This window comes from Vibrio sp. IB15 (genome assembly GCF_016406055.1).
GTDB classification, from domain to species: domain Bacteria; phylum Pseudomonadota; class Gammaproteobacteria; order Enterobacterales; family Vibrionaceae; genus Vibrio; species Vibrio chagasii.
The window spans coordinates 1-51,705 of the sequence record NZ_JAEFCE010000036.1; the positions used below are offsets into that span (position 1 = coordinate 1).

Genomic DNA, 51,705 nt, shown 5'->3' on the forward strand with positions numbered 1-51,705 from the left:
AGTTCAAAAAAAATCCCCAAGCGTGGCTTAGGGATTTGTGTATAAGAGACAGTCCTACGGGGAGCCTTTTTTGATCTCTGTTTAAATGGCTGATAGGAAGGAATGTGTTTTGCCTATTCTGAGGGCTTAGGTCGATCAAAGTGAGGTGGACAGGTAGGGTTTGTGTTCTTGTTTGGTAAGTCTGTGTCTGGGCATGTTATTGCACGTAATAAAAAGGCTTCCACATAGGAAGCCTTCTCATATCTTCTAATTCGAAGATCGAATTACAGCTTGTCAGTTAGCTCGACAGCTTGACCGATGTAGTTCGCTGGAGTCATCTCTTTCAGACGAACTTTCTCGTCTTCAGGGATCTCTAGGCCGTCGATGAATGCGCGCATGCCTTCGCCATCTACACGTTTACCACGAGTTAGCTCTTTTAGCTTCTCGTATGGCTTCTCGACGCCGTAACGACGCATTACTGTTTGTACTGGTTCAGCAAGAACTTCCCAGTTCTTGTCTAGTTCAGCAAGTAGTGCTTCGCGGTTAACTTCTAGCTTGCTAATACCTTTCAGAGTTGAAGTGTATGCAATGATTGCGTAGCCAACACCAACACCTAGGTTACGAAGAACCGTAGAGTCAGTTAGGTCACGTTGCCAGCGAGAAACTGGTAGTTTCTGTGCTAGGTGGCCAAATACAGCGTTAGCTAGACCAAGGTTGCCTTCTGAGTTTTCGAAGTCAATTGGGTTAACTTTGTGCGGCATGGTAGATGAGCCGATTTCACCAGCAATCGTCTTCTGCTTGAAGTGACCAAGAGCAATGTAGCCCCAAACGTCACGGTCGAAGTCTAGAAGGATCGTGTTGAAACGAGCGATCGCGTCGAATAGCTCTGCGATGTAATCGTGAGGTTCGATTTGAGTTGTGTATGGGTTCCAAGTTACGCCAAGAGATTCAGTGATGAACTCTTCTGAGAACTGGTGCCAATCTACTTCTGGGTATGCAGAAAGGTGTGCGTTGTAGTTACCAACAGCGCCGTTGATTTTCGCTAGGATCTCAACGTTTTCGATTTGCTTGTATTGACGTTCCATACGGTACGCAACGTTAGCCATTTCTTTACCCATAGTAGAAGGAGAAGCAGGCTGACCGTGTGTACGAGAAAGAAGAGGAATGTCGCGGTATTCGTTCGCAAGCGTTTTGATTGCGTCGATTACGTTGCGGATCTCTGGAAGAACAACTTCGTCACGAGCTTCTTTAAGCATAAGTGCGTGAGACGTGTTGTTGATGTCTTCAGAAGTACATGCAAAGTGAATGAATTCGTTTACAGCGTGAAGCTCAGGAACGCCTGCTACTTTCTCTTTCAAGAAGTATTCTACGGCTTTCACGTCGTGGTTTGTTGTGCGCTCGATCTCTTTGATACGTAGAGCGTCTTCTTCGCTGAAGTTAGCGGCTAGTTCATCAAGAAACTGGTTAGCTTCTGCACTGAACGCTGGTACTTCTTTGATTGCATCAGTAGCTGCAAGCTTTTGTAACCAACGAATTTCAACGATAGAGCGGTACTTTAGTAGGCCAAACTCACTAAAGATGCTGCGTAATGCAATAGTCTTACTTCCGTAACGGCCGTCTACTGGTGAAACAGCAGTCAATGCTGACAGTTCCATGGTGTTCTCCTGAATTGAGTTTTCTAAATTTTGAGAGGTTTATACCAGTAACAATCTCAATTGTCACGCACATTGCGCAAACGTTTGCGTGAGAGTTGTACTGATACAAAAAACAAGCTCGCGACGAGGCGCGAGCTAATAAGTTACATTCGAGCTAATAGGATTTGAGCCTGCTCGATCATCTTCTTGCGACCGAAGATAAGGTGACGACGTTTGCCGCCAACTTGACGCCATAGAACAGCACTTCGAATCCCTGAGAGTAGTAGGGCGCGAACCTTGTGTTGACTCGAGGTTTGTTGAAGTACCGCTGGTGTACCAGAAACCTGAATACGAGGGCCTATTGGGCTTACAACATCAAGGTAGATGCTCGCTAGGTTGCTGATCATTTGTTCATCAAACAAGTCGAAATGTTCACTCTGGCGCTCTGCTGTTTGAATGCGGTCACCAAGCTGAGACATAGAATCGTTGCGAGATGATAGCTTACGTTCAAGCGCCATTAAGCTGATGATGTAACGAGTAATATCGCTACCAGCAGGAGTACTATCGATACCTTTTACTAGGCACTCAAGCCCAAGTTTTAGGTTAGCTTCACGCCCAAAAACACCCACAGTGTTCGCTGGGTTAGTGTTCAAAATAGCACTGAGTGAAGCTTCGAAGGCATCTTTATCACAATGGCCGTCTTTCGCTACTTGTTGAACCAAAGCCACAGCTTGGCAAATTCCGGCGAAAGCAATAGTACGGTCATAAAGTGTATTAGCCACGTAGTAACTCCTAGTTGTCTTCTATCGTTTGTCGTTCGATCAGTTAGATGCGTTTTTCGATGATACCACCACCAAGACATACGTCATCTTGGTAGAATACTGCAGACTGACCAGGGGTCACTGCGATTTGTGGCTCGTCAAAAATAACCTTAATGTTCTCGTCATCAATTGGGATGATTGTACAAGGAATATCGGTTTGACGGTAACGTGTTTTTACCGTGCATGTCATAACTTCAGTAATTGGTGTGCGATTTACCCAATGAAGCTGAGAAGCGATCAAACCTTCTGATTTTAGAAGTGGGTGATCCTTACCTTGTACGGCAATCAGAACATTACGTTTAAGGTCTTTTTCGCCAACAAACCAAGGGTCTTCGTTACCGCCACCGCCTTTGGTGCCACCAATGTGAAGGCCTTTACGCTGACCCAATGTGTGGTACATCAGACCGTTGTGCTTACCAATCACTTTACCTTCTGGTGTTTCGATATCACCTGGTTGTGCTGGTAGGTATTTGCCAAGGAACTCTGTGAACTTACGCTCACCGATAAAACAGATACCTGTCGAATCTTTCTTCTTCGCGGTGATTAAGTCTTGCTCTTCAGCAATGCGTCGAACTTCAGGCTTCTCTAGTTCACCAACTGGGAATAGGCTGCGCGCAACTTGATCTGAGCTTAGTGTGTAAAGGAAGTAGCTTTGGTCTTTGTTGCTGTCTAGACCGCGTAGCATTTCTGGTTTAACGCCAGCCTCTAGTTCTTCTTGAGTCGGGAAAGTACGACGAACATAGTGACCCATCGCAATGTAGTCTGCGTCTAGTACTTCATCGGCAAACTCTAAGAATGCTTTGAATTTGATTTCTTTGTTACAAAGAATATCTGGGTTAGGCGTACGGCCTGCTTTGTATTCCGCAAGGAAGTATTCAAATACGTTGTCCCAGTATTCTGCAGCAAAGTTGATAGTGTGAAGGTGGATACCTAGTTTGTCACATACCGCTTGAGCATCAGCAAGATCTTCAGCTGCTGTGCAGTATTCTTCGTTATCGTCTTCTTCCCAGTTTTTCATGAAAAGGCCTTCTACCTGATAGCCTTGTTGCTGAAGAAGATACGCCGATACTGACGAATCTACACCGCCGGACATACCGACAATTACTTTCTTTTCGCTGTTTCCAGAGCTGATATCTGACATGTCTAAACACCGTTACTATTACTTGGTCGCAGATTCTAACAGAAAGAGAAACGCCGTGACAGATCCGAGACCGGAATCACAGTTTCATTTGCACAAATAGTGCGCTGAGTTTGTTAGGAATCGCATGAGAGCGAGGTGAGTCGCTAGGATGTCAGAAGTATATGTGGCATAGTCGCTCGAAATCCAAGACCTGAGATAAAAAAATGTCTGAACAAAACGAATTTATGCAAGAAGAGCAGTTGATTGAAATTATTGAAAATCAGCTAGAAGACGGCCAGCCAATTAAGGTAAAAGAGACGTTAATGCGTCTGATGATGACAGGCACAGCGCGTGAAGATGCAATTGCAGCAATGGCATGTGCACTTGCCGTTGAAGTATTTGACGTAATGAAAAATGGCGCAGAGTTTAACCAAAAGCGTTATGCAGAGCATTTAGAGATGCTGCCTGATTTAAGCTTTATGGAAGGCGAATAAAAAAATAGCTCAGCAAACGTTTGCTATAGTTTGAATGATTGCCGCGTTAAATATAGCGCGGTAGAATCCGCCACCTATTTCCCCTTGACTTAGACTAGCCCTATGAAATTCCCTGGACAACGTAAATCAAAGCACTATTTTCCGGTTCACGCTCGTGATCCATTAGTGAGCCAAGCTCAAAGCAGTAAAAGAATGTCACGTACTCATATTATCGGTATTGACCAAACTTTGGTGGATATTGAAGCAAAAGTGAGTTATGAACTTATTGAGAAGTACGGTTTAAGTAAGGGACACTCACTGGTTATCGGTGATGAAGCGGCTGAGTCTTTATATCAAGAACTCAAAGAACAGTGCTTAATTACCAACGAATATGCTGGTGGCACTATTGGTAATACATTACACAACTATTCAGTACTGGCGGATGACCGCTCAACGCTGCTGGGCGTAATGAGCCAAGATATTAAAATCGGTAGTTATGGTTACCGCTATTTATGTAATACATCAAGCAGAATGGATTTGAACCATTTACAAGGGGTAGATGGCGCAATTGGTCGCTGCTTTGCATTAATTACTGAAGACGGTGAACGTACTTTCGCAATTAGCGAAGGTCAAATGAACCAACTAAATCCAGAAAGTATTCCTGAAAAGATTTTCAAAAGTGCTTCTGCTTTAGTATTAACTGCTTATTTGGTTCGTTGTAAACCAGGTGACCCTATGCCTGAAGCAACAATGAAAGCGATCGAATACGCGAAGAAATACGATGTGCCTGTTGTTTTAACACTGGGTACGAAATTTGTTATTCAAGACGATCCTGAATTCTGGAAAGATTTCTTAGAGCAACACGTAACGGTTGTTGCAATGAATGAAGACGAAGCTGAAGCCCTAACTGGCGAAAGCGATCCACTCGCTGCTTCTGATAAGGCGTTAGACTGGGTAGACCTAGTACTATGTACTGCAGGTCCTGTTGGTCTATTTATGGCGGGTTACACGGAAGACGCAGCGAAACGTGAAACATCACTGCCTTTGCTTCCAGGTTCAATTGCTGAATTCAACCGTTATGAATTTAGCCGTCCGGCTCATAAAGATTTATGTGAAAACCCTACTAAAGTTTATTCACATATTGCGCCTTATATGGGCGGTCCTGAGAAGATCAAAAATACCAATGGTGCAGGTGATGCGGCTTTATCGGCTTTATTACATGATATGGCAGCGAATAAGTACCACAAAGAAAACGTGCCAAACTCAAGTAAGCACCAGCATTCATTCTTGACGTATTCTTCTTTCTCACAAGTTTGTAAATATTCAAACCGTGCGAGCTATGAAGTATTGGTTCAGCACTCTCCACGTTTATCTCGCGGCCTTCCTGAAAGAGAAGACAGCCTAGAAGAAGCGTACTGGGAAAGATAAGAGATTTTGTTTATCTGGTGCGCATGAGTTTATCAAATGCGCATCTATGTTTATAAAAAACATTGAAGAGTAACAAAATATAAAAAAGGCTCCTTTCGGAGCCTTTTTTGTTTCTGAATATATTGAAGCCGTAAATAATACTTTGGTCGACTTAAATATTAATTCTATTGCTTAGTAGGTAATTGGATTACTCACTCTGCAAACTAAACGCTTAGATAGCGAAATCTTCCAGAGATTTACCAGCATCTAGTTGTTCTTGGATAGCTGAAGGCGTACGACCTTGGCCTGTCCAAGTTTTCTCGTCACCGTTTGCGTCTACGTATTTGTATTTAGCTGGGCGAGGAGCGCGTTTTGCTTTTGTTGTTTTAGATTTTGCTTCACCAGAAAGTGCAGCAATAAGATCAGCAACATCAATTCCGTCTTTTGCAATTTGCTCAGCAATAGCAGAAAGTTTAGCTTCTTGTGCTGCTTTTGCTGCACGTTCTTCAGCTTCAGACTCTTGACGCTCTTGTACAACAATAGTTAGCTTGTCTAGCGCTTCTTCTAGTTGCTCAAGAGTTAATTCACGTGAGAATGCGCGAAGGCTACGGATATTTAATAGAGTTTTTGTTAATTCAGACATGATATTTTCCATCAAGGTAAACTAAATAATCCACCTAATAATAAACAGAGCTTAGGAATAAAACAAATAGTATTTCTTCTATTACATATTTAAATATAAAAGTGAGATGAATAGTTGAAAATTTCCATGCACCTTTCTATTGAATTTATAATAGATATTAAGATTATCTTAAAAACTGATATGTGACTGGTGGAGTAATTACCTTATGTTGACTACGCTTAGGTTGATTAGTTCATAAATAAAAAGCTGCTTTTCTCGGAATGATATGTTGCATTGTTGCTCTTGATGGGTACAATTGCGGCTACCTGATGCGATGCTTTGGTTAATCATTTGTTAAACTGTTGTTTGATTGGTTAATAATGTTGTCGCACGTAGAGGTGCAATTATAAAAAGTAGTTTTCGTTGGGGTGATGCCAATGAACGGGAATGAAAGGTGTAATTGCCGAAGTAAATTGTATATCTAAGCAATTTGCTGGGGTTGTGCTCAATAGGTACAACACTGCCATAGTCTTAATTTTAAACTATGGAGCGCTACTGTAGGGTTGGGTGAAGTGTTCACTTCCCTTTCGCTTAGTTCAACATGAACTTGGTCAGCCGTATCAAGTTTGTCTGCAGTAGATCTCTAGCCAAATAAAAAACTGGTTTTTGAAGATCATGAATTTAATAGATTTTGCAACATCTCCTTTATCTTTGCTTCCGCCACTTGTGGCTTTAAGTCTTGCTATTGTTACCCGCCGTGTATTGGTTTCTTTGGGTGTCGGTATCGTTATGGGTGCCATCTTACTGGCTGACTATTCAGTAGGTAATGCCGCTAGCTACGTATTTACTAAAGCATCTGGTGTTTTCATCGAAGATGGTGGTATCAATACTTGGAACATGAGCATCATTGCTTTCCTAATTATTCTTGGAATGACAACAGCGCTATTAACGCTTTCTGGTGGTACTCGTGCATTCGCTGAGTGGGCTCAATCTCGAGTTAAGAGCAAGCGTGGTTCAAAACTGCTTGCTGCATTCTTAGGTGTATTCATCTTTGTTGATGATTACTTCAACAGCTTGGCAGTGGGTGCAATCTCTCGTCCTGTTACAGACCGTTTCTACGTATCTCGCGCTAAGCTAGCTTATATTCTTGATTCTACAGCTGCACCAATGTGTGTGATCATGCCCGCTTCTAGCTGGGGTGCTTACATCATTACCATCATCGGTGGCATCCTAGTAACACACGGTGTGACTGAGTATTCTGCACTGGGTGCTTACGTTCGTCTTATTCCAATGAACTTCTACGCTGTGTTCGCACTGCTTATGGTATTTGCAGTTGCATGGTTCGGTCTAGATGTTGGTAAGATGCGCGATCACGAAATCGAAGCGTCTCAAGGCCGTGGTTTTGAAGGTGACAACGATAGCCAGCAAGCTCACGATTTAAACGAAGAGCTAGATATCGAAGAGAGCGAGAACGGTTCTGTTTCTGACCTAATCATGCCGATCGTTTCATTGATCGTAGCGACAGTTGCAGCAATGCTTTACACAGGCGGTCAAGCGTTAGCTGCTGATGGTCAAGCGTTTAACCTACTTGGTGCATTCGAAAATACAGATGTTGGTAAATCTCTTGTTTACGGTGGCATCATCGGTCTTCTTGTTGCGCTAGCGACTGTATTTAAGCAGAAGCTATCTATGGCAGACATCGCAAGAACGATGTGGATCGGTTCGAGCTCTATGTTTGGCGCTATCCTAATCCTTGTGTTCGCTTGGACTATCGGTTCTGTAATCGGTGACATGAAAACAGGTTCGTACCTATCATCTCTAGTAACGGGCAGCATCGATTACCACTGGCTACCAGTTATCTTGTTCCTTCTAGCAGGCGTTATGGCGTTCTCTACAGGTACTTCATGGGGTACGTTCGGTATCATGCTACCTATCGCAGGTGACATGGCAGCAGCATCGGATATCGCACTGATTCTTCCTATGTTAAGTGCGGTTCTAGCGGGTGCAGTATTTGGTGACCACTGTTCTCCAATCTCTGATACGACGATTCTGTCTTCTACTGGTGCTCGTTGTAACCACATCGACCACGTATCGACACAGCTTCCGTACGCGCTGTCAGTCGCATTTGTATCGTGTATTGGCTTTATTACCTTAGGTATTACAGCTTCTATCGGTATCGCATTCAGCGCTGCAGCACTAACGTTCGTAGCTGTATGTTTCGCTCTGGCTTATTTCTCTCGTTGCAAAATGGCGACATGTAAAAGCTAAAAACGAAAGTTAATCAGTAAACTATCAGGGAGGCGTTGGCCTCCCTTTTTTATGCCTGTTAATTTAATTTTAAGTTTCGTGAAAAAAGTTCGAATAAATGGTTGAAAAAGGATCTTACCTTAGTTAGTGTGGAGACAAGACAGCAAACAACCTAAGAGCTGATAAGTATGCGTAAATTAGTAATGAACATTCATCACCATCATCACCCTATCTAGTCTTTCGGGGAGATTTACGTATACCCGGGAGCAAGATTACTCCCGGAGGTTAAGTCAAAAGAATTTAGATTTAAACCCTCGGGATGACAGAGTCTTCCGAGGGTTTTTTAGTTTTAGCGCTTTTAAATAATCAATAAATTCAAATATTTGCACAGGGATACAGCAATGCAGACACAACGCCTAAGAATCGCAATTCAAAAGAAAGGTCGCTTAAGTAAAGAGTGCCAAGACCTACTAAAAAAATGTGGTGTTAAATTTAACATCATGGGTGAGCGCCTAGTCGTTCATTCACTAAATATGCCAATTGACCTGCTATTAGTTCGTGATGACGACATCCCAGGTCTTATCATGGACGGTGTGGTTGACCTTGGTTTTATCGGTGAAAATGAGCTTGAAGAAGTTCGTCTAGATCGCCTTGCTCTTAAAGAGCCTGCAGAGTTCGAAACACTACGTCGTCTAGATTTCGGTGGCTGCCGTTTATCTATCGCAATTAACAAAGATGAAGAGTACAACGGCCCACAAGATCTAGCGGGCAAGCGTATTGCAACAACCTACCCACAACTACTTAAAGCCTACATGGACGAACAGGGTGTTGATTTCAGCACTTGTATGCTAACAGGCTCGGTTGAAGTAGCTCCTCGCGCTGGCCTTGCAGACGCAATCGCGGACTTGGTTTCTACTGGTGCTACGCTAGAAGCAAACGGCCTAAAAGAAGCGGAAGTGATTTTCCAATCTAAAGCGACCTTGATTCAACGTACTGGTGAATTCGACGCAGACAAAACAGCATTGATTGAAAAACTACTGACTCGTATGCAGGGTGTTCAACAAGCGAAAGAATCGAAGTACATCATGCTACACGCGCCAACTTCTCAGCTGGAGCAAATCAAAGCACTACTGCCTGGTGCTGAAGATCCAACGGTTCTTCCACTATCAACGGATAAAGATAAAGTAGCTGTTCACCTAGTAAGTACCGAGAACTTGTTCTGGGAAACGATGGAACAGCTGAAAGAGTTAGGCGCAAGCTCGATTCTAGTACTACCAATCGAAAAAATGATGGGGTAATGACGATGAGAACCGTTGTTTGGCAATCTTTAAGTGAGTCACAGCAAGACTCGGTATTAGAGCGTCCCGCTGTTACTGAAGGTGTAAACATCACAGCGACAGTTTCTGATGTTATTGCAAAAGTACGAAATGAGGGCGATGCAGCGCTTAAAGAACTGACTGAGAAGTTTGACCGCGTGACTCCAAAATCAATTCGAGTAAGTTCAGATGAGATTGAAGAAGCGAGCGCTCGTCTAACTCCAGAAATGAAGCAGGCGCTAGAACAAGCTTACAGCAATATTGCTAAGTTCCACGAAGCTCAGAAACCTCAGCCAATTAAGGTTGAGACGCAACAAGGTGTTGTGTGTGAGCAAGTGACACGTGCAATTAACACGGTTGGTCTGTACATCCCAGGTGGCAGTGCGCCGCTTCCGTCAACGGTTCTTATGTTAGGTGTTCCCGCTCAAATCGCAGGCTGTCGTAAGGTTGTGCTTTGTTCGCCTCCACCAATCGCTGACGAGATTTTGTACGTCGCTAAGCTTTGTAAGATCGATGAGGTTTACAACGTTGGTGGTGGTCAAGCGGTTGCTGCGATGGCTTACGGTACGGAAAGCGTTGCTAAAGTCGATAAGATTTTCGGCCCAGGTAATGCCTTCGTAACTGAAGCGAAACGCCAAGTGAGCAACGACTTCCGTGGCGCGGCGATTGATATGCCAGCTGGTCCGTCAGAAGTGTTAGTGATTGCTGATGAAACAGCAGACGCAGACTTCATTGCAGCTGACTTGTTGAGCCAAGCGGAGCACGGCCCTGATTCTCAAGTGGTGTTGGTCACACCTTCTCCATTGATTGCGGATCAAGTGACCGAAGCCGTTCAAAAACAATTGAAAGAGCTGTCTCGCGCGAGTATCGCTCAGCAAGCGTTGGCATCAAGCCTAATCATCATTGCTGAATCCATCACTCAAGCGATAGCGATTTCAAACTTCTACGGTCCTGAACACTTGATCGTTCAAACCAAGAACCCACGTGAATTGCTGCCATTGCTAGACAATGCAGGCTCTATCTTCCTTGGCGATTGGTCTCCAGAATCTGCAGGCGACTATGCCTCTGGCACTAACCACGTATTGCCGACTTACGGCTACACCAAGACATACTCTAGCCTTGGTTTAGCTGATTTCTCTAAACGTATGACGGTGCAAGAACTGACAGCCGATGGCTTAAAAGGTCTGGCTCCGACTGTAGTAACAATGGCGGAAGCCGAAGGCTTGGATGCACACAAACGCGCTGTGACCATCCGAGTTGAAAAGTTAAACCAAGCAAAATAAGGGCAGGGCATGGAAAAGTTAGCGAGAAAACAAGTTCAGGCTCTTACACCTTACTTGTCTGCAAGACGCATTGGCGGCACGGGTGACGTTTGGTTAAACGCCAATGAATCCCCATTCGATAACGAGTACAACTTAAACCTGTCTCGTCTCAATCGCTACAGCGAATGCCAGCCTAAAGAGTTGATTGATGCTTATGCTCAATATGCAGGTGTGAAATCAGAGCAAACTCTGACAACACGTGGTGCCGATGAAGGTATTGAACTGCTGATTCGTGCTTTTTGTGAGCCGAACGAAGACGCTATTCTTTACTGCCCACCAACCTATGGTATGTACGCGATTAGCGCTGAGACGATTGGTGTTGAGCGTAAAGTTGTTCCTCTAACCGCAGAGTGGCAACTTGACCTTCCAGCGATTGAAGCTCAGCTAGACAACGTGAAAGTTGTGTTTGTTTGTAGCCCAAATAACCCGACTGGTAATTTGGTTGAACGTAAGGACATCATCAAGCTACTTGAGATGACCCAAGATAAAGCAATTGTTGTGATGGATGAAGCGTACATCGACTTCTGCCCAGAAGCGTCAACCGTTGATTTACTTGAGCAATACCCGAATCTAGCGATTCTGCGTACCTTGTCTAAAGCTTTTGCATTGGCTGGACTACGCTGTGGCTTTACGCTGGCGAACCAAGAGCTTATCGATGTATTGTTGAAAGTGATTGCGCCATACCCGGTGCCAATCCCTGTTGCTGATATCGCGGTTCAAGCACTTTCAGAGCAAGGTCTTGCAAGAGCAAAGTTTCAGGTTTTGGACTTGAGCGCTAACCGAGCATACTTACAGGCAGGCCTAATGGGGATGCCTAACGTTACGGTATTTGATGGTTGGGGTAACTACCTTTTGGTTAAATTCCCGAACGGTGACGAATTGTTTAAAGCGGCATGGGACAGTGGCATTATCTTACGTAATTCGCCAATTGAAGACTGTGTTCGAATTAGTATTGGTAACCGGGAAGAGTGCGAAAAGACACTTGGATTCATTCGTAACTTTTATCAGTAGCGAAAGGCTTGCCAGTAATAACATTTGTTAGCCTTTATTCGATGAATAATAGGCTGACAAATGAAATCAATATTTTGGGTTAGCGTTTGATTTTTGCTAGGCCACCAGATTTAAAATTAAAAGGAAGTTCAAGTGAGTAAACAACAGAAAACACTTTTTATAGACCGCGATGGCACCTTAATTGTTGAGCCGCCAGTCGATTTCCAAGTAGACCGTTTAGACAAACTAAAATTTGAAGCGCTAGTGATTCCTAGCCTACTTGCATTGCAAGATGCTGGTTACCGTCTAGTGATGGTAACTAACCAAGATGGCCTTGGTACTGATAGCTACCCACAAGAAGATTTCGATGCGCCACACAATATGATGATGGATTTCTTCGAAGCTCAAGGCGTAAAGTTTGATGACGTGCTTATTTGCCCTCACTTTGACGAAGACAATTGCTCTTGCCGAAAGCCTAAGCTAGGGATGGTTAAAGAATATCTGCAGGGCGGTAAAGTCGACTTCCAACACTCTGTTGTGATTGGCGATCGAGTAACGGATCTTCAACTTGCAGAGAACATGGCAATCCGCGGTATTCAATATGGCCCAGATGCTGAAACGGAAGGCACGCTAAACTGGCCACAAATTGTAAAAGACCTAACGGTTAACGCGCGTGTTGCTGAAGTGGTTCGTACCACCAAAGAAACTGACATCAAGGTAGCGGTAAACCTTGATGAAACCGGTGGCAACAAGATCGATACAGGCATGGGTTTCTTTGACCACATGCTTGATCAAATCGCGACACACGGTGGTTTCCAAATGAACCTGACCGTGAAAGGCGACCTGCACATTGATGATCACCACACAGTAGAAGACACAGCACTTGCGTTAGGCCAAGCTCTGAAAGACGCGCTAGGTGACAAACGTGGCATTGGCCGCTTTGGCTTTAGCCTACCTATGGATGAGTGTCTGGCTCAGTGTGCGTTAGACCTTTCTGGTCGCCCGTACTTGAAGTTCGATGCTAAGTTCAGCCGTGAGCAAGTGGGTGACCTGTCAACGGAAATGGTGGTTCACTTCTTCCGTTCTTTAACTGACACGCTAGCTTGTACGCTACACCTTTCTTCTGCTGGCAATAATGATCACCACATCATTGAGAGCCTATTCAAAGCATTTGGTCGTACTCTGCGCCAAGCAATCAAAGTTGAAGGTAACGAGTTACCGAGCAGCAAAGGCGTTCTGTAAGGAATCGGTATGAAAGAGCAGAAAGTAGTTATTATTGATACTGGTTGTGCCAACGTCTCATCGGTTAAATTTGCGATTGAACGTCTAGGTTACACTGTTGAAATATCAAAAGAGCCTGAAGTGGTTCTTGCAGCCGACAAGCTATTCCTGCCAGGTGTAGGTACAGCAAGTGAAGCAATGAAAAACTTACAAGAGCGCGATCTTGTCGCTCTTGTAAAGCAAGTAGAGAAGCCTCTGCTTGGCATTTGTTTAGGCATGCAGCTTCTTGGTAAGTTATCTCAAGAAAAAGGCCAAAAGGCCGACGAGCTAGTTGAATGTTTAGGCTTGTGTGAGGGTGAAGTTCGTTTACTGGATACGGGCGATTTACCACTGCCACACATGGGTTGGAATACCGTCACTGCAACACCGAATCACCCTCTATTTAAAGACATTGAAGAAGGCGAGTACTTTTACTTCGTTCACAGCTTCGCAATGCCAGTAGGTGACTACACCATCGCACAGTGTGATTACGGCAATCCGTTTACCGCAGCAGTCCAAAGCGGTAACTATTATGGTGTTCAGTTCCACCCTGAACGCTCATCAAAAGCTGGTTCTAAGCTGATTCAGAACTTCTTGGAATTGTAATAAGGATTAGGCAGCGGCTAACGTTGCCATATAAGGAATGTAAATGATTATTCCCGCATTAGATTTAATTGAAGGCCAAGTAGTTCGCTTATTCCAAGGGGATTACGGTCAAGTAACAGAATACAAAGTAGACCCAGCAGAGCAGTTCAACTTATATCACCAAGCTGGTGCTGGCTGGTTGCACCTTGTTGATTTAACAGGTGCAAAAGACACGACAGCTCGCCAGTTGGACCTGATCGCTAAGCTACTTGATAGCACGCCTGCTAACATTCAAATTGGCGGCGGTGTACGTAATGAGCAAGATGTGATTGACCTACTGGAAGCAGGAGCACAACGTGTTGTTGTTGGTTCAACGGCAGTTAAACAGCCAGAGCTTGTTAAAGGCTGGATGGAAAAGTATGGCGCTGAAAAAATTGTTCTTGCTCTGGATATCAACATCGACGAAAACGGCACTCGCAAAGTTGCGATTTCAGGTTGGCAGGAAGATTCTGGTGTGACTATTGAAGCACTGATTGAAGATTACCTGACCGTTGGCCTTAAGCACGTTCTATGTACTGATATCTCTCGTGATGGCACGCTAGAAGGATCAAACGTAGAGCTTTACGTGGATCTTTGTAAGCAGTACCCGCAGGTTCAGTTCCAATCATCGGGCGGCATTGGCAGCCTAGCAGACATCGAAGCTCTAAAAGGTAGCGGTGTGGCTGGTGTGATTGTTGGTCGTGCGCTACTTGATGGTAAGTTCACCGCAGAGGAGGCATTTGCATGCTGGCAAAGCGAATAATCCCTTGTTTGGATGTCCGTGACGGACAAGTGGTTAAGGGCGTTCAGTTCCGTAACCACGAAATCATTGGCGACATCGTTCCGCTAGCACAGCGCTATGCAGAAGAGGGCGCGGATGAATTAGTATTTTACGATATCACGGCATCAAGTGATGGCCGTGTTGTTGATAAGAGTTGGGTAAAGCGTGTCGCAGAGGTAATCGATATTCCTTTCTGTGTCGCTGGTGGTATTAAATCAGCAGAAGATGCAGCGCGCATTCTAGAGTTTGGAGCTGATAAAGTATCCATCAACTCGCCAGCACTGGCTAATCCACAACTGATCACTGATCTTGCGGATAAGTTCGGCGTACAGTGTATCGTTGTTGGTATCGATTCATACTTCGATAAAGAGACTGGTAAGTATCAGGTTTATCAATTCACAGGCGATGAAGCGCGTACTAAAGCAACCAAATGGGAAACCAAAGATTGGGTGCAGGAAGTACAAAAGCGTGGCGCAGGTGAAATCGTACTAAATATGATGAACCAAGATGGTGTTCAAAACGGTTACGACCTTGAGCAGCTCAACATGGTGCGTGAAGTGTGTAAGGTGCCTCTGATTGCTTCGGGTGGCGCAGGTGCAATGGAGCACTTTGCTGAAGCTTATAACAAAACTAATGTGGATGGAGCGCTCGCTGCTTCAGTATTCCATAAACAAGTCATCAATATTGGTGAATTAAAGCAGTATCTAAAACAACAAGGTGTAGAGGTGCGTCTATGAGTTTTGCAGCGACAGAAGTAAATACGCTAGCTGAACGTATCAATTGGGATAAAGTCGACGGTCTCGTTCCTGCGATTGTACAAGATTTCCAGTCAAGCCAAGTGCTGATGATGGGTTACGTGAACCAAGATGCGTTAGCAAAGACGGGCGAAACAGGTCAAGTGACCTTCTTCTCTCGTACTAAAGAGCGCCTTTGGACTAAAGGTGAGACGTCAGGAAATGTTCTGCAACTGGTGAATATGTCACTGGATTGCGACAACGATACGTTGTTGGTTAAAGTCAATCCAATTGGCCCTACATGCCACTTGGGTACAACAACATGCTGGGATTCTGATCCACAGGAAGAGTCTCAGATGGTGTGGCTTCATCAACTTGAGCAGCTACTGGCTGCCCGCAAGGACGCAGATCCTGACTCTTCTTACACTGCCAGTTTATATGCCCGTGGCACCAAGCGTATATCGCAAAAAGTGGGCGAAGAAGGCGTTGAAGTCGCGCTTGCGGCGACGTCGGGCGATAAGGCGGAATTAGTGTGTGAATCTGCGGATTTGATTTACCACCTAATGGTTCTTCTTCAAGACCAAGGTCTATCAATGAACGACGTAGTGAATAAACTTAAAGAGCGCCATAAGTAATCTATCTTTAGGATACATCTAGATAAGTAAAGCCCCGCAAACATTGCGTTTACGGGGCTTTTTAGTGTCAATTTATGAGTCGAGTTCTTTGTCTTTATGTCTCGTCACTCCGAGGAGCGTTAGCGACATCAGGAATCTCTTCTATTAAGCTGACTTCCTAGTTGCGCGAGTTAACCGCAGCACTTCTTGTATTTCTTACCACTGCCACAGATACACGGATCATTACGACCGATCTTAAAGCTCTCTACGGTTTGGTTTAGGCGAGGGTCAATCTCAGGTTCAGGTTGGCTTTGTTCTGGATATTCACCATCGATATAGAACCAAAGGCCGTTTTCACGAACGAACCGAGAACGTTCTTGCATGCAGTATTGCGCGCCATCCTCATTAAAATAGGCTTTAAACTCAACAAAGCCCTCGTTTTCGTGAGAACCTTCCGCGGTATCGATAACCTCTAGCCCCGCCCAATCACTGTTGATCGAATCTGCAATGCCTTCTCTTTGTTCTTCGGCATTGCAACTAGGATGATAGGTAGCAACCACATAATCGACCAATCCTAAAACATGCGCGGAATAACGAGAGCGCATCAACTGCTCTGGCGTTTCAACTGAGCTGTGATCAAGGTGTGCTGATTCACAGCACTTTGGGTAAGTATTGTTGCTACCACATGGGCATAAAGACATAGTCAAATCCTGTAAAAATGGCCTCTGAGTAAGAGGCCATAAATGAATGCGTTGGAGTTTAACAAGAAACTAAAGCTCACCAAAGTGTAGTTTCAATTTAAGTAGATTCCTGATGTTTAGGCGGGAGCTAATAAATCTTGAGCCCAAGCCGTCGCTTCGTCATAGGCAAGGCCGAGTTGAGCCTCGCTGAGTTTGAGGAGATTACGAATGCGAGTTGCTTCATCCCATCGAGCTTGCTCATAAGCGACCACCATGGCCAAGACCGCGCCTAATACACCTTTGCGTAGTATTAGTGCTTGTTTTATCTCTTCGTCAATTGGTACTGAATCCAGCACTTGCTTTAACGGTTGATCAAACAATGAATCCAATAACGAGAACATACCGGTTAAGAAAGCTTGTCCGGGTTCAACCTTCACGTTCATCTTTTCGACTAGCAGTTCGCATTGACGAGCGCGAATCACCGCTAAGCCATAAAGTGAATCTGGTTTGTCTTCTTTCGCCGATGCTATCGCTACGAGAGATACAAATTTACGCAGTTTCTGCTCGCCTAAATAAACCAGTGCTTGGCGGAACGAGCGGATCGTGGTTGCTGAACCACCTGCTGAGTTTACGTAGGTTAGTAGCTTATAGGATAGCGTCACGTCTAATGTGATCAGTCGTTCTACTTCACCAAAATCGATAGGATCGTTGGCGATCTCTTTCAGAAGCTGGACGATGGTCAGAAAAGCGGGGTTGAGAGCGCGAGTCTGGATCATTTCAGGTTTGCTGAAGAAATACCCTTGGAAGTAACTGAAACCGGCTTTGTTTGCTTGCTGATATTCCTCGTAAGTCTCTACTTTCTCGGCAAGAAACTTGATATCCAGCCCTTGCATAGAGCTCATAAATATTGAGGCTTTTTCGATAGGTATCAGACGGATGTCGAATTTGATAATCGATACGTAAGGTAAGAAGCGCTTCCACGCCTTACTTGGAACAAAGTCATCCAGAGCGATGGTGTAGCCCGCATCATAGATAGTCTTAATTGCTTCAAGTAACTCATCGGTCGGTTCGCAGTCTTCAAGAACCTCAACGACTAAACTTTCTTTGGGGAACAGAGTCGGGACTAAGTTGATCAGGCTTGCATAGGGAAAATTAACAAAACCCAGCTTATCACCCAAAGTATTGTAGTGGGTCGACAAGAAATGGTCAGATAGCAAACGGCTTGTAGCGAGCTCCGGTTCAACTTCAGGGAAAGTGTTCTTAGGACCATCCCTGAATAGCAACTCGTAACCTATGGTTTTCTTATCTGCATCGAGTATGGGTTGACGCGCTACGTATGAATATTTCAAATTGGTACTGTGTTCGGTTTACTTCTGATAGAGAGATAATAGCTAATTTGCTAGAAATTACCATACACAATCGAAGAAACTCTGACCCACTATAACAATCAAACTGAAAGTTTAAGACTGTTGTTGAAAGCTGTTGCTAAACGCTCGATTCTGTAGTTCAAAACTTTGTGGAGTAAAGACCAGTACAGAGCCTTGTGTATACCAATCACCAAGTACGATACGAGTTTTAGTGCAATTATTAGCATCAAAAGTGTGGACGTTTGGACGATGGGTATGGCCGTGGATCATGAGATCAACATTGTTTTTCTCCATCACGTTTTCGACCTCTTGCTGTGTCACGTCCATGATGTCCAAAGATTTGGTCTGTTTGTCATCTTTAATATCTGACTGAACCTTAGAGACGATCTTCTTTTTAATGAAGAATGGGATTCTGTTGAAGATCCACTGTAGCCATGGTTGATGGACTTTTTCACGGAAGGCGAGGTATTTGACATCTTCAGTGCATAGAGTGTCGCCATGCAGTACCACGGCTTTTCGTCCGTAGATATCGATAGTTGTCACTTCGTCTAGAAGCTGCACACCAGTCTGTTTTGCAAATCTTTTACCGACCAAAAAGTCACGGTTACCTTGCGTGAAGTAACAGGGTACGCCTGTTTTCACCAAATCGATAAACGCTTGGCGAATAGAAGTCGCGAACTCGCTCTTGTCGTCGTCACCAATCCAGAACTCGAAAAGGTCGCCTAACACGTAGAGCGCATCGGCTTCTACCGCTTCATTTTTCATGAAGGTTAGGAAGCAGTCCGTGATGTCTTGTCGTGACGGAGCAAGGTGCAGGTCTGAGATAAAATATGTTTTCATACAGTTTGAAAAAAGGGAGCGAGTGCTCCCTTGTCCTAATTATGATGTATCAATGGTGAATACGAATCGAAGGCTAAATTAAGCTTCGATTGTTGTACCAGTGATGATCACTTCTTCTAGTGGTACGTCTTGGTGCATACCCATAGAACCAGTGCTAACACCTTTGATCTTGTTTACTACGTCCATGCCTTCTACAACTTCTGCGAATACACAGTAACCCCAACCGTCTAGGCTTTCGCTACGGAAGTTAAGGAAAGAGTTGTCGTTTACGTTGATGAAGAACTGAGAGCTCGCTGAATGCGGTTCCATAGTACGAGCCATAGCTAGCGTACCAACTTTGTTCGCTAGGCCGTTATTTGCTTCGTTCTTGATAGTTGCGCGAGTCGCTTTTTCTTTAAGGCCAGAAGTCATACCGCCGCCTTGAATCATGAAACCATCGATAACACGGTGGAATAGTGTGTTGTCGTAGAAACCGTCACGGCAATACTGTAGGAAGTTTGCGCTTGTTTCTGGTGCTTTTTCTTCGTTTAGTTGAACTTTGATGTCACCAAAATTTGTGTGAAGGATGATCATGATTATTACCTTACTGTATTTTTAATATGAAAGGCGATTCTAGCCTAGTTTGATTGAGTTTCAAAATACGAAATCGTCAATAGATAACAAGGAGTTTAGCCGATTTGGTGGTGAAAGGTATTACCTATTAAGGTATGACTTGTTATACTGCGGGCTTATTTTGATTAATCCATAAAATAGATAGAGATCATGCTAAAGATATATAACACGCTCACAAGACAGAAAGAGGAATTCAAACCAATTACAGCTGGCAAAGTCGGCATGTATGTCTGTGGGGTAACCATATACGATCTCTGTCATATTGGTCATGGCCGTACGTTCGTTTCTTTCGACGTTGTGACTCGCTACCTGCGTTACTTAGGTTACGACCTAACGTTCGTTCGTAACATCACAGACATCGACGACAAAATCATTAAGCGTGCGAACGAAAACGGTGAGTCTTGCGATTCTCTGACTGAGCGCCTAATTGGTGAAATGCATGCAGACTTCGATGCGTTGAACATGAAGCGTCCAGACGTTGAGCCTCGTGCAACGGAATTCATTACTGAAATCATTGAGCTTGTAGAAAAGCTGATTGAACGTGGTTTTGCTTATGTAGCAAGCAACGGCGATGTAATGTTTGAAGTTAAGAAGTTTGACGAATACGGCAAGCTTTCCAAGCAAGACCTCGATCAGCTTCAAGCTGGTGCTCGTGTTGATGTTGACTCTGCAAAACGTAGTCCGTTAGATTTCGTGGTTTGGAAAATGTCTAAGCCGGGTGAACCAACATGGGAATCACCATGGGGCCCAGGTCGTCCGGGCTGGCACATCGAATGTTCTGCAATGAACTCATCAATCCTTGGTAATCACTTCGATATCCACGGTGGTGGCTCTGACCTTCAGTTTCCACACCACGAGAACGAAATCGCACAATCTTGCTGTGCACATGGTACTGACTATGTAAACACGTGGATGCACAGTGGCATGGTTATGGTAGACAGAGAGAAGATGTCTAAGTCTCTAGGTAACTTCTTCACTATTCGTGATGTACTGACACACTACGATGCGGAAACGGCTCGTTACTTCCTAATGTCTGGTCACTACCGTAGCCAGCTAAACTACAGCGAAGACAACCTAAACCAAGCTCGTGCATCGCTTGAGCGCCTATACACGTCACTTCGTGGCCTAGACCTTACTGCTGCACCTGCTGGTGGTGAAGAGTACGTAACTCGTTTCTCTACAGCAATGAACGATGACTTCAATACGCCAGAAGCATACTCAGTGCTGTTTGAAATGGCTCGTGAAATCAACCGTATCAAGACAGAAAGCATTGAAAAGGCGAGTGGACTTGGTGCGTTGATGCGTGAACTAGCGGACATCATCGGTATTCTTCACCAAGATCCAGAAGCATTCCTACAAGGTGATGCTGCGGGTAATGATGACGAAGTGGCTGAAATCGAAGCTCTGATCAAACTGCGTAACGACTCTCGTGCTTCAAAAGATTGGGCAAATGCCGATCTTGCTCGTGATAAGTTAAACGAGTTAGGCATCGTTCTGGAAGACGGCCCAGAAGGTACGACTTGGCGTCGTAAGTAATCTTATAAAAAAGGGCTGATTTTCAGCCCTTTTTTCTAGCAAAAATTCTCGAATTTCACCTTTTCTATATTCAACTTTATTAGACAGGAATATTTCTGTGGCTCAGATGTATTTTTACTACTCGGCAATGAATGCGGGTAAATCAACAACGCTTCTTCAATCTTCATTTAACTACCAAGAACGTGGCATGACGCCGGTGATCTTTACGGCAGCACTCGATGATCGCTACGGTATTGGTAAAGTGAGCTCTCGAATTGGTCTTCAATCTGAAGCACAGCTTTTTAAGAGTGACACGAATCTTTTTGAAGCGATTAACGAGCTGAACGAGCAAGAAAAGCGTCACTGTGTACTGATCGATGAGTGTCAGTTCTTGTCGAAAGAGCAGGTATATCAGCTAACAGAAGTGGTGGATAAACTGCATATCCCTGTGCTTTGTTACGGGCTAAGAACAGACTTCCTTGGTGAGCTGTTTGAAGGAAGTAAGTATCTACTGTCTTGGGCTGATAAGCTGGTGGAACTGAAAACCATCTGCCACTGTGGCCGCAAAGCGAACATGGTAATCCGTACCGATGAGCACGGTGTCGCGATCGCGGAAGGTGATCAAGTGGCAATTGGTGGCAACGATAAATACGTGTCTGTATGTCGCCTTCACTACAAAGAAGCGCTATGTAAATAAGCGTTTTTCAATATTTCGGTGATAACTGAAATACAAAGTAATGGAACAAAAAACGGTGGCTCAGTGCCACCGTTTTTTTGTTTTTATTGGTTATCGCTATCTATTCAAAGCCGAGTTTCTTAATCGCTTGATAGGCGTGATCCACTTCCTCTGGGATAGGCATTTCAATCTGAAAACCTTTAGCGGGGTACGATTTAATGCGTTCAAAATCCGCCACCAATGCGCCTAACACCATATCTAATGGCAACTCTTCATTAAAGTAATCGACCCAGTCCTGCCATTTGGAGGTTACGGTTATTTCCGTTGTCTCTTCAGGCCATTGTTTACTGAAGGTGGCGTAGGTTCGTTTCTCCATAAAAGGCTTCTGCACTAAGGTCAGTTTTTTCGGGGATAAGCCACACTCAGTAAGCAATTCGTATGTAAAGCGGACATTTTCACCAGTATTAGTCGCCTGTTTTTCAATGATAATGTCAGATTCCGGTACACCACTGTCTCGCGCAATCGCCGCAAAGGTTTCGGCCTCTGAACGGTCAAAATTGCCTTCAGTGAAGCGTCCAACACCACCGGAAAAAACGATGTAGGGCGCTATTTTTTGGTGATAAAGCTCGGCCGCATATTCCGCGACTCTTCTGTCGTTGCTACATAACACAAAAATACAGTCTGAAGGCTCAACTTTATGACCCATAGACATGAAATTCCAAAGCGTATCGATCGAACGGTGCAGCTTATTTAATGGTTGTTTAGTCATGAAGAGCGTCCAATGTGGATTCAAACTTAAACGAATAGCCTAAGTCGAGAATCTTTTTTGAAGAGATCAGTTTGTCTGGGTCATTAACAATAGGTGGAAGTGGCTCGTTACTATTCGCGCTCTTTAAGGCTGCAGCATAGAACTCCGCTTTGCTTACTGTGTTTGGCGTTGTCACATTCGCGACTTCGTTATGCAGGTGACTGATTGCAAAATCAACCGCACCAATCGCATCATCAAGGTGCAGCATATTCGCTGGGGCTTGGTTACTCACTTGCTTTAGTTTACTAGCAAATCTTGATGGGTGACGATTTGGGCCAATCAATCCACTAAAACGAAGGATGGTGTAATCGATATCAGAATCTATTACCGATTGTTCAGCTTGAAGCATGATTCGTGCGTTATCGGAAAATGAGTTAGCCTGATCGCTGTCAGCGAGTGCAAGCGCAAGTGATGCGTCATCTTCATAAAGAATGCCCGGTTTAGTTGGGTATACCGTCGTTGAACTGACCATGATGAGCTTTTTAATATTGGCTTTTTGGCAAGCGCTAATAAGTAACTGCCAATAGTCGGCATACTCTTTTCCTGCGCCTTTTCTAAAGCCGGGAGGGAAGCTGCCAATTACTATCTCGGAGTTGTTTTCGAGCAGCAAAGAGTAGAGTTGTCCCATGGTTTGATCAGGGTTTGACGAGTCAAAGCTGAATACTTCGCAGGGAATACGTTTACTACTGAGCGTGTCTGCACCTGCTTGGGTCGTTTTAGTGACGACGACGCGATTGCCATGTCTTTCTAGGTGTTCAGATAAAGGTGCGCCTACCCATCCAGCACCAACAATAAATATAGAAGCCATCTTTTCCTCACAACGACAAGCTAGGGATTTAATAAGCCTAACAAACCTTTGGCCAAAAATGAAAAAACTCCACGGCCGAAGCGAGTGGAGTTTTTACTATAACAGTAGCGCTTTATTTAAGTACGCGAAGTAGCTTGTCTGCACGCTCTGCCATCTCAATACCTTCATCGGTTAGGTAACCACCGTCTGGTTGAGTACAAAGGTTTTTTTCGAATAGGCGCTTAACGGCGTCTTGAGTCTCTTGGCTAGCCTCTTGATGAACTTTAATGCCGGTAGCAGCGCTACTTACATCAAATTGAAGAAGGAGGTTTAAATCAGCAATATGTTCAGCGTTGTACTTCATAATTAACCTATAAATTCATAACGTTCTCTACCTTCACCTTAGTGCGCATTCCCGGCTCAAGCAACAGCAAATAAATAGATTTGATAACTGATACCAAATTGAATGATTAATCGTCGCATGGTGAAGTTATTTTGGTTGGATTGAGTGATTTGTGCCCACTTAAATGGCGAATGATGTTTATTGCTAAATGGTTGTAATATATTGTTGAACTAGAAATATATTGCATTCAGCTAATATTGTACAAAAAAGGAAATGCATCAGTGAGAGCAAACAAAGTAGCATTAGTTCTTAGCATGCTATTTGCAATCTCAGGTTGTCAAAGCACACCCTCAGAGCAGACAGACGCAAATCAAACCACAAATAACAACAATGAATCTGCAGCAGAGGTCCGTTCTTTTCATTCAGTACAGGTTGTTTACGCAGAGTGGCAATCCAAGCTTGAAAGTCATGCTCAATTGTCTCTCTATGCTCCAGAGAATTACAATGAGTTGCTAGACGCATGGGAAGACGCTGAAAGTATTTATGCCGATTTACTAAAAGACGAAACGCGTCTGACTAAAAGTTATTCTATTTTTTCGAGCTTAACTTACGCTGAAGCCTTCGACGAGAAAATCGCACTAATCAAATCAAACTATGACGCAATCCTAGTGCTTAAGAAAAAAGCGGATAGAGTACTTGCTGATTCGATCGTGCAAATGGATTACCTAAAATACCTTGGTGCTGACACCATGTTTGCTTCGAGTTATAAGCGTTTGTATTCAGAATACAGTGAACTATTTGAGTATGTATTAGTTGATGAGCTAGAAGACGCTCAAGAAGCTCAAGTTGAATTCCTCAACAATGCTCGGCTGTTGGAAGTGAAAGTCGCACATAAGAAATACATCGAACCGTTAAAAGACGAATTAGAGTATTTAGAAGATGAAGATTTTGATGACGTTGTGCCGTTGACCTTTGCTAAGGCCTCTGCACAAATCGCGTTAGCTGAGAATCAGGTCAAAGCGAGCCCTCGTGAAAAGTCTATCATTGAAGATGCTGTTAAGGCTGCGGAGTTTGAGTTAGACCACGTACGAAGTGTCGCTCATGAAGTTAAAGTACTTGCGAGCATAAAAGGGGACAAGTTCGAGCAATCGGTGTTGAATGCTGAAAATCAGCTATTAAGCATTTCACAAGTGATCAACGATGAAGATTACCGTGACGTTGTGCTACGTCTTCAGTCTCAAAAAATTGTTGCCAGCATTAAAGCGCTTAAAAGCTCAGACATGACAGCTTTGCTGAAATCTGAAATCGAGTCTCTAACTGAACAAGTTGCGACATTAGAAAACGCAAACCAGCAGCAGGCGCAGCAGTTGTCAGAAGCAACAAAACGTAGTCAACTTCTCGACGAACAGATAACCAAGAGTGATGCACATATTAAGAGCTTAGAAGAGCTAGTGGACAGCCTGAAGACGCTTGGTGGTAAAGTTGCTAACGAAAGCGATCCTGATCTAGCACTCCCTAGTCCGGAACCAGACCGTACGGATGCTGCTTTAGAATCTGTGTCTGAAGAAGTGATTGAACCGTCGGTTTAAGACAACGAATCTCTTGAACTGTGATTGAGTTAAAAGCGCCTGAGGGCGCTTTTTTACGTTCTGTTGATCTATGTCAAAATCTAGAAATAAAAGCCTTAAAAACACGGTTTTAGTGTACGCCATTTCTTAGGCTTTAACGTAACTTGTTGATATTTATAGATGTGTTGTTTTTATCGTTGGTGAAATTTCATTCACCAGACTTTTCTTTTTACTACTAAAGTCGTATGAAATTTCAATATCATTCCAGGTTTGGCGTGTTCTTGGTTGGTGAGGAGAATTAAGGCTTAAAATAGCTCTTGAATTAAGAAATGAAAGAGAGGATTATCGCGCTCCCGACGACATGTTTCAAAATGTAAATCATCATGAATCTAAACCAATTTGACTCATTATTACCGCCACAAATGGCTGAGCGCGCTGCAGATATTGGCGTAGGTAAAGCAACCAAAGATCCAATCAAATCTTTTCTTCTAGCGATTTCAGCTGGTATCCATATCGGTATTGCGTTTGTGTTCTACACTATCGTAACGACTGGTGCTGGCGATCTGCCATGGGGTATTACTCGCTTGTTGGGCGGCCTAGCATTTAGCTTAGGCTTAATTCTTGTTGTAGTTACTGGCGGTGAACTGTTTACCAGTTCGGTACTAACCTTGGTGGCTCGTGCAAGTGGCAAGATCACTTGGCACACCTTAGTGAAAAACTGGGCGACGGTTTACATTGGAAACCTGATTGGTGCGTTATTGCTGGTGGCTTGTATGCTACTGACGAAGCAATACATGTTTGATCATGGTCAGGTTGGCTTAAACGCGATGGCGATTTCTCAACACAAAATGCACCATGATTTCATTCAAGCGGTCGCGCTTGGCATCATGTGTAATGTGCTGGTGTGTATCGCGGTATGGATGACATTCAGCGGACGCACACTCACTGATAAGATCGCAGTGATGATCCTACCAGTAGCGATGTTTGTATCAGCAGGCTTTGAGCACTGTATTGCAAATATGTTCCAAGTTCCGCTTGCTATCGGTATCAAGACATTTGCTCCTGCTGAGTTCTGGGCCATGACAGGTGCTAACCCTGCCGATTATGTCGACTTAAACATGATCGACTTTCTGATGAATAATCTATTGCCTGTGACTTTAGGTAACATCATCGGTGGTGGCATCTTTGTCGGCATGTGGTACTGGTTAATCTACCTGCGTGACTAAGATATAGCGCCACTAGTTATCAGTGAGTAGTCAGAGCTGTTGATGAAGCTCACTTAAACACTCAACTTACTTATGACATTAAAAAGACGGTCTGCATTGCAGGCCGTTTTTTATTTGTGGAAAACCATGTCGTTCATGTCCTCAATTACTAAGAAAAGACTCAACAACAATGATCAGCACATGTGTATATGTCGTTGAAAGTAAGCAAAGATCAATGTGAATGATCTTTTGAAAGGGCGAAGTGGACAAAAAAGGATCTATATTGATTTGGTTATCCACAGATTCTGTGGATAACCTGTCTCAAATTCAGTGAGTAACCAGATCTCAAAAGAGGTGAGAGGTTATTTCGAAGGTTGGATTTGGGCGAGAACTCGCCCCTCTTTAGTTAGTGATGTCTTTAAAGATAGGTGTAATGCGAGGGCCAAAGAGCAGCTCATCATCACGAAAATAGCCAACATGATGATCAGTTGATATTTAATTGCGATCATTGGCGAAGCCCCTCCAAGAATTTGTCCTGTCATCATTCCTGGTAGCGTTACTAAGCCGGTCGTAGCCATAGACGCTATAATCGGTGACATCGCTTTCTGGATCGCTGTACGTACAAAAGGTGCAGCAGCGTAGCTTGGTGCGGCTCCTAGGGCGACTGCTGCTTCATATTCTGACCTTTGGGTTTCAAAAGCACCAAACAAGTTCTGCAGTGCCACGATATTACTGCTTAAGCTATTGCCTAATAACATCCCCGCAATGGGAATAAGGTACTGCGCATTAAATAGCGGCGTCGGTTTAATAATAAAAAAGCAGATGAATAGAACAATAGGGACACAGGTCACTGCAAGGCTAACGGCTACCGGGGCTAGCAGTAGCTTTTGGGGCAGTTTGGACTTTTCAACAATTGAGCTCGCACCCACTATTATCATGGCGAACAACCACAATAAGTTGACCCATAAGCTATTCAAAGTGAACAGGTACTCCAAGTAAACACCAACTAGAAATAGCTGAATAGCCATGCGAACAATGCTAATAGTGGCCTCTTTACCCAGACCTAATTTCAGTTTGTGATTAATTGCAATGGGCAGGATAAGAAGTGAGCTAAAAAACAGCAACTGCCACCAAGATATGTCTATAACGTCTTGCATAGTGCTTCCTTTTAATTGGATACACATCATATCTGAAAGTGCCAAATGATGCATTTCAGCTCTTCAACAGTGAATTCAAAAAGTACTCAATAAATTAACAATGCGAGTACAAATTATTGGTCGTTTAAGGCATTTTTAGCTACTACTTAGTAGGTCAAACGTTAAAAACGGTTACAATGTAGTTGCATAGATGTTGGTTTTTAACATCTTTGAAATGTACTTAATTCTTCACATTTGTTAATACTTTTTAATATGTTTCTTTAACTGAAAACAACTCTGGATGAGCTCAAAAAAGTATTGATTAGCAAGGGTTATAACGGGAGATTTCATTGAACCCTACTTTGCGTATGGTTAAAATTTGTTGTTAGATACTCAAGAACTTTAGCCCCCTAGAATGGGCTACTCGAAATTACTAAATACAAAATAGGCAAAATGTATGAGTGATGTTAACAAAATTGAAACTGGCGAAAAACGCTCGCTGGAGTGGCAATCTTTCCTCTTCATTGCAGTGGTTCTCTTTCCAATATTAAGTGTTGCTTTTGTAGGTGGTTACGGCTTCCTAGTTTGGGCATTACAAGTGTTTGTATTCGGACCTCCTGGTGCTCACGGCGGCATGTAATGCCCTCTAGTAACAACAATTTTTAAAATCAATATTTAAGAGAGCTAAACATGAAATCATTTTTAGTTAAATTATGGCGCACGATGACTCGCCCAGCAGTACACATCAGTTTGGGTGTACTAACTATGGGTGGCTTTATCGCCGGTGTTATTTTCTGGGGCGGTTTCAATACAGCGCTAGAACACACAAATACAGAAGAGTTCTGTGTAAGCTGTCACACCATGCGTGACAACGTATACGTAGAGCTACAAGAAACGGTTCACTGGAAAAACACTTCTGGTGTGCGTGCTACTTGTCCTGACTGTCACGTTCCACATGAATGGACAGCAAAGATCGCACGTAAGATGCAAGCATCTAAAGAAGTATTCGCTCAAGTATTTGGTGATCTAGACACGCCAGAGAAATTCGAAGCTCGTCGTATTGAATTGGCTAAACACGAATGGGACCGTTTCTCTTCGAACAAGTCTCTAGAGTGTAAAAACTGCCACAACTACGATTCAATGGATTTCGAGAACATGCGCCCAACAGCGCGTATTCAAATGAAGAACGCAGCAGAGCGTGATCAAAGCTGTGTTGACTGTCACAAAGGTATTGCTCACAACCTTCCATTAGATATGGAATCGGCTAGTGGTATCGTTGGTGAGCTTGAGCAAGTTGCTAGCAGCACTTCTTACTCTAATGGTTCAGACGTGATTTCAATTCGTCACCTTCCAATGTACACGGATGAGACTGCAACCGTTGAAGCGGGTCTACTAAGCCCTGCAAGTAAAGTTGCTGTGATCGATGAGAAAGGCGACATGATCAAGATTCAAATCGACGGTTGGCGTAAAGCGAAAGGCTTCGGACGTGTAATCCAAGAAGACTTCGGTATGAACATCTCAACAGCGATCTTGACGAAAGAAGTATCTCAAAGTGACGTAATCACTGTTGGCGAGAAGAAAGAAGATGAGCTAACTGGCCTTCCATGGGAAGAAGTTAACCTAGCACTTTGGATGAAGAAAGAGTCTATGGTTGATAACTTCGATCCAATCTGGAACGCCGCTGGTCAAGCGTATCAATCTAACTGTTCAACTTGTCACTCACAACCAGATGAAGCGCACTTCAGTGCTAACGGTTGGGTAGGCATGCTAGATGGTATGATTGCATTCGTTAACTTCGATACAGATACAGAAGCATTGGTTCTTAAGTATCTACAGAAGCACTCATCAGATTTTTCTGAAGGCCATCACTAATAAGACGTCAATTGGAGTAACACAATGGCAATTACAAGAAGAAGTTTTCTGAAAGGTGTCGCAACGACGAGTGCGGCATCGGTTATCGGTCCAAGCTTATTGGCGTCGGCTTCAGCATCTGCTGCAGAAACAGACGGCACATGGAAAGTCTCTGGTTCTCACTGGGGTGCATTCCGAGCTCGCGTTTACGCGGGTAAAGTACAAGAAATTAAACCTTTAGAAATCGATCAACACCCAACAGAGATGTTGAAAGGTATTAAAGGTATTATCTACAGCCCATCTCGTGTGCGTTACCCAATGGTTCGCCTAGATTGGTTTAAGAAGCACAAATACAGCGCTGACACGCGTGGTAACAACCGCTTTATTCGTGTGACTTGGGATGAGGCACTAGACCTTGTTTACCGCGAACTAGAGCGCGTACAGAAAGATTACGGTCCATGGGCGCTTCACACTGGTCAAACTGGTTGGAGACAAACTGGTCAGTTCCACAGCTGTACTAACCACATGCAACGTGCAATGGCACTTCACGGTTACTCTGTGAAGAAAATCGGTGACTACTCAACAGGTGCTGGTCAAACGATCATGCCTTACGTGCTGGGTTCTACTGAAGTTTACGCACAAGGTACATCTTGGGAACTTATCCTAGAAAACAGTGACAACATTGTTCTTTGGGGTAACGATCCAGTTAAAAACCTTCAAGTAGGTTGGACATGTGAGACTCACGAGTCTTTCGCATACCTAGAACAGCTGAAAGAGAAAGTTGCTAAGAAAGAAATCAACGTTGTTTCTGTTGACCCTGTTAAGAACAAAACAGGCCGTTACCTAGAAAACGAGCAGTTCTACATCAACCCACAAACTGACGTGGCGTTCATGCTTGGTGTTGCTCACGTACTTTACAATGAAGGTCTATACGACAAGAAGTTCATCGAAACTTACTGTCTAGGTTTTGAAGACTTCATCAAGTACGTTCAAGGTGAAACGAAAGATAAAGTTGAGAAGACTCCAGAGTGGGCTTCTGCTATCTGTGGCGCTAGCGCGGATTCTATCCGTGACTTCGCTAAGATGCTGGTTAACGGTCGTACACAAATTCTTGTTGGTTGGAGTATCCAGCGTCAACAACACGGTGAGCAGCCTTACTGGATGTGTGCAGTTATCGCAGCAATGGTTGGTCAAATTGGTCTACCTGGCGGTGGTATCTCTTACGGTCACCACTACTCTGGTATCGGTGTATCTTCAACTGGTTTCGCTGCTCCGGGTTCTTTCCCGCTGAACATCGACCAAGGTCAGAAACCTAAGTACACAAACACAGATTACAACGGTTACAGCCGCGTAATCCCAGTTGCTCGTTGGGTTGATAGCTTGCTAGAGCCTGGTAAGAAGATCAAAGCGAATGGCGCAACGGTAACACTGCCTGATATTAAGATGATGGTATTCAGTGGTAACAACCCGTGGCACCACCACCAAGATCGCAACAAGATGCGTAAAGCATTCAAGAGCCTACAAACTGTAGTTGCTGTTGATTTCGCTTGGACTGCAACTTGTCGTCACTCTGACATCGTGCTTCCAGCATGTACTCAGTGGGAACGTAACGATATCGATGGTTACGGCGCATACTCAGGCCGTGGTTTGATCGCGATGCATAAACTAGTGGATCCTCTGTTCCAGTCTAAGACTGACTTCGAGATCATGTCTAGCCTAACTAAACGTTGGGGTCGTTACGACGATTACACGCGTGGTATGGACGAAATGCAGTGGGTTAAATCTCTGTACGACGAATGTCGCGCAGCAAACGAAGGCAGCTTCGAAATGCCTGAGTTCGCTGAGTTCTGGGAAAAAGGCTTCCTAGACTTCGGTAAAGGTAAGCCATGGACTCGTCACGCTTCATTCCGTGAAGACCCAGAGATCAACGCATTAGGTACACCTTCTGGTTTCATCGAAATCACAAGCCGTACTGTTGGCAACATGGGTTACGAGCACTGTCAGGAACACCCAATGTGGTTCGAGAAATCTGAACGTTCACACGGTGGTCCAGGCTCTGACAAACACCCGTACTGGCTACAATCTTGTCACCCAGACAAGCGTCTTCACTCTCAGATGTGTGAATCTGAAGAGTGGCGTGCGACTTACGCGGTACAAGGCCGTGAGCCAATCTACATCAACCCAGTTGATGCTAAGAAGAAAGGCATCAAAGACGGTGACGTAGTACGTGTGTTCAACGACCGTGGTCAACTACTAGCAGGTGCTGTTCTAATGGATAGCTACGCTCCTGGTGTTGTACGTATCGAAGAAGGCGCTTGGTACGGCCCGATCAACGAGAAAGTGGGCGCGCTAGATACATACGGCGATCCAAATACACTAACTCAAGACATCGGTACTTCTGAGCTAGCTCAAGCGACGTCAGCAAACACATGTTTGGTCGACTTCGAGAAGTTCCAAGGCAAACTGCCTCCAGTAACTTCATTCGGTGGCCCAATCGAAGTTTCTTAAGCATCTCGCGTAAAAGCTAAGATTAAAGCTTGAATTAAAGCCCCTGTAAGCACTCTTACAGGGGCTTTTTGTATTTTATCTACTGTCCTTGTATTTACGGTCAATCAACTGTGTAGCGCGTTTAGAAGCGTATTGAGGGGGAGCTAGTAACTGTATAGGTTAGAGGGCGTTTACAAATAAGAGCGGTGGAGAGTAGTGATTAGAGTGACCAAGGGTTAGAAAGCAAAAAGGTCGATACCAAGTACCGACCTAAATAGGGACTTATCGAGCTTTGAGATCTAAACCTCGAACATAAACCAATATCCGTATGCGCAGATTAATGCGGGCGCACTAGAGTACAACGTAGCGACTAATGCAGCTTTAGGTGCCATTGCAATGGCAGGGAATAGGGCATCACCATCATTTGAAATTGCATTACCTATCTGTGCTGAAAGTGGAAGCGCACTTGAAAGGTAAAGGCTAGTCACCAATAATTGTGGCCCACAGCCCGGTAGCAAACCCATCAGGACTCCAGCCAGGGGGAGCATAATTCCCCAGCTTGAGAATAGCGTCGCAAAATCAACATTTGCTATCACAGAACCAAACTCAAAGAACAAAAAGGCAACCACCACCCAAGCGGTAACAAAGTTTGTGTCCTGAGCGGTCTTTTGAAGTGGGTGAGAGCCGACACACTTTTCATCTTCACTTACCGCCGATTTGTAATCTTCAATCTCGCGAGTTAGCCCCCAAAGAAACATTGAGCTAATCAACAGAATTGCGCCGACCCATTCCATAGACATCTCGGGTAAGGCGAGCAGTTCGTTGACATCAACTTGAAAAGAGCCAAGTAGGGCAACCGCTGCTCCAGGAATAATTAGAACCGACCAAAGGTAGCCTTGCAGGTTAATCGCTTTTTTAGACACCGCTTCTTTGGTCTGAGATTGAGACGAACAGTTAGCGGCAGATACATTTGTCTCAGCTTGTTTTGGGCGTAAGAAATCATCGGCATGGAATAGGTTAATGATTCGGCCTGACGCAGTACCAACAATGACCCCCATCGCCATCATAGCTAATCCCGTTTTTGGCTCGCTGGCGATAAGTAGAAAGGCAGCATCACCCATAGTGGATACGAGCACGGCGACGACAGCGCCAAACCCGAGCTTACCTGAAATAAACTGAGTGGTTACTACGATTGCGCCACCACAGCCGGGTAGGGCACCCATTAAGGCGGCGAACACAACTTGGTTAGAGCGAGACTGATGGACCAGCTTGCTGAATACGTTGTCTTTGTTGATGTAAAGACTCAACCAGTGGTAGACCGCTAGGGTTAAAGCGACATAACAAGATACCGCCCAGAAGGCGTCTGATAATGTGGTTACGGTCAATTCACGCGTTGCAGGTGCCGCGACCAAAGCTGCTAATGAAATAGGTAACAGTAGGCGCTTGAATGAGAGTGAAAACTGAGTTGTTTTCGAAGCGCGACTGCTTGGTAATAAAGAGATTAGTCGGTCCATAGGTGTTACTCAAAATAGATGTCTTAGGATTAATATATACGAATGATAATAATTATCAATTGCATCTTTGTTTTTTTTATCTATTCTGGATGTGGGAGAAACCGACGAAACATGACCAATCTAAAAAAATAGGGTAAAGTATGCCTAATAAAGAGAGGCTCTATAGGTAGAGTCGTAATTGTTAGTGTAATAGGAAGAAACATGATTTTAGTTGTTGGTCACAAAAACCCTGATAGTGACAGTATTTGTAGTGCGTTAGTTGCAACTGAGCTTCTTAAAGCTCGTGGCGAAGAAGCGACACCAATTCGCCAAGGCGAGATCAACCGCGAAACTCAACACATTCTTGAAGTTGCTGGTGCAGACATGCCAGAACTTCGTACTTCTGTTGCTGGTGAGAAAATCTGGCTAGTAGACTACTCAGATCTAGCACAAGCACCAGATGATGTTGCTGATGCAGAGATCCTAGGTATTGTCGATCACCACCGTCTAGGCGACGTGATGACAGTAAACCCTATGGAAGCTTGGATCTGGCCTGTTGGTTGTACAAACACAGTACTTTTCAACATGTTCAAGATTGAAGGTCACGCTATCTCTCAACAAATCGCTAAGCTAATGATGTCTGCAATCCTTTCAGACACTGTTGGTTTCGCATCTCCAACTTGTACTCAAAAAGACAAAGACGCGGTTGCTGAACTTGCTGAAATCGCTGGCGTAGAAGACGTTGATGCATTCATCAAAGCACTTCTAATCGCTAAAACAAACATCGAAGGCCTATCTGCTGCACAACTAGTAGAAAAAGACCTTAAAGGCTACCCATTCAACGGTCGCGATGTTGTTGTTGGTCAAGTTGAGCTTGCGACTCTTGAGCAAGTTGACGGCATGATCGAAGCGCTTGAAGCGGATCTTGAAGAGCGTTGTGAGAAAGACGGTCTAGCATTTGCAGCTGTAATGCTAACTGACATCACTACTGCTCAAACTCGCCTTCTTTACAAAGGTGAATGGGCTGAGAAATTGGTTAAGCACGAAAAAGACGGCATGCTAATGATGGAAAACACGTTGAGCCGTAAGAAGCAAGGCTGGCCTTGGCTACAAGGTGAGCTTGTTTAATCAAGTCACTTAATAATAAACGCCTGCTAAATTTAGCAGGCGTTTTTCTTTGAAGTGAGCACTTTTCTTCATCGATAATATTTGCAGTTAAAAGCACTCTGCATAAAATAACTTTAAGCGCAAAGTTACTGACTAAAGTAGGAAATTAAGATGACTACACAGCTAGACGATAAAAGAATCGCAGAAATCAATAAGTATACGGGTGAGCAACGCCTAAAGTACTGTGTGAAAGAAATCGTAGCAAACCGTGAAGTATGGATCTTAACCGATGAGCACGGTTGTGTAATGCTAAACACAGAAGACGAAGATTGCGTACCTGTATGGCCAAATCAAGAGTTTGCTGAGTCATGGGCGACAGGTGACTGGGCTGAGTGTAAGGCTGAGTCTATCTCATTAAATAAATGGCACAGTCGCTGGACAAATGGCCTAGAAGACGACGAACTTGCTGTGGTTGTATTCCCTAATGAGCAAGAAGAAGGCGTTATCCTGTTCCCTGATGAATTCGACTTCGAGCTGAAAAAACAGGCTGCTAAGCGCTAGTTCTTTCGTCATACCGTAACATCGTAAGTCAGCGCTGCCTTTCTTAGGTAGCGCTATCATTCAATTATCCCATCTAAGTTGCTTCCAACTTGTATTCGTCAATATCCAATCAACTGATACAAGGGTGCTTGCTGTGCGGCTTTAGAAGCTTGTTGAAGCACACCTGTTTTGCTGTATCTCCTGAGTATCTTTCGAACGATAGGTTTTACTTCAGATTTTGTCATTCCAGCTTTTAGTTCTGGTTCATACAATAGTTGCAGTAGCACTACATCTAACGGCGATAATAAGTCTTCTGGCGTGTGGTCGTTGAAAATAGAAGGGTAGGCTTTATCTGAATCATTGGGCAGGCCTAGAACCTGAGTGATCTCTTCTACGATACAGGCGACGAGCTTGCCTCGAGATCTTGCCTGATCTACGGGAATTACAATCCCAGCGTAAACAATCTCACCTTGAGAATTGGTTCGATAACCCGCCGTACAGATGGCGCTATTTAAATGCTGAGTTGATTTGAGCTTGAGTACTGATTTCGCCTCAGACAACCACTGACTCTGCCTCGTGTATATCCACTTAACGTTCGCTTCAGACTCTTTATCGACGAGTGAGATAGGATGCTGGGTCACTTGAGCTAAGTGTTGGATATGCAGCTCTGCGAGTTCTTGATGAAGCTCTTTATCGCCGACACGATGGTCAATCCAAATTTTGATCGGTTGCTGCCATTTGGCGAGTGGTTTTGTTCCTGAGGAGTATTCGTGTTGCAGTGCCACGTTATAAAACGCGGTTTCTATGAAGGCTTTATCTAACCAAGTAAGCGGTGTGCTTGCCGCTTTAAATGAGAGGCTAACAAGCAAGAGGGGAAGCATTGTAGCAGCTCGTAACATACTTTCCCTCCTACTGAACATAGCGTGGTTCTAGCTTAGTCGTTTCAGCTTAGTGGTTTGGCGCTTTGGAGAAATGGCTCTCAACCAGTCTTTGGGTGATTTGGTGACCTGGGTTGGTTAACACTTCATCGGTGTCTCCGCTCTCAACCACATCACCTTCGTGCATCACGATGATCTTATCGGTGATGTGCTTAACAATGCCAAGGTGTTGAGATACGTAGACGAAGGATACGCCCATCTCTTCTTGAAGTTCTAAGAATAGGTTGATGATCTGAGAACGCATTGCCATATCTAGACCGTTCAGAGCTTCGTCAGCGACAATGATTGATGGCTGAAGTATCAGGGCGCGAGCTAGACAAACTCTTTGTTTCTGGCCCGCTGCAAGCATCTGAGGGTAGAAGTAAGCATGCTCTGGTAGAAGACCTACACGTAATAGTGTGTCCTTTACACGGCGCATACGGGCTTCTGGCGGCATGTTGGTGTTTCGCTTCAGTGGACCTTCCAGAATACGGCCAATCTGAATACGCGGGTTAAGCGATGTGTTGGGATCTTGGAAGATCATGCGAATCAACTTACAGCGAGTCGAATAGTCTTTATGCTCTAGCTTTTCACCGTTTACACGAATCTCACCCGCAGTCGGTTCTACCATGCCTGCTAGCATTCTTGCTAACGTCGATTTACCAGAGCCGTTTTGACCAATAAAGCCGATCGTTTGGCCTGCTTCAAGCGTAAAGCTTACCGGCTTCACCGCTTGATGAATCTTTTTACGGAAAAGACCAGAGCGAGTCGTAAAGTCTTTGGATAATTCACTGACTTCTAATAATGCACTCATGATTTCTTTTTCTTCTCCATATTCAGAGGGAAATGACAGTTAAACTTATGGTTTTTGATTCGTTTAGTATGTGGGATTTCCACACACTGTCTTTGCGCGTAAGGGCAACGTGGACCCAATCGACAACCAATAGGAAGATGTTGTAGTGGAGGAATCGATCCTGGTAGCGACTGAAGTTTCTCTTTGTGTGGAATCCAGTCGTTGAAGTCTGGCATCGCTTTCAACAGAGCCACCGTGTATGGGTGCTTTGGTGCATCCAACAGTTTTTGCGTATCCGCAGATTCAACAGACTGACCACAGTACATAACAGTAATTCGAGTCGCCCATTGAGTGATGGTCGTTAAGTCATGGCCGATCAGGATGATTGTCGTGTTATGGAGCTGATTCATTCGGCTCAATAATCGCAAGATCTGAGACTGGGTAATCGGGTCCAAGTCGTTGGTTGGTTCATCGGCAATCAAGACTTTCGGTTTGGCAGCGATCGCCATCGCGATCATCACCTTTTGACACTCACCATCAGTGAGCTCGTAAGAGTAGCTGTCCAATAGGCGCGAGTGATCTTTGATGCCGACTTTGTGCAACAGAGCGATAGCTTGCTTCTTGCGCCACTTAAATCGTTGCCACCATCGACCTTCAAAGGCGTGTGAGGGAATGGCTTCGATCAGTTGATTGCCCACTTTTTCTGAAGGATCAAGACACGTTGATGGCTCTTGGAAAATCATCGCAATATCACGAGCAATGACACGTCTGCGCTCTTTAGGGGTCAGTTGAAGCAGGTCAACATTCCCGAGTCGCATACGGTCAGCGGATACCTTCCAGTTTTCTTTACAAACACCAACGATCGCTTTAGCAACCAAGCTTTTACCAGAGCCTGATTCACCTACTAAACCACGAATTTCCCCTTCATTGAGGGTAATACTCATTCGATCTACCGCTTTAACCATCCCTTGAGGAGTCTCAATTTCGATAGTTAGATGTCGAATATCAAGTAATGGCATTATTCGATTCCTGCATTTAGCGCTTGGCGAACACCTTCACCGACGAGGTTAATCACAATTACTGTAAACATAATGGCTAGGCCAGGTAGGGTTACTGTCCATGGTGCGAGATAAATAAGTTCTACAGAATCACCTAGGATAGAGCCCCATTCGGTGCTTGGTGCCTGAGCGCCAAGACCAAGGAAGCCTAAGGCGGTGATATCAAGAATTGCGACGGATAACGCCAGTGTAATTTCTAGTGCCACCACAGTAAGAATATTTGGAAGAATCGAGTTCCACAGCAGGTAGAAGTCGTTCGCACCATCAAGGCGAGAAGCCAGAATATAGTCTTTCTCTACCTCAGCATGCACGGCAATGTAGACCGAGCGAATAAAGCGCGGAATCAATGCCAAACATAAGGCCAGCAAGATATTGAACTCGCCAAAGCCAAGGAATGCTACAAAGATGATTGCTAGTAGCAGAGACGGAATCGACATCACCGTATCAAGCAGGTGGTTTAGAGTACTTGATAGCAAACCACGCGTCATACCCGCAAGCACGCCAATGAGACAGCCAATAACGGCAGCGATAAAGGTAATCACGACCGCCGCACCAAAGGTAAGCTGAGAGCCAATGATTAAGCGAGAAAGAATATCTCGGCCTAGATCGTCTGTACCCAAGAAATATTCAACAGTACCTGCTGGATCCCAAGATGGCGGTGTTAAAAGATGACCCGTTTGCTCTTGTGCGTCATGGGGAGCTAACCACGGAGAAGTGATCGTCACCAGAATGATAAGTATCAAACACCACAAGCCAAACATCGCAAGGTTGTTAGAGCGGAAGCTACGCCAGAAGCGCTCAAACTGGGTAGGAATCTGTTCTTCCTGGTAGACGTTATTTGTTAGCATACCATTCCTTCCTTACCAGTGGGTTGACCATAGCGCCTAGCAGGTCAGACAGAATATTTGCAGTCAAAACCAGAGTTGCCACCACAATTACGCCAGCTTGAATAGAAACGTAATCTTGATTCGATAAAGCATCCAATAACCAGCGGCCAATTCCCGGCCAGTTAAAGATAGATTCCGTAATGATCGCAAGCGTTAACATACTTGAAAGTTGAACACCGACCTTAGGAATAATCGGTGGAATCGCATTGCGCAATACATGTTGAGTAACGATCTCTCTTGTTGATAGACCTTTAATACGCGCCGCGCGAATGTAGTTTTGCGTCATTACTTCAGCCACTGATGCTCGCATGAGACGAATAACTTGAGTCGTTGGTGCTAATGCTAAAACAAGACACGGCAGCGCCATGTGCTCGATGACACTTTGCAAAGCGTGTGCGCGGTAGCGACCTTCAGCAAAAAAGGCATCGATGATCGCAAAGCCAGTCACATGTTCAATCTCATAAAGTAGATCGTATCGCCCGCCAACAGGGAACATCTCAAAATGCAGTGAGAAGACCATGATCATCAATAGTGCGACCCAGAATATAGGTGCAGAGTAACCTGCCATCGAGGTAAACGAGATAGTGGTGTCGACAAATTTACCTTGTCTCATGCCCGCGATAGTCCCAAAAGGGATACCAATTAAGAGCGCTAATACAAAGGCAAAGAAACACAGCTCTAATGTCGCTGGGAAAACGACCACAAGCTCATCAATGATTGGTGTACCGTGCTTGCTTAAGCCAAAGTTTAGTGTTGATAGCTCTGTGATATAGCTTATCCAACCGGGCCAGAAATCTTGAATCGCCCACGGTGAGGTTTGATCGAGTCGCAGCAACGAAAAGCCGACCATCGTCAGGATCGCAAGCGTGATAACGAACAGATTAATGCGTCTTAATGTATACCAAAACATCAGTGCACCTCTCTTCTGACTTGATCAAAAGGTTGGGCATTGAACGGGCTCTGTTTGAAGCCAGTTAAAGAACGATCATGTACGCGGAACTGCACTCCGTGAGCCAGAGGAATCACGGGTACTTCCTCGTTGAGAATGTTTTGGGCTTGGCGATACAAGTTTACACGGTGCCTTTGTTGGTTGATCTCTAAGGCTAAGTCCAGAAGGAAATCAAAGTCTGAATTACACCACATCGATACGTTGAGACCTGCGCGCTCAGAGCTGCATGAGAGCAGAGGGCGCAAGAAGTTATCAGGGTCACCAGTATTACCGATCCAGCCTGTTAACAGGAGATCTGTTGAGGCGATCGAAGACAGTTGTGTACGGTCGAATCGATCGTCAGTGTAAAGTTTCAATTCGATGCCGATGTCCGCTAAATTAGCTTGGATAAGTTCCGCAGTTTTACGCGGACTTGGGTTGTAAGCTCTTGGCTCTAGCGGCACCCACATTGAAAGCTCTAATCCCGGCTCTACGCCAGCTTCTTTGAGAAGGGCTATCGCATAGTTTCGGTCATAACGCACTTGAACATTGTCTTTCTGATGAGCCCAAGATGTCGGAGGCAGCAGTGTATAAGCCTTGGTACCTGTACCGTAGTACACCGAATCAAGAATATTCTGGCGGTTGATAGCCAAGTTCAGCGCTTTACGTACGCGAGAGTCGCGTAGGGCTGGGTGCTCTGTATTAAGGGCGATGAAAGAGACATTCACCGCTGGTGTCGCGGATATCTGCAGCTCTTTATGTGCTTGAATGATTGGGATCTGGCTAGAAATTGGCGAGTTCAACACATCACATTCATTGCGCAGCAACTTAGCGAGGGTGCCGGTTCCGCGTTGTGAGGTATCGAAAACCACTTGGTCCATTTGCACATCACCTTTCCAGTAATGCTTGTTCTTTTTAAGACGCACCAAGTCATTGATTTGATATTCATCCAGATAGAATGGACCAGTACCAACCGGCTTCGAGTCGATTTCATTCTTCTCATCAGCAGCCACGAGTTGGTTCGCGTATTCCTTAGAGTGAATCACCGCGTAACTGGTCGCGATGTTATTTAGAAAAGAATTATCTGGGCGACTCAATTGGAATTTAACCGTTAAGTCGTCCACTGCCGTGATATCGACAATCAAATTCTTGAAGTCGATGCCCGCAAACCATGGGTATAGACCACCGCCCACATAGTGGAAGGGGTTGGAACTATCAATGATACGTTCGAAACTAAAAACCACATCTTGCGCGTTCATAGAACGGGTTGGCGTAAACCAGCCTGTGGTCTGGAACGCGACGTTAGGGCGCAGTTTGAAAGTGTATTCAGTACCTGATTTATCGACAGACCAGTTTGTTGCTAGATTCTGCTGTGGTCGATAAGTCATAGGATCGAGTGTGAGCAGCGTGTCGAAGATTTGCGGGCTCAGCGATTCTGCTGTAATTCCACTATCAACCAATTGAGGGTTGAAGGTACTAGGATTACCTTGGCCGCAATAAATGAAGCCTTTTTCACGAATTTGATCGTGATTCACACTCTCACCACATCCGGCTAAAAAGCTCAGCGTGCAGATGCTCAGTGATAGTCTTATTAGTGCTTTCATAAAAAGAAATACTTTTCGAAACGAGGCGTTAGAGGTGCCTCAAGATCCGGATAATTTAACATTTTATTTATTCGGCTCCAAATAATAATCCTATGAGTGTGGCTATTTCTCACTGCCTTGTCCGACAATCGCGTACTTCCTCACCATTCCCCTTAATTGGTTGTAGGTGAGTCCGAGTAATTCGGCGGCGTGTTTTTGGTTGTACTTGCTCTGTTTTAACGCTTGATTGAGCAGCTTGATGTCTTGCTGCTCTTGCCACGCTTTGTAATCAAGGGGCAAAGAAAACGAACCTTCAGAAGAAGTATGGCTGTTGGATGACTCATTGCCAATGTCTTGAGTCGATTCTTGATTCTTATCCCATGCTGGTTTAAACGGGTTAAATACCAAAGATTCAATAGGGTATGGGTTCTTACCATGTTGATAGATGGCACGCTCAATGACGTTTTTGAGTTCTCTTACATTCCCTGGCCAAGAGTATTCCAGTAAGGATTCTATGGCCGATGGCGCAAAGCCAACAAACAACTCGAGTTCTAATTCACGGCACATCTTAATGGCGTAGTATTCAGCCAGTAATGTGATGTCCTCTTTGCGTTCACGAAGCGGAGGGATAGTAATGACATCAAAGGCGAGCCTATCTAATAAATCGGCTCTAAATTCGCCTTTAGATGCCATCTCTGGCAGGTCAGCATTAGTTGCACACACCAGCCTTACATTTGCGCTTAGCGCTTTTTGCCCGCCGACACGTTCGTACTGTCCGTATTCAATAACACGCAATAGCTTTTCTTGCACTGCAAGGGGAGTTGTTGCCAGTTCATCAAGAAATAGTGTGCCGCCTTCCGCTCTCTCAAATCGGCCATGGTGACGACCTTTTGAGCCGGTAAAGGAGCCTGACTCATGACCAAACAGCTCTGAATCAATCAAGCCTTCACTTAGTGTTGAACAGTTTAGCGAGATCAAAGGCTGGTCCCAACGCTTTGAGAGGTAATGCAGCCTTTGTGCAATCAGCTCTTTACCTGTACCACGCTCTCCAATGATCAGAATAGGCCTCTCTATTGGAGCCAGTTGAGAAACTTTGTCCAAAACAGAAAGAAAGCTAGGTGATTCACCAATAAGATTCTGCTGCATACCGGGTCCTTGTGTTAGCTGAGCGCTGGTGGAGGTCATTTAGACTGTAGTGGTGAAAAATACCAATACTTGGTTAAATTCATCATAGCATGGTTCAGGTTAATCGCCATTACATTGTAAGTGACTGATAATTAATGCCTTAAAAGTTGGCACATAACTTGGATTACTTATGGTAGTTTTAGCAACAAACGTAAATTAGCGAGCAAGTGGTGATGAGTCGCACAACGATTTAAATCGCATTTGCCATTATTGAAATTAAGGAGTTCCTCATGGGTATTTTTTCTCGCTTTGCAGATATCGTAAATTCAAACATCAGCGCATTATTAGACAAGGCTGAAGATCCTGAAAAAATGATTCGCCTGATCATCCAAGAAATGGAAGATACATTGGTAGAGGTTCGCACTAACTCAGCAAAAGCTATCGCGGACAAGAAAGAACTCGCTCGTAAAGTTGAAGCTATCGAAACTCAGATTCTTGATTGGCAGAATAAAGCGACACTGGCACTGACCAAGCAACGTGAAGATCTAGCGAGAGCGGCGCTGATCGAAAAGCAAAAGCTGGAAGACATCATCAAGAGCCTTCACACAGAGCAAACGTTAGTGCATGAAACGATTGAGAAACTAACGAATGAGATTGGTAAGCTTGAAACCAAGATCGCAGAAACACGTGCCAAGCAACAAGCACTGATGATCCGCAACAACGCAGCAAGCAACCGTCGTGATGTACAAAAACACCTGCACTCAAGCAAAACCAGTGAAGCAATGGCGAAGTTTGAGCAATTCTCGCGTAAAGTGGATGAATTAGAAGCTGAAGCGGATGTTTACGCGAAGACAGGCAATGCAAAATCGTTAGACCAAGAATTTGCAGAACTACAAGCTCAAGATGAAATTGAAAAAGAGCTAGCGAAACTGAAGCAACAAGTTGAAAACCGCGATAAATAATTCAGGAGTTGTCTATGTCCACATTTCTAATTGCAGGTCCACTGATTGTCTTTTTGATCTTCGTGGCACCGCTATGGTTATTCCTACATTACCGCAGCAAGAAGAAATCCAGTAATGGGCTATCGGAAACGGATCTTCAACGCCTGCACAAGCTTTCAGTACAGGCAGAATCGATGCAAGATCGTGTAACAACGCTAGAAAAAATACTGGATGCGGAGTCACCTAACTGGAGACGAAACTATGAGTAGAGATCTGTATCGCGATCCAATTAACGGTAAGTTGTCTGGCGTGTGTGCAGGGTTGGCGAACTATTTCGGCCTTGAAGTCTGGTTGGTTCGCATCATGGTTATCTCTGCTGCACTGCTCGGTGGTAGTTTTTTGGTGTTATTGGCGTATATTGCTTTGACATTTATGCTTGAAAAACAACCACCTCAGTATGTCGATCAAATGAAGGCTAAACAAGAGCATACGCTCAAGCAAAAGCCTTGGGAAAAAGGGCAAACTGCAGAGTCACTATTGAACACTTTAGAGGGTGATTTCCAGAAGTTAGAGACCAGTGTCCGCAACATGGAAGCTTATGTCACATCCGATACGTTTAAAGTGAACCGCGAATTTAAGAACATGTAGCGGCAAGACCTAAAAAATATAAGATGACGGTTTAGGAAAATTTATTCCAAGCCGTTATTTTTTTTAATAATTTTCTCTAAATAAATCTTACGCCGACTGGTAAGATACATGCGATTAATCTATGTTATAAAAATATTTATAGATATGGATGATCACCAATGTATAGAGCCTCCCTTGTCCTATTGACAGCCTTAGCTGGGTTGTCTGGGTGTGGTAAGGAGCTTCCTCCCGTACCTGAACCTGAATCTAGACCCGCCAAACTCTTCACTGTCTCCGTCGGTAACAATGCTTTTGAGCGTAATTTCCCTGCTACAACTGAAGCCGGTGATAGAGCGGTACTCGCATTCCGTGTTCCCGGATTATTACAGAGCATCGACGTGACCGCAGGTCAGCATGTGTCGAAAGGCGATAAACTCGCCATGCTAAACCCTGATGAATATCAACTGCTAGAGAAGCAAGCAAAAGCGAACTTTCAGCTTGCCGATGTTCAGTACCAACGTGCGATCAAACTGCGTAAAGACCGCGTAGTGTCAGAGCAAGATTTCGACCAAGCGAAAGCGAACCATAACTCAGCTCGCGCGATGCTTAATCAAGCGAATGCGAATCTTCGCTACACCACTTTAGTTGCCCCTTATGATGGCACCATTTCCATTATTCCAGCTGAAAATCATGAGTATATTGCCGCTAAAGAAGGCGTCATGAATATTCAAACCAATCAGATTCTTAAAGTCGTTTTCTTATTGCCCGACCAACTTATTACGCGCTTTTCTTCTGGGTTTGAAACCGATGCGACCATGGTATTTGATGCGTTTCCTGAAAACTCCTACGTACTGACGTTCCAAGAGGTTGATACGGAAGCTGACCCTAAAACGGGTTCATATAAAGTCACCATGGTGATGGAAAGACCAACCGATATCGGCATCTTGCCAGGCATGTCTGGTACCGTGAATCTTGTGTCGGCTCAAGCCGCTGCAACCAAAATCCCGACCTCTGCCATGATGACTGATGGCGATGATGTCTCAGTTTGGCGAGTGAACAGTGATGGTATCGTTGAAAAAGTCGCGATCGTGATTGATGAAAAACGTCATATTGTCTCTGGCCTAAACGACGGCGACCGCATCGTAACTTCTGGTGTGAATGGCCTTGAATCCGGCATTAAGGTTCGAGAGTGGATCAAGGAAAGGGGGCTATAACATGAGTGCATTTAAATTAGCGACAGGACTGTCATGTTTAGCTTTACTTACTGCTTGTGGAGAAAAGCCTCAAGTAGAAGCCGAGAACATTCCATTAGTTAAAGCAATTGAGATTTCAGTATTAGATTTCAATGACAAACTCTATTTCCCAGCTGTTGCCAATGCGGCGGAAAAAGCACATCTGAGCTTTCGTGTGGCGGGCGAGATATACAGGCTCGATGTTAAAGAGGGCGAACGAGTTGAAGCTGGGGATGTGATTGCTGAGCTTGACCCTACGGACTATCAATTGGACGTTGATAATGCTCAAGCTCGATATACCGTGGTGAATAGCCAGTTCAGGCGTTCAAAACCGCTAGTGAAAAAGGGCTTACTCGCGAAGTCTCAGTTTGATGAGATTGCCGCTCAACGTCAGATTGCATACGCCGAGTTAGAACTGGCGAAGCTTCGCTTGTCTTTCACTAAGCTCAAAGCTCCCTTTGATGGCATCATTTCCCGTGTCAGTGTCGACCAATTTGAAAACATTCAAGTAGGTCAGCAAATCGTGAATATTCACAGCGTTGAGGATGTTGAGGTCGTGATTCAGCTACCTGATCAAATCTACGTGAATCAACCTAGCGAAACCATCCTTGAAAATGTGACGGCCTTGGTGCGAGTTCCAAGTGGCAATGAGTACCCAGCTGGCATTAAAGAGTTCACAACAGAGCCAGATCCAAGCACCGGAACCTTTACCGTGACCTTGGCACTACCGATGCCCGAAGACGATCTGATTCTGGACGGTATGGCGGTCGACGTTACCTCACATGGTCGAGATATTGGCTTAGAACTGAAAGCTGGTGTTTTAGTGCCTATTGAGGCGGTATTCAATGCTGACGGCGATGAACTGACTCGTAAGAACTCATTCGTTTGGGTCATTAATGACGACAGCACAGTTTCAAAGCAGAAAGTGGTATTAGGCAAAGCCAACCAGAAAACGTTGCAAATAATCAAAGGATTAGATATGGGGCAACATATAGTTGTAGCGGGCGTATCGCGATTGCGAGATGGGATGACAGTGGAAGTATTATCTCAGGAGGCGAACAATGAGTGAAGCAAATAACAAGCCCCAGAATGACGCTCAGCAGGGTGATGACCAGATCACGGGTGTAGCGGCTTACTTTATTCGCAATAAAGTCATCAGTTGGATGCTCTCGTTGATCTTCCTGATTGGGGGTGTTTCTGCCTTCTTTGGTTTGGGGCGTCTAGAAGACCCGGCCTTTACCATCAAAGATGCCATGGTTGTCACCTCTTATCCAGGTGCGACACCTCAGCAAGTAGAAGAGGAAGTAACCTATCCATTAGAGAAAGCAATCCAACAACTCACCTATGTTGATGAGGTTAACTCTATCTCCAGTCGTGGCCTGTCTCAGGTTACGGTAACGATGAAGAACAACTATGGCCCAGACGATCTGCCACAGATTTGGGATGAACTTCGTCGAAAAGTGAATGACTTGAAAGTGTCACTGCCGCCTGGTGTGAACGACCCACAAGTCATTGATGATTTTGGTGATGTTTACGGTATTTTGCTCGCGGTAACCGGTGATGGCTACAGCTACAAAGAGCTGTTGGACTATATCGATTATTTAAGGCGTGAGCTGGAACTGGTTGATGGGGTCAGTAAAGTTTCTGTTTCTGGTCAGCAGCAAGAGCAAGTATTCATCGAAATCTCGATGAAGCGGATCAGCTCTTTGGGTATCTCGCCAAACACGGTATTTAATCTTTTATCGACTCAAAACATTGTTTCCAGTGCGGGTGCGGTGAGAATTGGTGACGAATACATTCGTATCCATCCTACGGGCGAGTTCCAGAACGTAGAGCAATTGGGTGATTTGATCCTAACCGAAGGTGGCGCTCAAGGCCTCATCTACCTAAAAGATGTGGCAGAGGTAACCCGTGGTTATGTTGAAGTACCAACTAACATTATTGGCTACAACGGCAAACTAGCACTTAACCTTGGTGTGTCCTTTGCGCAAGGCGTAAACGTGGTCGCGGTGGGTGAAGCGTTTGACCGCAGACTTGCTGAATTGAAATACCAACAGCCAGTTGGCATCGACATTTCAGAGGTCTATAACCAACCGAAGGAAGTAGATAAATCAGTAAGCGGCTTTGTGGTGAGCTTGGGGCAGGCGGTTGCGATCGTAATCGTGGTGCTGCTGTTCTTCATGGGTCTGCGTTCCGGTCTGTTGATTGGCTTGATACTGCTACTGACCGTGTTTGGTACCTTCATTTTTATGCAGTACTTCAAAATCGATCTACAACGTATCTCACTGGGTGCATTGGTTATAGCACTGGGGATGCTGGTGGATAACGCCATAGTGGTGGTCGAAGGGATATTGATCGGCACGCAGAAGGGGCGAACCCGGATGCAGGCCGCGACTGATATCGTAACTCAGACCAAATGGCCATTGCTCGGTGCAACGGTTATCGCGGTAACGGCATTTGCGCCTATCGGTTTGTCTGAAGACTCGACGGGTGAGTACTGTGGCACCTTGTTCACGGTTCTACTTATCTCGCTAATGTTGAGCTGGTTTACGGCTATCTCAATTACGCCATTCTTTGCCGATATCTTCTTTAAAGGTCAGAAGGTCGATGCAGATAATGAGGGCAAAGATCCGTATAACGGGATGGTCTTTGTTATCTATAAGAACTTTTTAGAGTTCTGTATGAAGCGTGCATGGTTGACGATGGCTGTGTTAGTCATAGGTCTAGGTGCGAGTGTTTACGGTTTTGGTTTCGTAAAACAAGCTTTCTTCCCATCGTCGACAACACCGATGTTCCAAGTCGATGTGTGGATGCCAGAAGGTACCGATATTCGAGCAACCAACACCAAGCTTAAAGTGCTAGAAGGTTGGCTGGCTGAACAGGACGAAGTAGAACATATCACGACGACTGCAGGTAAAGGCTTGCAACGTTTCATGCTAACTTACGCACCTGAGAAAAGTTATAGCGCTTACGGCGAGATAACGGTTCGTGTGAAAAGTTACGAAGTGCTTGAAGGGTTAATGAAGCGCTTCCGTGATCACGTAGATGGTCAGTTCCCTGAGATCGACTACAAGCTAAAACAGATTGAGTTAGGTCCTGGTGGCGGTGCGAAGATTGAGGCTCGTATTGTAGGTTCTGATCCAACGGTATTACGTTCAATCGCAGCACAAGTGATGGATGTAATGCGCGCTGATAGCGGAGCGTTTAACGTCCGCCACAACTGGCGTGAAAGAACTAAGGTACTAGAGCCTCAATTCAACGAAAGCCAAGCTCGTCGTTACGGTATCACTAAGTCTGATGTTGATGATTTCCTCGCGATGTCTTTCTCTGGTAAGTCGATAGGTGTGTACCGTGATGGTACAACGCTGATGCCGATCGTGGCTCGTTTACCAGAAGATGAGCGTGTCGATATTCGTAACATCGAAGGTATGAAGATCTGGAGCCCTGCGTTAAGTGAATACATTCCACTGCAACAAGTGACTTTGGGTTATGAGTTGGAATGGGAAGATCCACTGATCATTCGTAAGAATCGTAAGCGTATGCTGACAGTCATGGCGGATCCTGACCTACTGGGCGAAGAAACCGCTTCTACACTACAGAAGCGCCTACAGCCACAAATAGAAGCGATTGAGATGCCACCGGGTTATTCTCTTGAGTGGGGTGGTGAGTATGAGTCATCTGCGGATGCGCAGGCGTCACTATTCACAACCATGCCTCTTGGCTACTTGTTCATGTTCTTGATCACCGTGTTCCTGTTTAACTCAGTAAAAGAGCCGCTGATCGTATGGTTAACGGTACCACTGGCTTTAATCGGTGTAACGACTGGCTTGTTGGCCTTAAACACCCCGTTTGGCTTTATGGCTCTGTTAGGCTTCTTGAGTCTATCCGGGATGCTTTTGAAGAACGGTATCGTACTGCTTGACCAAATCGAGATTGAGATGAAGTCAGGTAAGGATCCTTATGTTGCTGTTGTTGATGCTGCACTAAGTCGTGTTCGCCCGGTATGTATGGCAGCGATTACGACGATTCTAGGTATGATTCCTTTGTTGCCTGATATTTTCTTCAAGCCAATGGCTGTTACCATTATGTTTGGTTTGGGTTTTGCGACGGTACTGACGCTTATCGTTGTACCGGTACTGTACCGCCTGTTCCATAAAATTGACGTAGCGTAACTCTAATTTACTTTTGAGCTAATGCCCCTAACTGGGGCATTATTTTTATGTACTTTTATACCAATCGTAGTAAATAACTGGTCATCCTAGCTGGTTAAAACGCTCAATAACTGCGTTAGAAATTTTGATTGTAGAATAACTACTTATCGGAAATTTCGGCCTTGTTCTTAAGCCTTTTTCCTGCGCTATTTATGATCACTTACTTACTGTGATTGGTATTACTTAAGTGAGATTATCGAAATGGAAGCGAATACCGTGGAAAGAACCTGTGCATGGGCATTTAAACACGAACTTGAAAGGGAATACCACGATACGGAGTGGGGCGTACCTGTCTACGATGACCAAGTGTTGTTTGAATTCATCACTTTGGAGGGTGCTCAAGCGGGTCTGAGTTGGATTACTATACTGAAAAAACGAGAAGGCTATCGCGCGGCATTTGAGAACTACGACTTACACAAATTAGCCGAGCTCGATGAAGATAATGTACCCAATATCATTGAAAATTTTGATGTGGTTAGGCATAAGGGCAAGATTGCTTCCGTGTACAACAATGCTCGTGCAGCGCTGGAGCTTCAAAAGGAGTTCGGCTCTTTATCAAATGCCTTGTGGCAATTTGTTGATAATAAGGTGATCGATAATCAGTGGACAGAGATGTCACAAGTCCCTGCTTCTACTGAGCAATCTAAAGCCATGAGTAAGTTTTTAAAAAAGAGAGGCTTTAAGTTTGTAGGTGAAACAATCTGTTACGCGTTCATGCAAGCTACCGGTATGGTTAATGACCATATGGTGTGTTGTCCTTACAACAAATAAAAGTATTATTTAGCGTCGCGAAATAATTGCTCGAAAATTGGAAAATTCACTAGCCATTTATAAACTATTCAATATTATATGCGACCGAGTTTAAAGATAGAAAACGATAGTGAAACAACAAAACTACCAAATATGTGATGCTAGTTATGATCCCTTGCTTAGGCAGTTTGTGCGTGAAGATGGACACGTAGAAACTATCGCGCCACTTGAAGGTAAGGTATTCCTATTCTTGCTTGAAAATGTTGGCGAGTGCATCGAACGAGGTCTGATATTTGATAGATGCTGGGGCAATGTGATTGTCTCGGAACAAGCGCTTACCAATGTAATTTCAAAGATCAGAAAAACACTATCTAGGGTAACCTGTGGCTGCGCAACGATCCGCACTGTCAGTAAAACCGGCTATTCTCTTGAAATCGACGAGTCGAAAAAGACAAGTTCAAAAAAACAAGCTACGCCTCAAGCAGACCTTGGTGAAGCCCAGTCTGCATCTGTGGCGAGTATGATAGCAAAGCCTGCTATTAAAGAAGTGTCGATTGCACCAGCAAATAAACCATCCACGACAAGCCAAGAGCCTGAAGAGAACTCGTCGACTATCACTTCGGACCCTATAACTTCAAATCAAGCGTACGGTTCGGTTGTACCTGGCTTATCAAGTATTACTAGCAATAAACACGCTATTAAAGCTGGTTATATAGTCGCACTTATTTGTGTTCTCGTTACAGCGTTCAACCTATTTCAAACTTACTACAAGCCAACGCCTTACTTTATTGATAAGTCGGAATATCGTGATAGTTACACAGACAATACTAACCACTATTTTTTCCATATTGTTCATGGAGATTCCTATTCGCTACCAGCGATAACAGAAAAGCTGACCAGTGTGATACCTAGTCACTGCAACGTGGATGTGTTTGTTCGTATTTATCCATCTGTCGACCAACCAGAGAGCGATGCTTTGTACATGTTAGTTCAAAGGAAGGATGGCGAGGCTCTCAATTACGGGGCGACGATTTTCAATGTAGAGACGTCTTTTGACTCATTTGCCGCTCATATGGAAAAGAGGAGCTACTTTTGCGATTAATTGGCTTACTCATTTTATTGGTAATAGCTTCGGCGAGCTTTTTTCTAGACCAAAATGCACTGGCGGGCACTCGATGGCATTGTAAAACGCTAAAAACGGATTTCTTATCTCAGGCATATCAACCTTATCAATCGCTTTATGAGCGTATGAGCATTACTTTTCAGTCTGACCAAACTTTTAGCATGAGAGAGTTTGTGGCGATCACTGAGAAAGACGGCACCGAAGGCACAATGGAAAACCTTTATTCTGGTTACTATGGTTTGGACGGGGATCATTTGTCGATGAGCATTATTGACGTGAGAACCGCCACTCCGTTTCATGATCCGATCATTAACCAGGAATACAGTGAGTACAAAGGAGTGACCATTGATTACTCGATTTTAGAGCAGGAGCAGTCCCTATATCTGTTTAATGAACACCGCTCTGAAATCTTTAATTGGACATGCTACCAAGTTCAATAATGAATTACGAAGCACTGTGCGTTAGTTGTGGAGTTATAGGCTGCTGATGCGCGGAACTGAAAAAGGCAGGAATATCCCTGTCTCTTGATCACAAGTCTGGTTAATCAAGAGACTTGGCGAGTTCATACCCT

Annotated in this window: 49 protein-coding genes, 1 riboswitch and 1 other annotated feature; of the genes, 29 read left to right on the top strand and 20 right to left on the bottom strand. The window is 44.5% G+C overall.

Annotated features, from left to right (window positions below):
- Nucleotides 1-263 precede the first annotated feature (263 nt).
- The 3 genes from purB to mnmA all read right to left on the bottom strand — a co-directional run bounded on the left by purB (nucleotide 264) and on the right by mnmA (nucleotide 3,575).
- Entirely contained in the window at nucleotides 264-1,634 is a 1,371-nt protein-coding gene (gene purB, locus JC606_RS14005; RefSeq protein WP_137407817.1) for an adenylosuccinate lyase, read from the bottom strand.
- A gap of 143 nt (nucleotides 1,635-1,777) precedes the next feature.
- The gene (gene hflD / locus JC606_RS14010) at nucleotides 1,778-2,395 is read right to left on the bottom strand and encodes a high frequency lysogenization protein HflD (RefSeq protein WP_061031766.1); all 618 of its coding nucleotides are present in this window, start codon (nucleotides 2,393-2,395) and stop codon (nucleotides 1,778-1,780) included.
- A gap of 43 nt (nucleotides 2,396-2,438) precedes the next feature.
- Nucleotides 2,439-3,575, bottom strand: a complete 1,137-nt coding sequence (gene mnmA / locus JC606_RS14015) for a tRNA 2-thiouridine(34) synthase MnmA (RefSeq protein WP_061031765.1) — start codon at nucleotides 3,573-3,575, stop codon at nucleotides 2,439-2,441.
- Nucleotides 3,576-3,778: 203 nt separating this feature from the next.
- Between mnmA and JC606_RS14020 the strand changes: the two genes are divergently transcribed.
- Nucleotides 3,779-4,048, top strand: coding sequence for a hypothetical protein (locus JC606_RS14020; protein ID WP_102426520.1), 270 nt, complete (start codon nucleotides 3,779-3,781; stop codon nucleotides 4,046-4,048).
- Nucleotides 4,049-4,150: 102 nt separating this feature from the next.
- Nucleotides 4,151-5,455: an inosine/guanosine kinase gene (locus JC606_RS14025; RefSeq protein ID WP_137407815.1), complete on the top strand. Its 1,305-nt coding sequence runs from the start codon at nucleotides 4,151-4,153 to the stop codon at nucleotides 5,453-5,455.
- Between the two features lie 211 nt (nucleotides 5,456-5,666).
- Here the strand turns inward: JC606_RS14025 and JC606_RS14030 are convergent, their stop codons facing one another.
- Entirely contained in the window at nucleotides 5,667-6,077 is a 411-nt protein-coding gene (locus JC606_RS14030) for an H-NS family histone-like protein (protein WP_061031763.1), read from the bottom strand.
- A gap of 364 nt (nucleotides 6,078-6,441) precedes the next feature.
- A riboswitch (Lysine riboswitch) is annotated at nucleotides 6,442-6,619 on the top strand.
- A 112-nt stretch (nucleotides 6,620-6,731) separates the two neighbouring features.
- Here JC606_RS14030 and JC606_RS14035 point away from each other — a divergent pair.
- The 9 genes from JC606_RS14035 to hisIE all read left to right on the top strand — a co-directional run bounded on the left by JC606_RS14035 (nucleotide 6,732) and on the right by hisIE (nucleotide 15,965).
- Nucleotides 6,732-8,324, top strand: a complete 1,593-nt coding sequence (locus tag JC606_RS14035) for a Na+/H+ antiporter NhaC family protein (protein WP_137407814.1) — start codon at nucleotides 6,732-6,734, stop codon at nucleotides 8,322-8,324.
- Between the two features lie 190 nt (nucleotides 8,325-8,514).
- Nucleotides 8,515-8,651, top strand: a sequence feature (His leader region).
- Nucleotides 8,652-8,704: 53 nt separating this feature from the next.
- Nucleotides 8,705-9,601, top strand: coding sequence for an ATP phosphoribosyltransferase (gene hisG / locus JC606_RS14040; RefSeq protein WP_061031761.1), 897 nt, complete (start codon nucleotides 8,705-8,707; stop codon nucleotides 9,599-9,601).
- Nucleotides 9,601-10,902, top strand: a complete 1,302-nt coding sequence (gene hisD / locus JC606_RS14045; protein WP_137407813.1) for a histidinol dehydrogenase — start codon at nucleotides 9,601-9,603, stop codon at nucleotides 10,900-10,902. The genes hisG and hisD overlap by 1 nt, the downstream gene beginning before the upstream one ends.
- A gap of 9 nt (nucleotides 10,903-10,911) precedes the next feature.
- Nucleotides 10,912-11,952 (top strand): histidinol-phosphate transaminase, encoded by a 1,041-nt coding sequence (gene hisC, locus JC606_RS14050; protein WP_137407812.1) that lies wholly within the window; start codon nucleotides 10,912-10,914, stop codon nucleotides 11,950-11,952.
- Between the two features lie 132 nt (nucleotides 11,953-12,084).
- Nucleotides 12,085-13,173, top strand: a complete 1,089-nt coding sequence (gene hisB, locus JC606_RS14055) for a bifunctional histidinol-phosphatase/imidazoleglycerol-phosphate dehydratase HisB (protein ID WP_137407811.1) — start codon at nucleotides 12,085-12,087, stop codon at nucleotides 13,171-13,173.
- Between the two features lie 9 nt (nucleotides 13,174-13,182).
- Nucleotides 13,183-13,797: an imidazole glycerol phosphate synthase subunit HisH gene (gene hisH, locus JC606_RS14060; RefSeq protein WP_102423424.1), complete on the top strand. Its 615-nt coding sequence runs from the start codon at nucleotides 13,183-13,185 to the stop codon at nucleotides 13,795-13,797.
- 43 nt (nucleotides 13,798-13,840) lie between these two features.
- Entirely contained in the window at nucleotides 13,841-14,578 is a 738-nt protein-coding gene (gene hisA / locus JC606_RS14065; protein WP_004742025.1) for a 1-(5-phosphoribosyl)-5-[(5-phosphoribosylamino)methylideneamino]imidazole-4-carboxamide isomerase, read from the top strand.
- Nucleotides 14,560-15,333, top strand: coding sequence for an imidazole glycerol phosphate synthase subunit HisF (hisF, locus tag JC606_RS14070; protein WP_137407810.1), 774 nt, complete (start codon nucleotides 14,560-14,562; stop codon nucleotides 15,331-15,333). Before hisA ends, hisF begins: the two co-directional genes overlap by 19 nt.
- A complete protein-coding gene (hisIE, locus tag JC606_RS14075; RefSeq protein ID WP_198778792.1) occupies nucleotides 15,330-15,965 on the top strand; it encodes a bifunctional phosphoribosyl-AMP cyclohydrolase/phosphoribosyl-ATP diphosphatase HisIE in 636 nt (211 codons plus the stop codon). The genes hisF and hisIE overlap by 4 nt, the downstream gene beginning before the upstream one ends.
- 170 nt (nucleotides 15,966-16,135) lie before the next feature.
- Here hisIE and JC606_RS14080 read toward each other — a convergent pair whose 3' ends face one another.
- The 4 genes from JC606_RS14080 to JC606_RS14095 form a co-directional block, all read right to left on the bottom strand.
- Entirely contained in the window at nucleotides 16,136-16,645 is a 510-nt protein-coding gene (locus tag JC606_RS14080; RefSeq protein ID WP_137407808.1) for a YchJ family protein, read from the bottom strand.
- Nucleotides 16,646-16,761: 116 nt separating this feature from the next.
- Nucleotides 16,762-17,973 carry an EAL and HDOD domain-containing protein gene (locus JC606_RS14085; protein WP_137407807.1) on the bottom strand — a complete coding sequence of 404 codons (1,212 nt, stop codon included), beginning with the start codon at nucleotides 17,971-17,973 and terminating at the stop codon, nucleotides 16,762-16,764.
- 111 nt (nucleotides 17,974-18,084) lie between these two features.
- On the bottom strand, nucleotides 18,085-18,831 hold the full coding sequence (lpxH, locus tag JC606_RS14090; RefSeq protein ID WP_137407806.1) for a UDP-2,3-diacylglucosamine diphosphatase: 747 nt from the start codon (nucleotides 18,829-18,831) through the stop codon (nucleotides 18,085-18,087).
- Between the two features lie 78 nt (nucleotides 18,832-18,909).
- The gene (locus JC606_RS14095) at nucleotides 18,910-19,404 is read right to left on the bottom strand and encodes a peptidylprolyl isomerase (RefSeq protein WP_004742032.1); all 495 of its coding nucleotides are present in this window, start codon (nucleotides 19,402-19,404) and stop codon (nucleotides 18,910-18,912) included.
- A 189-nt stretch (nucleotides 19,405-19,593) separates the two neighbouring features.
- Between JC606_RS14095 and cysS the strand changes: the two genes are divergently transcribed.
- Both cysS and JC606_RS14105 read left to right on the top strand, forming a co-directional pair.
- A complete protein-coding gene (gene cysS / locus JC606_RS14100; RefSeq protein WP_137407805.1) occupies nucleotides 19,594-20,979 on the top strand; it encodes a cysteine--tRNA ligase in 1,386 nt (461 codons plus the stop codon).
- Nucleotides 20,980-21,076: 97 nt separating this feature from the next.
- On the top strand, nucleotides 21,077-21,655 hold the full coding sequence (locus tag JC606_RS14105; RefSeq protein ID WP_137407804.1) for a thymidine kinase: 579 nt from the start codon (nucleotides 21,077-21,079) through the stop codon (nucleotides 21,653-21,655).
- 100 nt (nucleotides 21,656-21,755) lie between these two features.
- On the opposite strand, the gene JC606_RS14110 is transcribed toward JC606_RS14105, so the two are convergent.
- The 3 genes from JC606_RS14110 to JC606_RS14120 form a co-directional block, all read right to left on the bottom strand.
- Nucleotides 21,756-22,403, bottom strand: coding sequence for a YdcF family protein (locus tag JC606_RS14110; RefSeq protein ID WP_198778793.1), 648 nt, complete (start codon nucleotides 22,401-22,403; stop codon nucleotides 21,756-21,758).
- Nucleotides 22,396-23,250, bottom strand: a complete 855-nt coding sequence (locus tag JC606_RS14115; protein WP_137407803.1) for an NAD(P)H-binding protein — start codon at nucleotides 23,248-23,250, stop codon at nucleotides 22,396-22,398. Before JC606_RS14115 ends, JC606_RS14110 begins: the two co-directional genes overlap by 8 nt.
- 112 nt (nucleotides 23,251-23,362) lie before the next feature.
- Nucleotides 23,363-23,593 carry a TIGR02647 family protein gene (locus tag JC606_RS14120; RefSeq protein ID WP_008223560.1) on the bottom strand — a complete coding sequence of 77 codons (231 nt, stop codon included), beginning with the start codon at nucleotides 23,591-23,593 and terminating at the stop codon, nucleotides 23,363-23,365.
- Nucleotides 23,594-23,853: 260 nt separating this feature from the next.
- On the opposite strand from JC606_RS14120, the gene JC606_RS14125 reads away from it, so the two are divergent.
- Both JC606_RS14125 and focA read left to right on the top strand, forming a co-directional pair.
- The gene (locus JC606_RS14125) at nucleotides 23,854-25,161 is read left to right on the top strand and encodes an ATPase (protein ID WP_137407802.1); all 1,308 of its coding nucleotides are present in this window, start codon (nucleotides 23,854-23,856) and stop codon (nucleotides 25,159-25,161) included.
- Nucleotides 25,162-25,523: 362 nt separating this feature from the next.
- Complete coding sequence (gene focA, locus JC606_RS14130) at nucleotides 25,524-26,366, top strand: formate transporter FocA (protein WP_137407801.1); 843 nt, start codon at nucleotides 25,524-25,526, stop codon at nucleotides 26,364-26,366.
- A 341-nt stretch (nucleotides 26,367-26,707) separates the two neighbouring features.
- Here the strand turns inward: focA and JC606_RS14135 are convergent, their stop codons facing one another.
- The gene (locus JC606_RS14135) at nucleotides 26,708-27,502 is read right to left on the bottom strand and encodes an ABC transporter permease (protein ID WP_137407800.1); all 795 of its coding nucleotides are present in this window, start codon (nucleotides 27,500-27,502) and stop codon (nucleotides 26,708-26,710) included.
- A 436-nt stretch (nucleotides 27,503-27,938) separates the two neighbouring features.
- Here JC606_RS14135 and torE point away from each other — a divergent pair, with 436 nt between their 5' ends.
- From torE to torA, 3 genes are read left to right on the top strand one after another with little or no spacing between them, the layout of a single operon-like run.
- Complete coding sequence (gene torE, locus JC606_RS14140) at nucleotides 27,939-28,121, top strand: trimethylamine N-oxide reductase system protein TorE (RefSeq protein WP_137407799.1); 183 nt, start codon at nucleotides 27,939-27,941, stop codon at nucleotides 28,119-28,121.
- A 50-nt stretch (nucleotides 28,122-28,171) separates the two neighbouring features.
- Nucleotides 28,172-29,353 (top strand): pentaheme c-type cytochrome TorC, encoded by a 1,182-nt coding sequence (torC, locus tag JC606_RS14145; protein ID WP_061031748.1) that lies wholly within the window; start codon nucleotides 28,172-28,174, stop codon nucleotides 29,351-29,353.
- Nucleotides 29,354-29,377: 24 nt separating this feature from the next.
- Nucleotides 29,378-31,840 (top strand): trimethylamine-N-oxide reductase TorA, encoded by a 2,463-nt coding sequence (torA, locus tag JC606_RS14150; protein ID WP_116870293.1) that lies wholly within the window; start codon nucleotides 29,378-29,380, stop codon nucleotides 31,838-31,840.
- A gap of 278 nt (nucleotides 31,841-32,118) precedes the next feature.
- On the opposite strand, the gene JC606_RS14155 is transcribed toward torA, so the two are convergent.
- On the bottom strand, nucleotides 32,119-33,333 hold the full coding sequence (locus tag JC606_RS14155) for a putative manganese transporter (RefSeq protein ID WP_198778794.1): 1,215 nt from the start codon (nucleotides 33,331-33,333) through the stop codon (nucleotides 32,119-32,121).
- Nucleotides 33,334-33,534: 201 nt separating this feature from the next.
- Here JC606_RS14155 and JC606_RS14160 point away from each other — a divergent pair, with 201 nt between their 5' ends.
- Together JC606_RS14160 and JC606_RS14165 are read left to right on the top strand one after the other, a co-directional pair.
- Nucleotides 33,535-34,440 (top strand): manganese-dependent inorganic pyrophosphatase, encoded by a 906-nt coding sequence (locus JC606_RS14160; RefSeq protein ID WP_061031745.1) that lies wholly within the window; start codon nucleotides 33,535-33,537, stop codon nucleotides 34,438-34,440.
- 150 nt (nucleotides 34,441-34,590) lie between these two features.
- A complete protein-coding gene (locus JC606_RS14165; protein WP_004742050.1) occupies nucleotides 34,591-34,980 on the top strand; it encodes a DUF2750 domain-containing protein in 390 nt (129 codons plus the stop codon).
- A gap of 98 nt (nucleotides 34,981-35,078) precedes the next feature.
- On the opposite strand, the gene JC606_RS14170 is transcribed toward JC606_RS14165, so the two are convergent.
- From JC606_RS14170 to pspF, 7 genes are all read right to left on the bottom strand, one after another.
- Nucleotides 35,079-35,858 carry a DUF2927 domain-containing protein gene (locus JC606_RS14170; RefSeq protein ID WP_198778795.1) on the bottom strand — a complete coding sequence of 260 codons (780 nt, stop codon included), beginning with the start codon at nucleotides 35,856-35,858 and terminating at the stop codon, nucleotides 35,079-35,081.
- A gap of 49 nt (nucleotides 35,859-35,907) precedes the next feature.
- Entirely contained in the window at nucleotides 35,908-36,690 is a 783-nt protein-coding gene (locus JC606_RS14175; protein WP_137407796.1) for a peptide ABC transporter ATP-binding protein, read from the bottom strand.
- Nucleotides 36,687-37,688 carry a peptide ABC transporter ATP-binding protein gene (locus JC606_RS14180; protein ID WP_137407795.1) on the bottom strand — a complete coding sequence of 334 codons (1,002 nt, stop codon included), beginning with the start codon at nucleotides 37,686-37,688 and terminating at the stop codon, nucleotides 36,687-36,689. The genes JC606_RS14175 and JC606_RS14180 overlap by 4 nt, the downstream gene beginning before the upstream one ends.
- Nucleotides 37,688-38,575, bottom strand: coding sequence for a putrescine export ABC transporter permease SapC (gene sapC / locus JC606_RS14185; protein ID WP_061031742.1), 888 nt, complete (start codon nucleotides 38,573-38,575; stop codon nucleotides 37,688-37,690). Before sapC ends, JC606_RS14180 begins: the two co-directional genes overlap by 1 nt.
- Nucleotides 38,562-39,524 (bottom strand): ABC transporter permease, encoded by a 963-nt coding sequence (locus JC606_RS14190; RefSeq protein ID WP_061031741.1) that lies wholly within the window; start codon nucleotides 39,522-39,524, stop codon nucleotides 38,562-38,564. The genes sapC and JC606_RS14190 overlap by 14 nt, the downstream gene beginning before the upstream one ends.
- Nucleotides 39,524-41,146: an ABC transporter substrate-binding protein SapA gene (gene sapA / locus JC606_RS14195; protein ID WP_137407794.1), complete on the bottom strand. Its 1,623-nt coding sequence runs from the start codon at nucleotides 41,144-41,146 to the stop codon at nucleotides 39,524-39,526. The genes JC606_RS14190 and sapA overlap by 1 nt, the downstream gene beginning before the upstream one ends.
- A gap of 102 nt (nucleotides 41,147-41,248) precedes the next feature.
- The gene (gene pspF, locus JC606_RS14200; RefSeq protein WP_198778796.1) at nucleotides 41,249-42,271 is read right to left on the bottom strand and encodes a phage shock protein operon transcriptional activator; all 1,023 of its coding nucleotides are present in this window, start codon (nucleotides 42,269-42,271) and stop codon (nucleotides 41,249-41,251) included.
- Between the two features lie 269 nt (nucleotides 42,272-42,540).
- Between pspF and pspA the strand changes: the two genes are divergently transcribed.
- The 9 genes from pspA (at nucleotide 42,541) to JC606_RS14245 (ending at nucleotide 51,574) form a co-directional block, all read left to right on the top strand.
- Nucleotides 42,541-43,212, top strand: a complete 672-nt coding sequence (gene pspA / locus JC606_RS14205) for a phage shock protein PspA (RefSeq protein ID WP_063522377.1) — start codon at nucleotides 42,541-42,543, stop codon at nucleotides 43,210-43,212.
- A gap of 14 nt (nucleotides 43,213-43,226) precedes the next feature.
- Nucleotides 43,227-43,460 (top strand): envelope stress response membrane protein PspB, encoded by a 234-nt coding sequence (gene pspB / locus JC606_RS14210; protein WP_198778797.1) that lies wholly within the window; start codon nucleotides 43,227-43,229, stop codon nucleotides 43,458-43,460.
- Nucleotides 43,453-43,839, top strand: a complete 387-nt coding sequence (pspC, locus tag JC606_RS14215; protein WP_008222647.1) for an envelope stress response membrane protein PspC — start codon at nucleotides 43,453-43,455, stop codon at nucleotides 43,837-43,839. The genes pspB and pspC overlap by 8 nt, the downstream gene beginning before the upstream one ends.
- 158 nt (nucleotides 43,840-43,997) lie before the next feature.
- A complete protein-coding gene (locus JC606_RS14220; RefSeq protein WP_004742069.1) occupies nucleotides 43,998-45,032 on the top strand; it encodes an efflux RND transporter periplasmic adaptor subunit in 1,035 nt (344 codons plus the stop codon).
- A 1-nt stretch (nucleotide 45,033) separates the two neighbouring features.
- Entirely contained in the window at nucleotides 45,034-46,119 is a 1,086-nt protein-coding gene (locus tag JC606_RS14225; RefSeq protein WP_198778798.1) for an efflux RND transporter periplasmic adaptor subunit, read from the top strand.
- Nucleotides 46,112-49,222: an efflux RND transporter permease subunit gene (locus JC606_RS14230; protein WP_137407791.1), complete on the top strand. Its 3,111-nt coding sequence runs from the start codon at nucleotides 46,112-46,114 to the stop codon at nucleotides 49,220-49,222. Before JC606_RS14225 ends, JC606_RS14230 begins: the two co-directional genes overlap by 8 nt.
- 240 nt (nucleotides 49,223-49,462) lie before the next feature.
- The gene (locus tag JC606_RS14235; RefSeq protein WP_198778799.1) at nucleotides 49,463-50,032 is read left to right on the top strand and encodes a DNA-3-methyladenine glycosylase I; all 570 of its coding nucleotides are present in this window, start codon (nucleotides 49,463-49,465) and stop codon (nucleotides 50,030-50,032) included.
- A 109-nt stretch (nucleotides 50,033-50,141) separates the two neighbouring features.
- Nucleotides 50,142-51,113, top strand: a complete 972-nt coding sequence (locus tag JC606_RS14240) for a winged helix-turn-helix domain-containing protein (protein WP_137407789.1) — start codon at nucleotides 50,142-50,144, stop codon at nucleotides 51,111-51,113.
- Nucleotides 51,104-51,574, top strand: coding sequence for a hypothetical protein (locus JC606_RS14245; protein WP_137407788.1), 471 nt, complete (start codon nucleotides 51,104-51,106; stop codon nucleotides 51,572-51,574). Before JC606_RS14240 ends, JC606_RS14245 begins: the two co-directional genes overlap by 10 nt.
- The last annotated feature ends 131 nt before the right edge of the window (nucleotides 51,575-51,705 follow it).

Excerpts from the sequence above, each read along its gene's own strand:
- focA (WP_137407801.1), top strand. The coding sequence starts at position 25,524 with ATGAATCTAAACCAATTTGACTCATTATTACCGCCACAAATGGCTGAG.
- hisIE (WP_198778792.1), top strand. The coding sequence starts at position 15,330 with ATGAGTTTTGCAGCGACAGAAGTAAATACGCTAGCTGAACGTATCAAT.
- hisD (WP_137407813.1), top strand. The coding sequence starts at position 9,601 with ATGACGATGAGAACCGTTGTTTGGCAATCTTTAAGTGAGTCACAGCAA.
- hisC (WP_137407812.1), top strand. The coding sequence starts at position 10,912 with ATGGAAAAGTTAGCGAGAAAACAAGTTCAGGCTCTTACACCTTACTTG.
- JC606_RS14190 (WP_061031741.1), bottom strand. The coding sequence starts at position 39,524 with ATGTTTTGGTATACATTAAGACGCATTAATCTGTTCGTTATCACGCTT.
- mnmA (WP_061031765.1), bottom strand. The coding sequence starts at position 3,575 with ATGTCAGATATCAGCTCTGGAAACAGCGAAAAGAAAGTAATTGTCGGT.
- JC606_RS14120 (WP_008223560.1), bottom strand. The coding sequence starts at position 23,593 with ATGAAGTACAACGCTGAACATATTGCTGATTTAAACCTCCTTCTTCAA.
- JC606_RS14110 (WP_198778793.1), bottom strand. The coding sequence starts at position 22,403 with ATGACTAAACAACCATTAAATAAGCTGCACCGTTCGATCGATACGCTT.
- hisH (WP_102423424.1), top strand. The coding sequence starts at position 13,183 with ATGAAAGAGCAGAAAGTAGTTATTATTGATACTGGTTGTGCCAACGTC.
- JC606_RS14165 (WP_004742050.1), top strand. The coding sequence starts at position 34,591 with ATGACTACACAGCTAGACGATAAAAGAATCGCAGAAATCAATAAGTAT.
- lpxH (WP_137407806.1), bottom strand. The coding sequence starts at position 18,831 with ATGAAAACATATTTTATCTCAGACCTGCACCTTGCTCCGTCACGACAA.
- hisA (WP_004742025.1), top strand. The coding sequence starts at position 13,841 with ATGATTATTCCCGCATTAGATTTAATTGAAGGCCAAGTAGTTCGCTTA.
- cysS (WP_137407805.1), top strand. The coding sequence starts at position 19,594 with ATGCTAAAGATATATAACACGCTCACAAGACAGAAAGAGGAATTCAAA.
- pspF (WP_198778796.1), bottom strand. The coding sequence starts at position 42,271 with ATGCAGCAGAATCTTATTGGTGAATCACCTAGCTTTCTTTCTGTTTTG.
- JC606_RS14170 (WP_198778795.1), bottom strand. The coding sequence starts at position 35,858 with ATGTTACGAGCTGCTACAATGCTTCCCCTCTTGCTTGTTAGCCTCTCA.
- JC606_RS14175 (WP_137407796.1), bottom strand. The coding sequence starts at position 36,690 with ATGAGTGCATTATTAGAAGTCAGTGAATTATCCAAAGACTTTACGACT.
- torA (WP_116870293.1), top strand. The coding sequence starts at position 29,378 with ATGGCAATTACAAGAAGAAGTTTTCTGAAAGGTGTCGCAACGACGAGT.
- JC606_RS14115 (WP_137407803.1), bottom strand. The coding sequence starts at position 23,250 with ATGGCTTCTATATTTATTGTTGGTGCTGGATGGGTAGGCGCACCTTTA.
- JC606_RS14095 (WP_004742032.1), bottom strand. The coding sequence starts at position 19,404 with ATGATCATCCTTCACACAAATTTTGGTGACATCAAAGTTCAACTAAAC.
- JC606_RS14235 (WP_198778799.1), top strand. The coding sequence starts at position 49,463 with ATGGAAGCGAATACCGTGGAAAGAACCTGTGCATGGGCATTTAAACAC.
- hisF (WP_137407810.1), top strand. The coding sequence starts at position 14,560 with ATGCTGGCAAAGCGAATAATCCCTTGTTTGGATGTCCGTGACGGACAA.
- JC606_RS14080 (WP_137407808.1), bottom strand. The coding sequence starts at position 16,645 with ATGTCTTTATGCCCATGTGGTAGCAACAATACTTACCCAAAGTGCTGT.
- sapC (WP_061031742.1), bottom strand. The coding sequence starts at position 38,575 with ATGCTAACAAATAACGTCTACCAGGAAGAACAGATTCCTACCCAGTTT.
- JC606_RS14230 (WP_137407791.1), top strand. The coding sequence starts at position 46,112 with ATGAGTGAAGCAAATAACAAGCCCCAGAATGACGCTCAGCAGGGTGAT.
- pspB (WP_198778797.1), top strand. The coding sequence starts at position 43,227 with ATGTCCACATTTCTAATTGCAGGTCCACTGATTGTCTTTTTGATCTTC.
- JC606_RS14180 (WP_137407795.1), bottom strand. The coding sequence starts at position 37,688 with ATGCCATTACTTGATATTCGACATCTAACTATCGAAATTGAGACTCCT.
- hisG (WP_061031761.1), top strand. The coding sequence starts at position 8,705 with ATGCAGACACAACGCCTAAGAATCGCAATTCAAAAGAAAGGTCGCTTA.
- JC606_RS14135 (WP_137407800.1), bottom strand. The coding sequence starts at position 27,502 with ATGCAAGACGTTATAGACATATCTTGGTGGCAGTTGCTGTTTTTTAGC.
- pspC (WP_008222647.1), top strand. The coding sequence starts at position 43,453 with ATGAGTAGAGATCTGTATCGCGATCCAATTAACGGTAAGTTGTCTGGC.
- JC606_RS14220 (WP_004742069.1), top strand. The coding sequence starts at position 43,998 with ATGTATAGAGCCTCCCTTGTCCTATTGACAGCCTTAGCTGGGTTGTCT.
- JC606_RS14020 (WP_102426520.1), top strand. The coding sequence starts at position 3,779 with ATGTCTGAACAAAACGAATTTATGCAAGAAGAGCAGTTGATTGAAATT.
- JC606_RS14225 (WP_198778798.1), top strand. The coding sequence starts at position 45,034 with ATGAGTGCATTTAAATTAGCGACAGGACTGTCATGTTTAGCTTTACTT.
- torC (WP_061031748.1), top strand. The coding sequence starts at position 28,172 with ATGAAATCATTTTTAGTTAAATTATGGCGCACGATGACTCGCCCAGCA.
- torE (WP_137407799.1), top strand. The coding sequence starts at position 27,939 with ATGAGTGATGTTAACAAAATTGAAACTGGCGAAAAACGCTCGCTGGAG.
- sapA (WP_137407794.1), bottom strand. The coding sequence starts at position 41,146 with ATGAAAGCACTAATAAGACTATCACTGAGCATCTGCACGCTGAGCTTT.
- purB (WP_137407817.1), bottom strand. The coding sequence starts at position 1,634 with ATGGAACTGTCAGCATTGACTGCTGTTTCACCAGTAGACGGCCGTTAC.
- JC606_RS14035 (WP_137407814.1), top strand. The coding sequence starts at position 6,732 with ATGAATTTAATAGATTTTGCAACATCTCCTTTATCTTTGCTTCCGCCA.
- JC606_RS14025 (WP_137407815.1), top strand. The coding sequence starts at position 4,151 with ATGAAATTCCCTGGACAACGTAAATCAAAGCACTATTTTCCGGTTCAC.
- JC606_RS14160 (WP_061031745.1), top strand. The coding sequence starts at position 33,535 with ATGATTTTAGTTGTTGGTCACAAAAACCCTGATAGTGACAGTATTTGT.
- JC606_RS14155 (WP_198778794.1), bottom strand. The coding sequence starts at position 33,333 with ATGGACCGACTAATCTCTTTATTACCAAGCAGTCGCGCTTCGAAAACA.
- pspA (WP_063522377.1), top strand. The coding sequence starts at position 42,541 with ATGGGTATTTTTTCTCGCTTTGCAGATATCGTAAATTCAAACATCAGC.
- JC606_RS14030 (WP_061031763.1), bottom strand. The coding sequence starts at position 6,077 with ATGTCTGAATTAACAAAAACTCTATTAAATATCCGTAGCCTTCGCGCA.